Consider the following 57671-nt stretch of genomic DNA (forward strand, 5'->3'; position numbering starts at 1 on the left):
AACGCCGGATATATGGTCGCAAACCGTATCAGTTCAGTTCTTGCACAACCCGGGGGCGTCCATATATGGTCTAATCACCCCGGTTGGGCCAAGCTGCAGCTGCTTGCCGTCGATAGAGTGATGTGGCGCACGCCCGATCCCCCGGACAACTCTGCCGCCTTTGCCAAGTCCGGTACCCAGCAGGCGAGACCGCCTATCCGCAGGTTCGCATACTTTGTCAGATGGAGCTAACCAGCCACCAGCTTGTTCAAACCGTCATGGATAGCTGCGCCGTCAACGAGATTGTGCTGGCGGAGAAGCTTATCGACCACACGCCAGGCAAACCACCGGCAACGAGCGGCACTGGCTGCTGCCACTCAACGCGGGGGCGCAAAGAAGTGGCCGCTGTTGCCCGAAACGATAGAAGCCCGCTTGCTGACTCGTACTATCAACGGCAAGGAGCACCAAGTGTTGACCTCGATGGTCGACCCGATGCGTTTCCCTGGGACTGACATCGTCGAGCTCTACAACCATCGCTGGGAAATATAGATCTGGGCTATCGGGAGATGAAACACAACCTGCAACAACACCGACTGACCCTGCGCAGCCAGATGGTGAAGATGGCCGCGAGTCTCAAGGGAGACTTGGCTAGCCAGCTGAGTTTTCACATGGCGTCGGTCTATCTCATTCATGAACTGAGCTGCATGCTGTACATGTCGCCGGGGACTATCCCGAAGCGGGTAGCTGAGCTGGAGAAACAGGCGGGACAGTTTGTATTGCCAGAACGAAGGGAGCGAGGTTACCCCCGCTGCGTGAAGCCAAGGCCACAGAGGTATAGTGTGAAAAAAGCCAATAAAAACAATGCCAGTCAGGCTTAACTGACTGGCATTACCCACAAGGAGCCCTGTTTATTTGTGTATCACTGACGTATTGGCTCAGGTAAAGCTGGTGGCGGGCAACTGGCAGGCCACGGCTTCGCGGCGCAGTTGCTGCAAGCGGGCAAGCAGTCCGCTCTGGCCCAGTTCCGTCTCCTGAGGCGAGAGATTGTCCACCAGCAGCGGATAGTGATCCGTCACCGCCTGCATCAGCCAGTCGAGACGGCGCAGGGTGAGCGGGCCGCAGCTTTGGCCGCTCAGATCATCGGCCACATCGAGCCGGTGGCTGCGATACATGTCCCGCCACCAGCTGGCGACCAGCGCCTCGTCGCTCGCCAGTGCGGCGCTCCACTCCCCCTGCAAGGCATGCAAGCGGGCCAGCACTGGCGCACTGGCCCCTTCACGGATCAGGTGATGGATCTCCCGTTTCACCCATTTCAGACAAAGCTCGCGCCAGTAGCGAAATTGCGGCAAGGGATCGGCCTCATCGAGCCAGAGCCCTGACAGGGTGCGGGTCTCCAGCCGCTCCGGCACATGGAACTGCGGGTCGACCAGACCGTTGGAGTTGTATTCAAAGCGGGGATCGAAGGTCCACATATAGCCAAAATCGAACACGCTGATCTGCTCGCCGTCATCGAGCAGGTTGCCCGGGCTCGGGTCCCAGTCAAACCAGCCCCAGCGGGCCAGCTCCCCCTGCACCTCCAGCATCTGGGCCAGATTACGTTCGTTGAGCTGATGCACCGGCACGCCCCGCAACCAGGGGGAGACCAGCACTCCGGCCCGCGCCGAGCCAAAGCTGGTGCAGACCACATGGGAGAGGATGGTGGGATGCAGCTCGCGCAGCGCCTCGATTTCGCGCCGCCGCTCCAGTTCGGTCAGAAAGGCGGTCTTGCCATCGAGGTTGGCCACCAGCGAATCCTGACGCCGCCGCTTGAGGCACCAGTGGTGCCCTTCCACCTTGAGGTGAAACACCTCGGCGGTGAGACCGTGACGATAGACCTTGATCACCGCCGGATGGGTATCCTTCAGTTTGACCAGCTGTGCCAGCGGCAACGGGCAGTCACGCTCGCGTCCGATCCGGATCTCTTCCTTGCTCTCCAGCATGCGCAGCAATCTGGCCTGGCGCGCCATCACCTTAGGATTCATACATGTACCTCCTGTCGCTATTGAGAGACTAAACAGCGCCTTTCTCCCAGGCCAGCGGCAAAACCCCATGATGACGCTTTCATCACATATTCCGTGCAACCCCTCGATCGGGATCACAATTTGCAAGGTTGAACTGTAACCAAATATTCATTGAGTGGTCATTAAATTGACAACCCGGAACAAGGCCCGCACCATCGGGTCAAACTCTATGCGGATGAACGATCTCTCCCTCACTCGCTCAAAGGATGAGCTTATATGAATCGCCCCTCCTCAGGCCGCCACCGCGTCCTGAGTCTGCCCTCTGGGCTGCTGGCCCTGCTGGGCGGATTGCTGCTGCTGACGCTGTTATTGCCGCTGATCAATCCCGGCAGCTGGCTGGGCCGTGCCCAGCCGCTGGTGCTGGGTCCCGCCGACAATCCGCTGGCGACCCTCACCCGCCACGCCCTGCTCTATAAAAGCGACAGCCGCGGCCTCTATCTGGTGGTGCGCAGCCAGTGGCAGTTGCGAGGGCCGCTGCAAGCGGGGGACAAGGTACGGGTGGAGCTGCTCAACGACAAGGGAGAGCGGATCGACGAGCTGAGTCAGGCGGTGGATAAACGTCAGGTTTGCCGCAATAACCGCTGCTCATTGGATCTCAACAGCACCCTGCGCGCCCCGGACGACGCGCTGGCCAGCCGCTATCAGCTGCGCATCGGCCTGCTACTCAAGGATCGCCCCGAGAGCGGCGATTTCAGCCAGATCCTGCAAACCCTGCCGGAGCAGGGCTTCAACCTCACCTATCTGGTGGTGAGCCTGACTCTGGTGCTGGCCCTGAGCGCCGCCGTGCTCAAAACTGTGCTGCCCAAGCTGCGCCGCAGCCTGCGCTGGCGGATCATCGGCAGCCTGCTGCTCGGCAACCTCACCTTCGTGCTGCTGCACGGCTTCGTGGTGTTCAAGCTGGGGGAGTTTCTGCTCTGGTCAGGCTTTCGGCCGGAGCACTACTACCTCGCCTGGGGCAGCATGGTGCTGGGCTGGAGCCTCTGCGCGCTGGCGGGCTTCAACCTCTATATGGGGCTGGTCTTTACCGCGCTTTCGGGCATAGGTCTGCTCGCCAACTTTATGAAGATCGCCATCTACGGCGTGCCGCTCGGCGGGGATGATTTTGGCAACCTGCTGGCGCTACTGCGGATCCTGCTCGATCAACATCCCATCCTGCCCATCTTCACCCTCTTGCTGGCTCTTTTTCTCTGCTGGCGCTTCGCCCTGTCACGCTGGGTGTTACGCACTGCCGCCGCCACCGTCGCCTTCTTTGCGCTGTGCGTGTTTGCCACCCAGACAGGCAACAAGCTGCTGGGGGCCAACATTCGTTACGTGGACCGCGCGGTCAACTACCACAGGGACATCATCCGCTCCGGCCCCGGCCTCTATCTGTTCAATCTGGTGGACGAGATGCTGCAAAGCGGCAGCGTGTTTCGCTACCCCTTGCAGATCAACGAGCTGACCCCGCAGCTGAGCCATCCGCCCCAAGGCATTGCGCCGCGCTGGGATCTGGTGATCGTGCTGCAATATGAGTCGCTCTGGCTCGACTGGAAGGGGCGGATCTGCGCCCCGGCCCCTACTCTCTCCCTGCCTGCCAGCGTGCAGCAGTGGCACAAGACCATCCACTCCCCCACCACCGGCGGCATGACGGTGCTGGCGGAGTTCGAGATGAACACCGGCCTGCCGGTGGGCTTGCTCAAGCAGGGTGTGGTGCCCTACTACTACCTCTCGGAGCAGGTGCCGGGGCTGGCCCAGAGCGCCAGACAGAGCGGCTATAAGACGCTGTTCGCCCACCCCTATGTGGAAAAATTCTGGGGCCGCGCCAAGGCGATCCCGGCGCTCGGCTACGAGGAGCGCTGGTTCGATACCCGCTTCACCACCCTAGAGCACAAGGGACTCTATATTTCCGACGATGCGCTGATCGACCATATGCTCAAGCGCAGCGAGCAGGATAGCCAGCCGCTGTTTGCCTACGCGGTCACCATGCAGGGGCACGGCCCCTTCGATGGCCCCCGCTATCAGGGGCAGGAGCGCAGCGGCGCCTGCCCGAACCAGAGCGAGAGCGACACCCAGCTGCTCAACACCTACTACACCGGGGTGGTGGATGCCATGGCCTCGCTGGAGCGGCTGCTCAAGACCCTCGACCAGTCGGGCAAACGCTATCTGGTGGTGGCCTTTGGCGATCACCAGCCATTTTTGATGTCCGCCGGCAAGGGTATTCACGGCGACAAACCGGCGCGCGATGCCACCTACCAGATCCCCATGATGGCCTTTGCCCGCGCCGATGATCCCCTCAATCTGGCAACCCAGTTTGCGCCAGTGCGCCAGCTCTACCAGATGGGTCAGGCCACTCGTCAGCTGCTGGCGGGGGATATCACCCCCATCGAGGACAAACCTCTGCTCCATCCGGTGCTGGGGGAAGAAAAAGGGTTCGACCCATCGAGCCTGGTGCCGCAGATCCGCGCCAGCTTCCGGCCCGATGCCCTGCCCTGATCCCACCCCACAAAAACAGACAAGGCCGCATCAGCGGCCTTGTTTTTTGACATTCATTTAGCACTCATTCTGCTCGCCACCAGGGCTGCAGCAAGGTGAGCTGCTGACGGTCGAGATCGAGCGCCACCTCGATGCCCAGCGGCAGCGTCAGCATGGGGTGGGTATGGGCACAATCAAACTCCGCCAGAATGGGGAAGTTCAGCTCCCCCACCACCTCCAGCAGGATATCGAGCGGGCGCTTGCCGCTACCCTGATCGTTGAACAACTCGTGTTTGCCGAGAATAAGGCCGCCGATCCGATCAAAGACGCCACACAGCTTGAGATGGGCGAAGGATCGCTCCAGCGTCTCGGCAGATTTCAGGCTGTCCTCCAGCAACAGAATGTCACCGCGCTCGATGGCGGGCATATAGGGGGAACCCCAGATCCCCGCCATGGTGTTGAGGTTGCCGCCGATCAGCCGTCCCTCTACCCGCCCTGTCCCCACCGAGATCAGTCGGTTGGGCTGGCAGAGCTTGGCCCGGGTCTGGTTTTCCCAATCCAGTCGCTCATCGCTCGAGTGCGCGGGGGTAGGCAGCGTGCAGGGGACGCCAGCTTCATCAGCCAGCACAATCTGTAAAAAACTTGCCAGCGTCTCGTCCACCAGCGGCGGTAACTCGCCAAAGGAGGCCACCAGCGCCGGGCCATAAAAAGTAACCAGGCCAGTTTGGGCATGGATGCCGAGCAGCAGCGCCGTCACATCGGAGTAGCCAACGATGATTTTGGGATCGCGCCTCAGCGCCTCGAAATCGAGGTAGGGCAGCAGGGAGTTGGAGTTGCTGCCGCCAATCACCGACATGATGCAGCGCACTTGCGGGTCGCGAATAAGGGCGTTGAGCTCTTCGGCCCGCGCGGCGATGGAGCCGGATCGCCAGTGATCCTGCTGGCCAGTCAGGCTGCCCGCCTTGAGCCGGAAGCCCTTCCCCTCAAGAAACGCCCTGGCGCGGGCAAAACGGTTGGGGGCCCAGGCGGTCGCCGCGCTGGAGGGGGAGAAAAAAGCGATGGTATCGCCACGTTTGAGCAGCGGGGGAACCAATAACGTCATGACACGCGCATCCTTGCCAACATCCAGCCATTACAGAATCTTTGAGACTCTTACATAACCCCTTTGATCACAACGGGTTTTATCGTTAGCGTTTAGAAATACCAAACACTTGATTCATTATTAACAGATATTCTAAACGCTATCCCCTTCCTAGAATGACCTCATTGCGATGGCCAACCCCGGTTGGCTATCAAAGCGGTCGGTCTGACAGCCCGGACGTTTCTCCCCCACTTATCTTTTATCTCTCACTTATCAATGAGGTGCTTGTCATGAATAGAACCGCATCCCCCAGCGCATTGGTTGTAGAAGGCGGTGCCATGCGTGGCATCTTTGCCAGCGGTGTGCTGGATGCGTTTATCGAGCATGACTATCGCCCCTTTGACTTCGCCATCGGCGTCTCGGCAGGGGCCACCAACCTCTTGGCCTACCTCGCCAGCCAGCATGGCCGCAGCCACGACATCCTGACCGAGCTGGCGTGCAGCCAGCAGTTTATGGATCCCCTGCGCTTTGCCAAGGGGGGCAATCTGGTGGATATCCACTGGCTGTGGAACACCAGCTGCCGCAAATACCCCCTCGATATCCATCGCTATCGCGAGACCGGCATCCCCTTTTATGCGGTGGTGACCAATACCCTGACCGGCAAGGCGGAGTACATCCGGGTCAAGCCGGAGAACATGAACGAGGTGCTGCCCGCCAGCTGCGCCATTCCCCTCGCCTCCCACGAATACCCGGAGGTCCATGGGGTACCGATGACAGATGGCGGCGTCGCCGACTCCATCCCGGTGATCGAGGCCTACCGCCGCGGTGCCCGTCATATGACGGTGATCCTCTCCGAGCCGCTCGGCTACCGGCTCAAACCGATGCCGTTCCCCTGGATGATCCGCACCCTGCTCAAGACCCGCCCCGCGCTGGCCTATGCGCTGGAGCAGCGGGATCGCAGCTACAACGAGGCGCTCGATTTTATCGCCAATCCGCCGGCTGACTGCCAGATCGAGGTGATCGCCCCGGCCGACTACTTCCCCGTGTCCCGTTTTACCCGCGATATCAACAAGCTGGAGATGGGATACGTGATGGGCAAGTGCGCTGGCTATCAGGCCGCCCTGCTCAATTGATGACAGGCATGACCCGACCTGCCGCGACGCACGCGCCGCCAACACAATAACAATCGGGTCAGTTGAGCAACATGAGTCATAAAAACAGACCGTGGCGAGGCAAGCGCGGCCAGAACCGGTGCCAGACACTCTGAGCAGCCAGCCCCTCATCCCTATGCCAGGGCATCTCACCCTCATACAAGGTGTTTATTTATGTCGTTTCTTCTCACCCATCCCGCGCTGGCGCAGCTGTTCGAGCGGCTGCTGCCCGATTACCGGATCATGGCGCCCGCGGCCGAATATCGGGGCGGCCGCTTCTCCGACACCGACAACGTCACCTACCACAGCATCCGCCATCCGGCCGAGCTGGTGTGGCAGGAGAAGTCCCACTTCTCCCCGAAAGAGGTGGTGCTCCCCATCACCCAGACCCTGTTCCACTTCGACAATCTGGAGCTGCGCGAATCCAAGGTGGAGGCCAAGCCCACCCTGCTGTTCTTGCGCAGCTGCGATATCCACGCCCTGCGCCGACTGGATCAGGTCTATCTCAAGAACGGCCAGAACAGCGACGTCTACTACGCCAGACTGCGCAGCAAGCTCAAGCTGGTGCTGCTGGAGTGCCGCGAGAGCTTCGAGAACTGCTTCTGCGTCTCCATGGGGAGCAACGAGACCCGAGACTACGCCGCTGCTATTCGTCTGAGTGATGAGGGTGCCCGTATCGAGGTCAAGGATCCCGAGCTGCTCGGCTACTTTGCCGAGCTGGGCGAATCCGATGACTTCACCCCGGAGTTTGTCCAGAGCAACCCGGTCAAGGTACGCCCCCCGGACAGCGTCTGTGACGACCCCCAGCGGATCCGCCAGATCCTCACAGCTCACCCGGTCTGGGCCGAGTACGACAGCCGCTGCATCGGGTGCGGCCGCTGCACCACCTCCTGCCCGACCTGCAGCTGCTACAGCGTGCACGACCTCACCTATGCAGAGAATCCCAAGCAGGGTGAACGCCGTCGCCAGTGGGCCAGTTGCATGGTGGATGGCTTCAGCGACATGGCCGGTGGCCACGGTTTTCGCGCCAAACATGGCGAGCGCCTGCGTTATCGCGCCCTGCACAAGGTCAACGACTACAAGGCCCGTCAGGGAGAGGAGCACATGTGCGTCGGCTGCGGCCGCTGCGACGATCGCTGCCCTCACTACATCTCCTTTAGCAACATCATCAACAAGATGACCGATGTGGTCGAACAGACCATCGCAGCCGACCACGCGCAGGGGGCGAACTGATATGTGCCAGTGCCAGCAAACCGCAACAGCAGAACAACAGCAGAACGTGGTCGAAAACCGTCTGCTGCCCAAGGCCTACACCATTCTGGCCATCGAGCGTCACACCGAGCTTGAGTGGAACTTTCGGGTATCACGCGATTTTGATGTCCACTACGGCCAGTTTGTGGAGATCTCCCTGCCTACCGTCGGCGAAGCGCCCATCTCGGTCTCCGACTATGGCGATGGCTATGTGGATCTGTTGATCCGCAAAGTCGGCAAGGTAACCGATGCGCTGTTTGCCCTCGATGTGGGCGACAAGGTGTGGATGCGCGGCGTCCATGGCAACGGCTATCCGCTGGAGGCCTACCGCGACCAGCACCTCATCGTGGTGGCGGGCGGCACCGGCGTCGCCCCGGTCAAGGGGCTGCTGCGCCGCTTCAGCAAACATCCGGAAGAAGTGAAGTCCCTCGACATGATCCTCGGCTTCAAGAACGAGCAGGCGGTGCTCTATCGCCACGAGATGCCGCTCTGGGCCGAGCAGCAGAACCTCATCGTCACCCTGGATGAGGGCAAGGAGAGCGAGCAGTTTCGCATTGGCCGGGTCACTGACTACATCGACCAACTGGATCTCGCTGACAAGGAGGATATCCAGGTGATCGTGGTCGGCCCCCCCATCATGATCCGCTTCGTGGTACTCGCCTTCCTCGAGCGGGGCATCCCCAAGGATCGCATCTGGGTCGACTACGAACGCCGCATGGCTTGCGCCGTGGGCAAGTGTGGCCACTGCCGGATGGGCGACACCTATATCTGCGTGGATGGACCGGTCTTTCGTTTTGACCAGGCCCAGCATCTGATCGACTGAGGGAGAACACCATGAGTCTCGATATCGACATCATCAAGGCCCGCGCCAAGAACGAATACCGCCTCTCCAAGGTGCGCGGCGAAGCGATGATCAGCGTACGCATTCCAGGCGGGATCATGCCCGCCCACCTGCTGGCGGTGGCCCAGCAGATCGCCGAACAGTACGGCAACGGCCTGATCCACCTCACCACCCGCCAGAAGCTGGCGATGCCCGGCATCAAGTATCAGGACATGGACAAGGTCAACGCCGCCCTCGAGCCCTTTATCAAGGAGATCGAGGTTGAGACCTGCGGCATCGAGGTAGAGGACACCCGCGCCGGTTACCAGACCATCGGCGGGCGCAACATCGTCGCCTGTCAGGGCAACACCATCTGCCAGAAGGGCAATATCGACTGTACCGGGCTGGCCCAGCGGATGGAGAAACACCTCTACCCCAACCCCTACCACCTCAAGATGGTGATCGCTGGCTGCCCCAACGACTGCGCCAAGGCCAACATGGCCGACTTCGGCATCCTCGGCATCGCCAAAATCCACTTCAATGCCGAGCGCTGTATCGGCTGCGGCGCCTGCGTCAAGGCGTGCAGCCACCACGCGGTAGATTGCCTCGCCATCAAGCATGGCAAGGCAGTCAAGGAGGAGAGCAAGTGCATCGGCTGTGGCGAGTGCGTGCTGGCCTGCCCGACCCTGGCCTGGCAGCGGGATCCCAAGCAGCTCTATATGGTCAAGCTGGGGGGACGCACCAGCAAGAAGACCCCTCGTACCGGCAAGCTGTTCCTCAACTGGGTCACCGAAGAGGTGCTGCACGCGGTGATCAAGAACCTGTTCGAGTTCGAGGCCGAGATGCTGGATGGCAAGCCCATCTACCTGCACATGGGTCACCTTATCGACCGAGCCGGTTATCACAAGTTCAAGGAGCGGGTGCTGCGCGGCGTCACCCTCAATCCGGAAGCCATGGTCGCTGACCGCATCTTCTGGGCCGAAGATCAGTACGTCGCCAACATGCACGTCAAAGCGGTGCAATAGAAAAACCTCGTTTGGGGAAGCGTGATCAAGTGGCCGACACCGGTGGGGATCTGTCGTTGGCCCGGGCGTCGATCACCCTTCCCCTTTTTTATTCCCGTCGGGGGACCGTTCCCCCGACCATCCGGGGTGCGTCACGGCGCGCCCTGCTACCTCGCCCGACGCGGCATTGCGAGCGGGCCTGCATCCGGAGCCTGTTATGGACTTTCTCCCTCTCTTTTGTCAGCTGCAAAACAAGCCGGTGCTTATCGTTGGCGGCGGTGAGGTGGCGGTGCGCAAGGCGCGCCTGCTGCTCGATGCCAAGGCGAAGATCACCATCAATGCCCCGCATCTCGAACCCCAGCTGATGAGCTGGGCCGAGCAGGGTCGCCTGACCGTCTGCGCTGCAGATTTTCACCCCGAGCTGCTCGATGGCAAGTGGCTGGTTATCGCCGCCACTGACAATCCAGAGGTCAATCATCAGGTCTTCAGCGAAGCGAATCTGCGCCAAATCTTCTGCAACGTAGTGGACTCACCCGCCCACTGCAGCGCCATCATGCCAGCCATCATCGACCGCTCGCCGCTGATGGTGGCCATCTCCAGCGCAGGTTCGGCGCCGGTACTGAGCCGCCAACTGCGGGAGAAAATCGAAGCCATGCTGCCGCAACACCTCGGCCAGCTCGCGGCGCTGGCCGGACGCCTGCGCGAGCGAGTAAAGGCCATACCGGACAAGCTGGCCCGCCGCCGCTTCTGGGAACGGCTCTTTAGCCACGATCGCCTCGCCCTCCAGCTGGCGCGCGGCCAACAGCAGGCAGCCGAACAGAGCGTCGCCGAGCTGCTCAACGAGCCGCTGCAGAGCAAAGGGAGCGTCACCCTGGTGGGGGCTGGCCCCGGCGATGCGGGGCTGCTTACCCTAAGCGGTCTGCAGCAGCTGCAACAGGCAGATGTGGTGGTCTATGACCGGCTGGTCTCGCAGGAGGTGCTGGCACTTGTTCGCCGGGATGCCGAGCGGATCTTTGTTGGCAAGGAGGCGGGCCGCAACTGTGTGCCCCAGCAGGCGATCAACCAGCTGTTGCTGGAGCAGGCTCGCCTAGGCAAACAGGTGGTACGGCTCAAGGGGGGCGATCCCTTTATCTTTGGCCGGGGCGGCGAGGAGCTGGAGACTTTGGCCGAGGCAGGCATCCCCTTCTCGGTAGTGCCGGGCATCACCGCGGCCTCGGGTTGCGCCGCCTACAGCGGCATTCCCCTCACCCACCGCGACCATGCCCAGCGAGTGCAGTTCATCACCGGGCACGACAAGGAGGGCAATATCGCCCAGGAGTGGTCGGCGCTGGCCGCGCCTCACCAGACTCTGGTGTTCTACATGGGTCTAGCCCACGCCGCTCGCATTCAGGATGAGCTGCAAACCCACGGTATGCCCGGCCACACCCCGGTGGCGCTGGTAGAGCAAGGCACCCAGCTGAGTCAACGAGTGGTACGCGGCGAGCTGCAACAGCTGGCCGCACTGGCTCGTCAGGTGAAGAGCCCGAGCCTGATCATCATCGGCTCTGTGGTGACCCTCGCCGACAAGTTGGACTGGTATGGGGAGGCCAACACCCTCACCGGGGTCTGATCCGGCAGATGCGCCCAAGGGGCGAGATAATGCCCTCCAGAGACAAAAAGCAGACACCGTGCAACCGGTGTCTGCTTTTTTCATCAACAGGATCAGCGCTAAACCACGCGCCCGTTACTCCAGCGTGATGGGGCCGGTGTTCTGGGCATCGCTGTCATTCCAGCCGCTCTCATAACGAATGCGCGGATCCCCCTGCAGGGTGTAGAGAATGGTGCCCTGACGAAACTGCAGCGCACCATCGGCCCGCTTGGCCTTCACCTTGCCCCCGTTGACCCACACCTGCTCCTTGCCATCCACCTGAATGTTGGCCACGGTGGCACCGGTCTCGCTATTTTTGGCGGTCCACTTGCCTTGATAAGGGGAATCCCCTTTAGCCATCGGCAGCGCAGCCGCCTTGCCAGCAGACCAGGCGCTGACCGTACAGATGCCGTTGGCTCGCTTGTCATGCTTGATGGCGTAATCGACGCTGGGCTCGCTGGTCGCGGAGTCAGAGGTGATGCCGATCATGATCTTGCCGCTCTGGGCGGTATAGGCGGTCGGCGCATCGGTTTTCAGCGTGGCCTTCTTGCCATTGATAAAGACATTGCCCCCTTGCGCCTTGACCTGAATATTCATCGGGCAGCTGGCGGTAAAGTTGGGAACGGCCGCGACGGCACTACCGGCATAAGCGGCGATGGCCAGCGTGATAACAGTCAACAGAGCAGATTTTTTGTGCATCTTGATACGCCTTCAAGAAAGAGTGATTCATGCAAAATGGGGTCATCCGTGATGAGGTGTCGTCCTGATGGCTGCCACTCTAGTCCGGCGAATCAGGGGGGCCCAGTTAAAAAAAATAAAACCCGCCCCATCGGGTTATGAAAAAATATAAAAGTTTGAAATCATCAACTTAGACTCATTAATGGCATGGGCTCAACACCCCGTTCACGCCTCGTTACCCACTGCCTGGCACAAAAAAGCCGATAACCCGGTTATCGGCTTTGGCCCGAACAGCTGGCGGCAGGATATCAGAACACCACGGCGGTGCCGCTGATACTGACCATCAGCATGCTGCCGTTTTGCCCCACCACCTCGTAGTCGATATCGATGCCAACCACCGCATTGGCACCCAGGGCGGCGGCACGCTCTTTCAACTCATCGAAAGCGATCTCGCGGGCACGGGCCAGCTCTTTTTCATAGGCGCCGGAGCGGCCACCGATGATGTCGCGGATCCCAGCAAAGAGATCCTTGAAAATGTTGGCGCCAAGGATGGCTTCGCCCACCACGATGCCGCGGTATTCACGAATGGTTTTGCCTTCCAGCGTGGGGGTCGTCGAGAGGATCATCTTGAACTCCTGTGAGTAGCAGAAGGGCTCAGACTACCCCAACTGCCCGCAAATCCCAACCGGGTGGTGGCCTGTACTACGCCGTCCTTAAAAATCACGACGACCAGATAAAAAAACACCGCGCACGGGGCGCGGTGTTGCTATCGAAACGTCATGGCCGGCGGCCAGACCATCACGGATTGTATGAGACCACCGAGCCACTGAGGCCGGTCATCTGGGAGATCCGCCCCTGCATCCCCTGCAGCTTGGCCTTGGAGACATCCGGCCCGATAAAGACCCGGTTGAGCTGACCCTGCACCGGTGTGCGCGGCGAGGTGTGGGCAGAGTAGCCCGCCGCCCGCAGCTTGCTCACCAGCGCGTTAACGCTGTCGACGTTCTTGAAGGCACCAAGCTGGAGGATCCAGCTACCCTGTGCCGGCGCGGCAGCGGGCGCGGGTGTGGTCGGCTGGGTCATCTTGCTTTCAATCAGATCGTCGAGGGACTTGATCTGACCCGCCTGCGCTTTGGCTGGCGCAGGTGCCTTGGCCACTTCAACCGGTTTGGCTGGCGTCGGCTTGGGTGCAGGCTTTGGCGGTTCGACCGGTTTTTTGGCCACCACTTCCGGCTTGGACTGTGGCTTGGGTTGGGCATTCTGTTGCGGCTGGCTCGGCGCCGGTGCGGCAGGGGTTGTCGCCGGCTGCGCGCCGTTGCCCTGACCTGCAAGGGTCATGGGATCAGCCACCTCTTCCACTTGCCACTGCTGGGCCGCAGAGGCCTGTTGCTGGCTGGCCAGATGCTCAGCAGGCAAGGTGCTGGCCGCCGAGACTTGCAGCGCAGGTTTGGCTGGCTCCAGCTCGGGGCGCAGCGGGATCTTGGCAAAGGCCTCCTCCTTTTGCGCCAGCTTGTGACCATCCAGCAAGTCCGGCAGGAAAATAACAACCAGGGCCACCAGGATGACGGTGCCCACCAGACGGTTTTGAAACTTCGAGGCCAAGTTGAATCCTACCTTTACGTAACTCAATATGCGATTTGGCTCCCCGCCCGAGGGCCGGGGAGCCGGGGTGTGGCCTAGACGGCGACACCCGCCAGAATGTCGGCGACAGTGTAAAACGAACCAAACACAATGACCATATCGTCCGGACTCGATGCGGCCAACGCTGCCTGATAAGCGGCGCTGACATCATCAAATGCCCTGGCAGGCCCCTTGCCCTCCCCCAGCGCGGCAGCCAGCTGCGCAGCGGTGGCGGCGCGCGGGCCGGTCAGGCTGGCCAGATACCAGTCGCCAATCAGACCATCGAGTTCGGCAAGCGATCCTGCCATGTCCTTGTCTTTGAGCATGCCGACTACGGCGCGGCGCACGCCTGCGCAGGGCATTTTACGCAGCTGGGTCGCCAGATAGGCCGCCGAATGGGGGTTGTGGGCCACATCGACGATGACCAGCGGCGCGCTTTGCAGTTGCTGCATCCGGCCAGCCAGTCGGGCATTGGCCAGCCCGTCACGAATGGCAGACTCCGGCAGCGGCAAGCCGAGGGACTCCAGCGCCGCCAGCACGGTCACCGCATTCATCAGCGGCAGAGCCGGTTTTGGCAGATCCCGCCACTGGTTGAGGCCGTGATAATCCCAGCAGCTCTCGTGCTCATCGCCACGAAAATCGATACCGACCTGACGCAGGTTGGCACCAATGCGCGCGGCTTCGCTGGCGATGGTCGCAGGCGGATTGGGCTCCCCGCTGATGGCGGGTTTACCGGCGCGATAGACCCCGGCCTTCTCCACCGCTACCGCTTCACGGGTATCACCCAGCCAGTCGCAGTGATCCAGCGCGATGGAGGTGATCATCGCCACATCGGACTCAACCACATTGGTGGCGTCGAGTCGACCGCCCAGCCCCACTTCCAGCAGCAGCACATCGGGCGCCGCGCGGCAGAAGATCCACAAACCGGCCAGGGTGGCGAACTCGAAGAAGGTAAGGGCAATCTCGCCGCGGACCGCGTCCACCTCGGCAAAGGCGGCGCAGTGGTCGCTATCGGGCAGCTCTTGCCCGTTGACCCGCACCCGCTCGGTAAAGCGCAGCAAATGGGGAGAGGAGTAGACACCGACTTGGTAGCCTGCGGCCATCAGAATGCTGGCCGCCATGGCACAGCTGGAGCCCTTGCCGTTGGTGCCCGCCACCGTGATCACCTTGAACGGCAGTTGGGTCAGTCCCATACGCCGGGCGACAGCACCGACCCGATCCAGCCCCATGTCGATATTGACCGGGTGGATCTGCTCCAAATAAGAAAGCCAGTCGACAAGCGACCGGCTTTGGGATTGTTGCATGTTTGAACTCATCTTCACTCTTCGATGACGTGAGTATTCAGCATTTTGGCGAGCAGGCTGGCCAGACGGTTACGCATTTCGCGGCGATCGATGATGATATCGATGGCACCCTTTTCCAGCAGGAACTCGGAGCGCTGGAAGCCTTCAGGCAGCTTCTCGCGTACGGTCTGCTCGATAACACGCGGGCCAGCAAAGCCGATCAGCGCCTTGGGCTCGCCCACGTTGATGTCACCCAGCATTGCCAGACTGGCGGAGACGCCACCCATGGTGGGGTCGGTCAGCACGGAGATATAGGGCAGGCCCGCCTTGGTGAGTCTGTCCAGCGCCGCACTGGTCTTGGCCATCTGCATCAGGGAGAACAGCGCTTCCTGCATGCGAGCACCACCAGAGGCGGAGAAGCAGACCAGACCGCGACCTTCCTTGATGCACTCCTCAACGGCGCGCACGAAGCGGGCACCGACCACAGAGGCCATGGAGCCACCCATGAAGGAGAATTCGAACGAACAGGCGACAACCGGCACCCCTTTGAGGGTCCCTTTCATCACCACCAGCGCATCTTTCTCTGCCGTATCTTTCTGGGCGGCGGACAAACGATCCTTGTAGCGCTTGGAATCCTTGAATTTCAGTACATCCTGCGGCTCCAGCTCGGCACCGATCTCGGTACGACCCTGCTCATCGAGGAAGCTCTCGAGACGGGCGCGGGCGCTGATACGCATATGATGATCACACTTGGGGCACACTTCGAGGTTGCGCTCCAACTCTGCCCGGTAGAGCACCTGTTCACAAGCACTGCACTTGGTCCACACCCCTTCCGGAATGTTGTGACGACGGGGCGCAGTGATCTTGCTCTTGGGAAGAATCTTCTCAAGCCAGCTCATGGAATTCCTTAATGCTTTTGTGCCTGACAAAACGCATCGAGCCTAGATTGTTCAATGACTTACTAGCTCGATGGCAACAAATGACGGGTCATTAAACCACAATTTTTCGGGCGCAGTTACTAAAAACTGGTCGTACCCGGTGCCGAGTCCGGCAGCCACAGTGGGCCGAGCGGCAACTGCGGCAGAGCAAACTCGGCCGGGTAATCGACGTCGACCAGATAGAGGCCACCTGCCTTGGCGGTCGGCCCGGCCAGATTGCGATCCTTGGCAGCCAGCACCTCGGCAATCCACTCCACCGGTTTGAGCCCCTGCCCCACCAGCAGCAGGGAGCCGGTGATGTTGCGTACCATGTGGTGCAGGAAGGCGTTGGCCTTGATGTCGAGCACGATGTAGGGGCCGGAGCGGCTGACGCACAGATGAGTCACATTGCGCCACGGGGTGTTGGATTGGCAGGCGACGGCACGGAAGGTGCTGAAGTCGTGCTCCCCCAGCAGGCTCTGGCCCGCCTGGTGCATCAGCTCGGCATCGATGGTCTCGTGATAGTGACTGACGCCACTGCCGAGGATCGCCGGCCGGTAGTTGTGGTTGTAAATGACATAGCGGTAGCGACGGGCGGTGGCGCTGAAGCGGGCGTGGAAGCTCTCGTCCACCGGCTTGACCCAGCGCACGGCGATATCCGGCGGCAGGTTGGAATTGAGCCCCAGGGTCCAGGCGCCCTCGGCGCGGTTCGCCTCGGTATCGAAGTGGATCACCTGGCCGGTGGCATGGACACCGGCATCGGTGCGTCCGGCACACTGGATGGAGACAGGGTGGTTGGCAATCCGGCTCAGAGCCGTCTCCAGTTCAGCCTGCACGCTGATCACTTCACGCTGACGCTGCCAGCCGAAATATCGGCTGCCGTCATATTCAATACCTAGGGCAATTCGCATGGATAAACTTGTCTTGTTGTGAAAACGCAGTGAAAGAAACGGGGCGGATTATACGCGCTCAGCCCGAAAAGTCCCACCACACGCGCAATTGGCCTGGATGGCCAGCTTGCATGGCCACCCTCGCCCCATCGCAACTCGCCAAAAAAAGAGGGCAGCCCGCTGGCTGCCCTCGTTTTGCTGATCCCGTGATGGGAATTGATTTAGCCCAACCGCTTGAGCAACTTCTCGGCTTCGGCGCGCTGGTGATCGCTGCCCTGCTCTGCCGCCTCTTGCAGCAGCTCGCGGGCGCTATCCTTGTCATCAATCTCGAGGTAGGCACGGGCCAGATCCAGCTTGGCACCCACACCGCCGTCGTCGGCATCCACATCAAACCCGGTGGATTCCGGCAGCACCTCGGGGAAGCCATCGAGCCCCACATCCAGCGAAAATCCCTGATAAGGCTCCTGCTCAGTGGTGCTGGCATCGGCCTCGGCCAGCAGCTTGTCGATCTCGACGTAGCCGCTCTCCTGCGCTTGCTCACGGGGCTGCACATCGGCCGGATGAGATTCCACCTCGGCGAACGCATCTTCGAAATCGGAGAGCGCCAGCTCGTTGGGATCCCACTCCAGATCCAGCTCGGCGTCCTTCGCCGTCTTCGCCTTGGCCGGCTCAAGACCGAGCTCGGCCAGCATCGCATCGGCACTCTCGTCGGCACTGAGATCAATGGCGTTGTCATCTTTGCCAGCGGCGGGCTCGTCGAAGGCATTTTCGAACTCGCCGAGATCGAAGCTGGCCAGATCGTCGTCAGCGGCGCCGACTTCGTCAATGGAGTTCAAATCGGGCTCGAGGTCGGCAGAGAGATCCGCATCCAGCTCGGCAAACAGGGCGGCCTGCAGCTCCTCTTCGCTCATGACTTCATCAGCGGCCTTGGGCTTGGGATTGAACTCGCTGGCCAGATCCATGGCGGGCTCGTTGGCCAGCGCGATCGGCTCATCCAGCGAGAGATCGAGATCCGGCACCAGATCCGGGTCACGACTGGCTGGCTGGGCCGCCATCCGCTCCGGCTCGAAGCCTTGCAGATCCATTTCGCCATCGTCGCTGAACACCAGATCCAGGTCCGGCTTGTCCGGTTCAACCGGCATGAAGCCATCGGGGGTGTTGAGATCCGGTAGCGGGCGCACCGGCTCATTGTCGGTCACATCGACGCTCAGCAGATCATCAAATTCGCTCTGCTCCTGATCCATCATCATCGCAGTGGATTCGGAGAGGCTCTTCTCCTGCTCTTCCAGCTCGCGACGGGCACGGGCCCGCAGCCAGAGGGTCACCAGTGCCAGCACCAGCAACACCGGCAGCAAGATGATCATGGCGAGGTTGAGCGGTGAGGCGAGCAGATCCATCAGCCAATTTTGCTTGGGCTCGGGCGCAGCGACCACCGGCGGAACCGGCTGGGCTTTGAGCTCGGCAATCTCTTTTTGCAGCGCAGTCTGATCCTGCAGCTGGGCCTTGAGGGTCTCCACCTCTTCGGTCAGCGATTGCAGGCGCAGCTTGAGCCTGTGGTTCATTTCGGTCACCTGGCCGAGCTGGGCATTGGCATCTTCCAGTGCCAGCGCCATCTCGGTGGCAGGTTTGCCGACCGGTTTATCCAGATCGGAAGGCAGAGGCGCCGGTGTAGTGCCTTCTGCAGCGCTTGGTACAGGCGCGGGAGCCACTGCCTCTTTCGGCGCGGGCTCGCTCACCTTGGCCACTTCTTTGGTTTCAGCAGCCGGTTGCGGTGCCACAACAGGCGCAGGAATGGGTGCGGCTTTCGCCACCGGCAGCGGTGCCGGGGCAGCTTTCACCGGCTCGGATTTGGCCGCCTCAACCTTCGCAGGTTTGACGGCAACCGGTTTGGCCGTGTGGGCCTGCTTGTTGGCCAGATATTTGGGGCTCAGCCCTTTCCAGCTGGCGTTGTCGCTGCGGAATTTGGCGCGCGCCTGGGCATCGGTGATGACGCTCGCCTCGGCCACGGTCGGCAGCAAAATGCGGGAACCCACCAGAATGTGGTTGATATTGCCATCGGCAAAACTGCGGGGGTTTTTCTCGTAAATCGCCACCATGGTCTGGTAGACGCTGACACTCGTAGAGGGGCGATATTTGCTCGCCAGACTCCAGAGGGTATCGGTCGGACGAACAGGGCCATAGCTACCGGCATTGGCCGTGGCCTGACGCACCACCGGCTCGGCGGTTGCGCGCACCGGCTGCGCCACGGGTCTGGCGACCGGTTGCGCCAGCGGCTGGGAATTGACGGCGGGAGGTGCAGGTTCGTCAGGGCCTTTTAGCTCGACAAAAAAAGGCTCCCGCGCCGAGTCTTCAGCCTGGACGGTGCCCAGCAGACCCAATGCGAGTAGCGTTGCCAATGTTATGCGGGAATGTCCCATATTCGTTCCTTCGTATGACGGCCCTATCGCATTGAAAAATCTGGATAGTTACCCCAAAACAGTCGGTTCAATATAAATCAGGCTCGCCTAGCAAGCCAGCAGTCCGACACATTTAGCACCCAACTTGACTCTGAGTGTAGGAAAAAACTTAATCAGTTGATATCGCAACAGAATCTTGAAGTGGCGGAGTGCGGCATGGGTCACACCCCGCAGTACTCACCGGCCGGATGCGCAGCACTCCCTGCTGCGCATCGGTGGCATCATCCAGCTTTACAGATAGTCGCGAACCAGCAGCTCGGCAATCTGTACACTGTTGGTTGCCGCGCCCTTACGAACGTTATCGGCCACGATCCACATATTGATACCACTCGGATGAGAAATATCCTGGCGCACCCGACCAACCAGCACCTCATCCTTGCCGGTTGCGTCACGCACCGGGGTCGGATAATCCCCTTCGTCATCAAACAGGGTCACGCCCGGCGCATTGCGCAGCAGATCCTTGACCTGTTCGGCATCGAGCGGCTGATGCAGTTCGACGTGTACCGCCTCGGCGTGGCCGTAGAAGACCGGTACCCGCACACAGGTGGGGTTCACGGCAATGCTGGCATCGCCCAGGATCTTCTGGGTTTCCCACACCATCTTCATCTCTTCACGGGTGTAGCCGTTATCGGTGAAGCTGTCGATCTGCGGGATCAGGTTAAAGGCGATCTGTTGCGGATAGATGGTCGGTTCCACCGGGCGACCGTTGAGCAGCTGCGCGGTCTGGCCTGCCAGCTCGCTGACCCCTTCTTTACCCGAGCCTGACACGGATTGATAAGTGGCCACGTTGATACGGGCGATCCCCACTTCATCGTGCAGCGGCTTCAGGGCCACCAGCATCTGGATGGTGGAGCAGTTGGGGTTGGCGATGATGTTGCGATTGCGAAAATCGGCCAGCGCGTCCGGGTTCACTTCCGGGATCACCAGCGGGATATCTTCGTCATAACGGAAGCAGGAGGTGTTGTCGATGACGATGCAGCCGAGCTCGGCAGCAATCGGCGCCCACTTGGCAGAGACCTCGGCACCGGCGGAGAACAGCGCGATCTGCACCTGGCTCCAGTCAAACTCCTCCACATCGAGGATCTCGAGGTTCTTGCCGCCAAAACGCACGGTATCACCGGCGCTACGGCTGGAAGCCAGCGGATAGAGGGTCGCTACCGGAAATTCGCGCTCTTCCAGGATCTCGATCATCGCCTGACCCACGGCGCCGCTGGCACCCAATACCGCTACGTTAAACTGCTGGCTCATTCTGTTCTCCTCTGATAATGCTGCAATGGCACCGGCTGGCGCCATGGTCGGCAGGCTCTCGCGCTGCGAGATGACGCTGCCTGATATGGCTGAACCGGCGCAGTAGCATCTGCGCCAGCTCAGTAAAAAATGGGGTCGGTGTGGCCAGCGCGGCTCACCCCGTCCGGTTATCTTCCAACAATTTGCCCCCGTTCAGGGGCGTGACAGCGCAAATCCCAACGCGCCCAGCGCCTTGTCGGCAAACTCCCCATCGATCTGCAGGGAGGATAGTTCACGGCGCTCGGGATAGTGTTTGCGCTGCTCGTCAAAGCTGCCGGGCTGGCCGACTCTGGCCCGAAAACGGGCATCATCGCGGCGCACATCATAGACCAGATGCACCAGCTGCTTGATCAGCGCCTGATCCGGCACTCGGCCCGGCACCACCACCTGCACATCGGGGGCAGGCAAGAGCTGACTCAAATCCTGACGAGGCTCGCGCCCCAGCTGCTGGCAGAGCGCCTGATAGAGCATCCAGGTGCCGCGCGCTTTCCCCTCCAGGCTGTAACCGGCGATATGGGGGGTGGCAATCTCGGTATGGGGCACCAGCTCTGCCAGTGGCTCGGGCTCGTTCTCCCACACATCCATCACCAGTCGCAATGGCGCATCGCTCAACTGACGCGCCAGCAGGGCCCGGTTATCCCACACCTCGCCTCGGGAGGCGTTGATCAGGATCTGCCCGGCAGGACGGGCGGCAATCTGCTCGGCATCCAGCAGATGGTAGGTGGCATCCTGCCCTTCGCGGGTAATGGGCACGTGGAAGCTGACGATATCGGCGCCAAGGGCGGTCTGGTAGTCGACAAAACCCGCATCAGGATTATCCCGTGCCTTGGGCGGATCGCAGCGCAGCACCCGCATGCCGAGCGCTTGGGCCTTGCCAGCCACGCACTCGCCGGTATTGCCCGCGCCAATCACCGCCAGCGTCATGGCCGAGAGGTCGAGTTCGTAACGCTCCGCCAGCACCAGCAGGGCGGAGAGCACATAGTCCCCCACCGAATACTTGTTGCAACCTGGGGCGCTGAAGAAAGAAATATTGCGGCTCGCCAGCAGCGCCTTGTCCACATGGTCGGTGCCGATAGTAGCGGTGCCGACAAACCCGAGTTTCGGGCTGGTCGCCAGCAAATCGCCGTTGACGCGGGTGACCGAGCGCACCAGCAGCACATCGGCATCCAGCAGATCGCGGGCCTGCATCTGCCGTCCGGGCAAGGGGATCACCTCGCCAAATTCGGCAAACAGCTCCACGGCATGGGGCATATTCTCATCAACGACTATCTTCATCGGGCTCTCTTTGGTCACAACCGCCACGGGGGCGCCATTCTAGCGCAAAGCCGCCCGAGATTTCAGCCTGTGATGCAATCCGGCGCGAAAGGGGGCCACATTGTTCGGCGGCCGCCCCATCCACCCGTTCAAACAGGGTTTTTCGCCACAAATGTGTAAGCAGAGGTAACAAACTGACTGCTCGGCTTTGTCCGGGCATGTCACGGTGGCACAATGCCCCTCTTTTTCGCGATCGCCCATACCCACCATGCCGCAACACGCCCCGTCGCTCCCAGCGTCAACCACCTCACTCACCCGCAGTCAGGTGCTCGGATTCAGTGCACTGTTGATCCTGCCCCTGCTGCTACTCGCCACGCTGCCCTGGCAACCGTTTCTGACCGGCTCGCTGCAAGCTGGCTGGTTATGGTGGTCATACGCCCTCACCCGTATGGTCGATATTCCCGGGATCGGAGTCAGTGGCGCCCTCTTGCTGCTGCTGACCCGCTACAAACTCAAACTGGAGCTGGCCCCCTTCATTGCGCTGGGGTGTGCACTGGCGGCCCTGCTTGCCAGCGACTGGGTGCTCAAGAGCCTGATCAAACATCTGACCGAGGAGCCCAGACCCTACCTGCTCTGGCTGGAGAGTCAGGCGCTGATCCCGGCCATCAAGAGCTTCTATGCCAGTAGCGTCGAGGTGCGCAGCGAACAGGTTCACGCCGCCAGCCAGCTGCTGGCCCTGCCCGAGTGGCTCGGCCACCACTGGCAAAAGGAGGTAAATTACGCCTTCCCCTCTGGCCACAGCATCGCCGCCATCAGCCTGGCCCAGTTTTTCGGCCTCATCTGGCTGGCCCGCGCCCCCACAGGTGTCTGGCTGCTACCGCTGTGGGCGCTGGGGATTGGCCTGTCGCGCATGGTGATGGGGATGCACTGGCCGATGGATGTGCTGACCAGCGCCCTGCTTGGCACTTTCACGGCGCTGATCGCCGCCCGCTGGTGGCTGCACAGATATTGAATCCAGCGCCATCTTGCACAGGCTTCCTGCGTGGGATGGGAGGACAAGCCTGTGCTTTTTTGCCATAATGCCGCCTCATTTTATCCCGACCGAGATCCCATGACCGACGCAGTTCATACCCTCAAGGGCCGTTTCCGTGGTTTTTACCCCGTCGTCATCGATGTTGAAACAGCCGGGTTCAACGCCAAGACCGATGCTTTACTCGAAATCGCGGCTTACACCCTGAAAATGGATGAGCAGGGCTGGCTCGTTCCCGACCAAGTGTTCCACTTTCATGTCGAGCCCTTCGAAGGGGCCAACCTGGAAAAGGCCGCGCTGGAGTTCACCGGCATCGATCCTTACAACCCGTTGCGTGGCGCTGTCTCGGAGAAAGAGGCACTGACCGAGATCTTCAAGGGGATCCGCAAGGGGATGAAGGAGCAGGATTGCGGCCGCGCCATCATAGTGGCCCACAACGCCACCTTCGATCACGGCTTCGTGATGGCCGCCGCCGAACGGGCTGGCCTCAAGCGCAATCCGTTCCACCCGTTTGCCACCTTCGACACCGCTGCCCTCTCCGGGCTGGCGCTGGGTCAGACCGTGCTGGCCAAGGCGTGTCAGAGCGCCCGCATCCCGTTTGACAATAAAGAGGCGCACTCTGCCCTCTATGACACCGAGCGCACCACCGAGCTGTTCTGTCATATCGTCAACCGCTGGAAGAGCATGGGGGGCTGGCCACCAGCGCATCCGGATGACGACACGCCGGATACCCCTGCCGATGACGACGTGCAGGCATAAACGGATGAAGGCTGCCACAGGCAGCCTTCGTTGTTTTCGGGGGCGTGATTGATCGCTCTGCGCACAAGAAAGCACCATCAACGTCACGATCAACCGCTGCGCGCGCAATGCACTGAGACAAACCGGCCACAAACCCTCATTTTGATCCACCTTGTGCCAGATGCTGCTGCGATATGAGGGGGTTGACTGATTTTTTTCTCGACATTTGTCACATTTTTCGCAAACTAACTCCCCTTCACATGACAGACAGCAATAACAAACTATAAGGAAATCAAATGAATCCAGTTGTTATCGCAGTCGGGCTGATGCTGGTGCTCAGTCTGCTGCGGATCAATGTGGTGGTCTCGCTGGCGCTGGGGGCCATTGCTGGCGGCCTGGTCGGCGGGCTGTCGTTGACCGATACCCTCACCACCTTCAGCGGTGGCCTGGGCGGTGGCGCCGAGATTGCCCTCTCCTACGCCATGCTGGGCGCCTTTGCGGTTGCCATCTCCCGCTCCGGGATCACCGACCTGCTGGCCCGCAAGGTGATCAGCCAGTTAGGCAAGGATGCCAGCTCGACCCGCATCATGTGGGTCAAGACCCTGCTGCTCTGTTCCGTGCTGGCCGTGGCCATCTCGTCCCAGAACCTGATCCCGGTTCATATCGCCTTTATTCCCATCCTGATCCCGCCGCTGCTGCATGTGATGGCGCAGATGCAGATCGACCGTCGTCAGGTTGCCTGTGTCATCACCTTTGGCCTGACAGCCACCTATATGGTGCTGCCGGTCGGCTTTGGTGGCATCTTCCTGAACAACATTCTGGCCAAGAACCTGATCGATAACGGCGTGCCCATCACCACCAGCCAGATCCCGCTGGCGATGGCCATTCCGGTCGCCGGTATGTTGCTGGGCCTGCTGATCGCAGTGTTCATCAGCTATCGCAAACCGCGCCAGTACGATCTCGCCAAGATCCTGGATGCGGAGCCTGAGACCGTTGAACTCAATCTCACCCACATCTGGGTCGCTCTGCTGGCCATTGGCGTGGCACTGGGGCTGCAACTGATGACCAACAGCATCGTGCTGGGTGCGCTGGCCGGTTTTGTCATCTTCACCTGCGGTGGCGTCATCAAGTTTCGCGAAAGCCAGGATGCCTTCACCCAGGGGGTGCGCATGATGTCGCTGATCGGCTTCATCATGATCTCCGCCGCCGGCTTTGCTGCCGTGATGAAGGCAACCCACGGCGTCGATACGCTGGTTCAGGTGGTCGCCTCCGGCATCGGCCAGAACAAGGGCATCGCCGCCTTCCTGATGCTGCTGGTGGGCCTGCTCATCACCATGGGGATCGGCTCCTCTTTCTCCACCGTGCCCATCATCGCCACCATCTATGTGCCGCTCTGTCTGCAGCTTGGCTTCTCACCGATGGCGATCATCGCACTGGTCGGTACCGCCGGCGCGCTGGGGGATGCGGGTTCACCGGCCTCCGACTCGACCCTGGGCCCGACCTCCGGCCTCAACGCCGATGGTCAGCACGACCATATCTGGGACAGCGTGGTACCCACCTTTATTCACTACAACATCCCGCTGGTGATCTTCGGCTGGATTGCCGCCATGGTGCTCTGATAGCCCCGCTGGCAGCGGCCACCATGCACAACAAGAAGGCGACCTGAAGGTCGCCTTCTTCATTGACGCCAACCAGTCCCCCGCTCGACATGAATAGTGGCCGCCAGCCAGATAGGCCTTCTGAGCAACTCACCGCCATCGCTTACGACTGCCGGAGTCACTGGGCGCAATGCTGTCACTCCCCGTCCAACCATCCGCCCAAGCGCACACCAACCTTGAACTCATAAAGAGTGCGGGTCTCCCGCTCGCTCCAGTGGATTGCACAAGGATGCGCTGCACTGTCGCTGTACTATCGCAGTACTATCGCGCAGCACTATCGGTTCGCTCAACGCTTGCCAATACAGAGAAACGGCTGCCCGTCCTGCGCTATGGCAGAACAGCGGATGACACCCGACCACGTCACAACCGCCTGTTGAATAGAAAAGGCGTTCTCTCTCCCCGGCATCCAGTTATCAAATAGCGGCCATCATGCGCTCTACCCACAACGCCTTATGCCACCCTGGCGTTCAGTAAGAACAGAGGGCAAACCGCAGGCACAAAAAAAGGCCGCTCAATGAGCGGCCTTCTTCATAACGGGGTCAGCAATCAGCTTTCGCGACGCTTGCCACTGAATTTGCGATCTTTGTTGAAGCCACCTTCACGGCGCTCACCGCTCTTGTTGAACGGGCGGTCACCCTGGGGACGGCGATCCTTGTTGAAAGGACGGTCCTTGTTGAAAGGGCGATCGCTGCGCGGAGGACGGGGAGCAGTGTTGCTACCGGCCGGCACTTCGGTGTAGCGGGTGATCTGCAGCGGACGCTGGCAAACACGGGCTTTCTTGATCACTTCCAGTACATCGGCGGTCATGCCTTTCGGCAGATCGACGGTGGAGAAGTCATCGGCGATGTCGATGTTGCCGATGAAACGGCTCTCGATGTTCGCTTCGTTGGCGATGGCGCCAACAATCTGGCCCGGCTTGACGCCGTGATGGGCACCCACGTCTACGCGGTAACGCTCCATCTCCACATCCGGGTTGTCTTTCAGCGGACGCGGCTCGAGGGACGGCATGCGACGGGCAGGACGATCACCACGGTCGCCGAAGTCACGGGCACCGAAATCGCGGCCACCGTCACGACGGTCGAAATCACGACCACCACGATCGTTGCTGGCATTCAGCAGCGGATCCGGGATGGAGTCATCCAGCAGCAGCGGTTGGTCGCCCTGTACCAGCTTGGCCAGTGCGGCAGCCAGCTCCAGCGGATCGGCAGAATCTTCTTCGATCAGCTCGTTAACCAGGTTCACATAGATCTCGAGCTCTTCACCCATCATGGTTTCCCGGATGCGCTCTTTGAACTTGGTCAGACGGTGCTGGTTGATGTCCTCGGTGCTCGGCATCTTCATCGGCTCGATGGCCTGACGAGTAGCGTGCTCGATGGCGCGCAGCATGCGACGCTCACGGGGAGCAACGAACAGGATGGCTTCACCTTTACGACCGGCACGACCGGTACGGCCGATACGGTGTACGTAGGATTCGGTGTCGTACGGAATGTCGTAGTTCACTACGTGAGTGATACGCTCAACGTCCAGACCACGAGCGACGACGTCGGTGGCGATCAGGATGTCCAGCTGGCCTTGACGCAGCTTGTCAACGGTACGCTCACGCAGTTTCTGCGGGATGTCACCGTGCAGCGCTTCACAGGCGTGGCCACGAGCGGCCAGTTTGCCAGCCAGCTCTTCGGCAGCATTCTTGGTGCGCACGAAGACCAGTACGGCTTCGTACGGTTCGACTTCCAGCAGACGGGTCATGGCGTCCAGCTTGTGCAGACCGGTTACCTGCCAGTAACGCTGGCGGATGGTCGGTGCAGTGGACGTCTTGGTGATGATCTTGATCTCTTTCGGCTGCTTCAGGTGTTTCTGGGCAACGCGACGGATCTGGTCCGGCATGGTAGCGGAGAACAGGGCAACCTGACGGGTGGCCGGGCACTGCTCCATGATCCAGTCCACGTCGTCGATGAAGCCCATACGCAGCATTTCATCGGCTTCGTCCAGTACCAGGGCTTTCAGGCCGGAGAGGTCCAGGTTCTTGCGACGGATCAGATCCATCACACGACCCGGGGTACCGACGACAACCTGGGCACCGCGACGCAGGGCGCGGGTCTGGGTTTCGTAAGAGGAACCGCCGTAGATCGGCAGGACGTGGAAGTCAGGCATGTGCTTGGCGTAACGTTGGCACGCCTCGGCAACCTGCAGGGCCAGTTCACGGGTCGGAGCCAGCACCAAAACCTGAGTGTTGCGGTTACCAGCTTCCAGACGAGACAACAGAGGCAAGGCAAAAGCAGCGGTCTTCCCTGTACCGGTTTGCGCCTGCCCCAGCAGATCGTGTCCCGCCATCAGGTGGGGAATTGCTGCGGCCTGGATCGGTGACGGGCGCTCATAGCCCACGTCTTGCAGCGCTTTCAATACAGGCGCGGCCAGTCCAAGCTCACTAAAAAGGGGCAGTTGTTCGGTATCAGACATAGATTCTTCCAGATTAAGGCAGGCGGCTAAGCACCGCGGAATAGCAAAAAGGCGGCGATTATAGCGCCACTTTGTTCTGCTGTCTTGAAAAATGTGATAAGCCTCTCAAGACGTTGGCAATTATAGAGGGATCTTGCGACTATGGCTTGCTTATTTTTCACTACTGGTGCGTTATTGCAGGTCACTCCTCGCTGGAGTCCTTGCCCCGCTTGTGTTTGAGCACCGCCATCGTCAGTCGGCTGGTACACAATAAACGTCCCCGTTCGTCCCGAATTTCAATCTGCCACACCTGAGTCGTCGCCCCCAGATGCAGCGGCGCGCAACGACCGGTCACCACCCCTTCCCGCTTGGCCCGCAGATGGTTGGCATTCACCTCCAGTCCCACGCAGTAGCTATCTGGTCCCACCGCCATGTTGGCTGCCAGCGATCCCAGGGTTTCTGCCAATACCACTGACGCGCCCCCGTGGAGCATGCCAAGGGGCTGGTGGGTACGGTGATCCACCGGCATGGTCGCTTCCAGGCAGTCCGGGCCAAAGCCGGTATAGACGATGTCGAGATGGGCCATCAGGGTGTTGCGAGAGGTGGCATTGAGCCCCTCCAGACTCATGGGCTTGCGCCAGATGGGGGCATTTTCTTGACTCATGGCGAGCAGACTCCTTATGTAATCAATGGGTTAAACGCGAGCAGTGTCGGCGAAAAAGACAAAGAAAAAAAGATGCCCCGATCGGGGCATCCTGGCAACCACCTTGCGTCACCAGGGATAAGTGACTCCGGGCCACTCGGCCCACGGCACCTCTCGCCCCGGCAGACGGGGTTCCGGCCACTGCCACACCCTGGCGAGCCAGTCGCGCAGCTGCGTTTCCAGCTCCTCATCCGTGATGGGCGCCTCGGCAACCTTCCAGAAGAAGAGCTCCACCGCCACCTCCGGCAGCACCGATGGGTAGAGGTAAACCCCGCCCCAGAATTGCGGCTCCCGATCCGGGCTCCAGAGGCCATAGGCAAAGGAGCGCTTGGCCAGAAACTCCGACTGCTGCCACTCCAGATCGCCTTCGTGCTGGCTCAGGCTGAAGTGGGCGGAGGGCCATATATCGTTCGGGCGAAACAGCTGATGAAGCTGCTCGCGCTCGCGCAACATGGCGACAAACTCCACCACCGCCTGAGCGGGAGTGGCGGGTAACAGCAAGAAACGCGGGTGCCGATAGGCCTTCGGCACCCGAAACCGCTTGGGAAACATCAGCATCAGAGCAGCTCCAGCAGGGCCTGCAATGGATGTTTGAGCTTCTCCCCCTCCATTCGCTTGACCTGACTGCGGCACGAATAACCGGTCGCCAAGCAGCGCGCTTTGGGCAGACGGGCGAGCGGGTCGGCCCAGCTCAGCCCATAAATGCCCTTGGAGTTTTCCACCTGTTTGACGTCGTGACCATAGGTGCCTGCCATGCCGCAGCAACCCACAGAGACCGGCTGCAAACTGGCCCCGAAGCGGCCGAACAGGGTGCTCCAGTCGCCGTGGGTCGAGGGCTTGGCGGTCTTCTCGGTGCAGTGAGCAAACAGATACCAGGGCTCGGGTTCACTCCCCTCCTCGCACTTTGCCTTGTTGGTGTTAACGGGCAGCAGCTCTGCTGGCAGCGAGAGCAACCACTCCTGTGGTAGCAACACCTGAAAATCGCCTCGGGCCGACCCCAACGCCTTGGCATATTCGTCGCGATAGCAGAGCACCATGGCCGGATCCACCCCCACCATGGGGATGCCGAGCGCCGCCACCTTGTTGAGGAACTGGGCGCTGTTGGCGGCAGTGCGGGCAAAGGCGCGCAGGAACCCCTTGATATGCTGGGGTTTGCCGTTGGGTTTGAAGGGCAGCAGGTAGGGCTGGAACCCGAGCTTGCTGGCAAGTTTCACCAGATCGCGCACCACGGGGGCATCGTAATAGCTGGTGAAGGGATCCTGCACGATGAGCACCACCTGCTTGCGTTGCTCGGCGCTCATCCGCTCCAGTCCCGGCAGATCAAAATAGCGGGCGCGGTTATCGTGCAGGCTCTCGGCCAGGGTCGGCACGCTCAAGAGCGGCACATCCACCATGCCGATGCTCTTCTCGGTCGCCTTCTGGGCCCACTCTTTTTCGAGGAAAAAGTTGACCAGCTTCGGCGCTTTGGCGAGCAGCGGCGCATAGCTTTCGACGGTGCCGACAAAGTAATCCTTCGGCGCGCGCAGGTAGCGACCGTGATAAAGCTGCATAAAGCGGGCGCGAAAATCGGGCACATCCACCTTGATCGGGCACTGGCTGGTGCACGCCTTGCAGGCCAGACAGCCCGCCATCGCCTCCATCACCTCGTGGGAAAAGTCATACTCACCACGCTGTTTGGCCCAGCTGTTGCGCACCTTGTCCACCAGCTGCTTGAAGCGCACGCCACCGGATTGCAGTGCCACCTCTTCTGCCAGCGGATCGAAGCCCTGCTCCGCCAGCTGGCGCAGCCATTCGCGCATCAGGCCCGCTCGCCCCTTGGGGGAGTGGCGGCGATCGCGGCTGATCTTGACCGAGGGGCACATGGGGGAATCGGTCTCGAAGGTGAAACAGAGACCGTTGCCGTTGCAATCCATGGCGCGGGTGTAGCTGGTGCGCACCGCGAGCGGGATCTGGCGGTCATACTTGCCGCGCTTGGGACCATCGACCGACACCAGCTCGGCGCCGCTGCCATAGGGGATGCAGATCTTGCCCGGGTTGATACGGTTGGCCGGATCGAACGCCCCCTTGACCCGCTGCAGCTCTTCCCACAGCTCGCCAAAGAAGGCGGGGCTGTATTCGGAGCGAAAGCCCTTGCCGTGCTCCCCCCACATCAGGCCGCCATATTTGGCGGTGAGCGCCACCACCTGATCGGAGATGCGGCGCAGCAGTACCTCCTGCTCCGGGTCACAGAGATCCAACGCCGGACGCACGTGCAGCACACCGGCATCGACATGGCCGAACATGCCGTAGTCGAGGCCGTGGGCGTCCAGCAGGGCACGAAACTCCATGATGAAATCGGCCAGCGACTCTGGCGGCACGGCAGTATCTTCGGTAAAGGCCACCGGCTTCTTGCGACCTTCGGCGTTGCCCAGCAGTCCCACCGACTTCTTGCGCATGGTGTAGATGGTCTCGATGCTCGGCAGGTGGTCACACACCTGATAGCCGATGATCCCCGCCTCGCCCTTGGCCAGCAGTGCATCGATACGGCGACAGAGCTCAGCCACCTTGGCCTTGTGTTCCGCCTCGTCGGTATCGGCAAACTCGACGATGTTGAGCCCCTGCAGATCCTTGCCGGGCACATCCTGAATAAGTTCTTTGACCGAATGCCAGATGATGTCGGCGCGGGCCAGTCCCAGCACCCGGGAGTCCACCGTCTCCACCGAGAGGGCCTGCGCCTGCACCATAAAGGGGGCGTTGCGCAGGGCGGAGGGGAAGCTGTCGTACTTGACGTTAACGAGCGTGCGGTAGCGCGGGATCGGTGTGATGTTGAGTCTGGCTTCGGTGATAAAGCCCAGGGACCCTTCCGATCCGCACAGCACCCGGCTCACATCCAGCGTATCTGTATCCGGTTGATAGAGGTGCTTGAGATCGTAACCGGTCAGAAAGCGGTTGAGCTTGGGGAACGTCGCCTCGATGTCGGCGCGCCGCTCCTTGCCGATGCGATAGAGGGTGCGATAGATCTCCCCTTCCCGAGTTTCGAGGGCCAGCTTGTCCTCAAGACGGGAGCCATTGACCGGCTCGGTGACCATGATGTCACCGTTCTCCAACACGGCTTTCAGGCCGAGCACGTGATCCGAGGTTTTGCCGTAGACCAGTGACCCCTGCCCCGAGGCATCGGTGTTGATCATGCCCCCTAAGGTGGCGCGGTTGGAGGTGGAGAGATCCGGCGAGAAGAAGTAGCCGTGAGGCTTGAGCCAGGCGTTGAGCTGGTCTTTCACCACCCCGGCCTGGGCGCGCACCCACCCCTCCTCCAGATTAATTTCCATGATCTGGTTCATATAACGGGAGAGATCGACGATAATGCCGCCGCCCAATGACTGACCATTGGTGCCGGTACCGCCACCACGAGGAAAAAAACTCAAGGAAGCGAACGCCGGCTCTGCGGCCAGCTTGAGCATTGCTGCTATGTCGTCCGCACTGCGCGGATAGAGAACCGCCTGAGGTACTACCTGATAGACGCTGTTATCCGTCGCCATCGCCAACCGGCTTGCATAAGACTTTTCGATATCACCACGAAATGCGCTGCGCTCTAGCAACTCAAGAAACTGCAGGGTTGCGGGTGACAAACTGTCCTGGTAATCGAGTCTCGGGATCATGAATCCTTGTTCCCATCCTTTGCTTGATGCCGGCACGCCGGCGACTACGACTGGCCGCCTGTCAATGGCAATCAGGCCAGTCCGCTCACATGTGAGCGGGCAGTATATCAGCTAGAAAACCGCTTGCGCTTGGCAATATTCACCATTTGAAAGGAGGACTTTTATGGCTCACCCCAGCCATGTTATCAGTACGCTTATCACCACCGAGAAGCAGGCGCTCACCCTGTCACTCATCGGCAGCATCGCCTTTGCCATCTTCGGTATTGGCTACGGTCTGCTGGTCGGCTCCCACGCCATCATGCTCGACGGTATTTTCAGCCTGTTCAGCATGGGTATGACAGGTCTGGGTCTGGTCACGGCCTACTTCGTTACCCGTCCCTACGATGAGCGCTTCCAGTACGGCTACGCCCACTTCGAACCCATCGCCAACGTGATCAACGGCCTCATCATCTTGCTGCTCTGCCTGGGTGCACTCTATAACGGCATCACCACCCTGCTGGAGGGTGGCCGCGAGATCAACCTCGGTCACGCCCTCATCTGTGCGGCCATTTCCACCTTCCTCTGTTCGCTGCTTTATCTGGTCGAAGCCCGCTTGGCCAAGCAGTTCAACTCCGAACTGGTGCGCGTTGATTCCGAGGAGTGGCTGGTCGATACCATTTTAAGTGCCACCCTGCTGGTCGGTTTTCTGGTCGCCATTGGTCTGGATGCCATCGGCCACGGCCAATACAACCGCTACATAGACCCGGTGCTGGTCTCGCTGCTGGCCCTCTGTGCCACCCTCATTCCCATCAAGGTGCTGAGCAGAAACCTGCGGGAAGTATTCAAAATTGCCCCCAAGGGCGATGTGTCACAGCACGTCGAGCGGGAAATAGAGACGCTGCGCCAGCGTTATGGCTTCGAGTGCTACAGCCATCTGGCGAAAAGCGGTCGCCGCTTCGATCTGGAATTGAACATTCTGGTGGCACCGGATCAGGATTGGCCGGTCGAACGGCAGGATGCCCTGCGCCATGAGCTCTGGTCCCGCCTCGGCGATACCCTGGGCGATGCCTGGCTCTCGGTCTGCTTCACCCGCGAAAAGCGCTGGTTGTAACGACCGCACGGGGGAGCGCGGCGTGGCCGCCTCCCTCTGTCTCATCACAGCCCCGTCACGCCCCGTTGATGCTGCACTTGCCAAATTGGCGCCAATCGTTATCATCAGGGCTCATTTTTTACCCGAGGTTTTATTGCCCATCATGGACAATCCCCGAAGTTGCCCTTCGTCCCTTTCTGTCAAAGCCTATCTTTATCTGCTTCATCAGCGCCTCTGAATAACACCTTTGCCTTGCTGTTACTGCGGCCATCGCGCGCCGTGATCACTGTTTGCTCTGTCTGTTTTTATTGAGGTCATACAATGGAATTGCTGCTGGATCCCCATATCTGGATTGGTCTGTTTACCCTGATCATTCTGGAAATCGTGCTGGGGATCGACAACCTGGTCTTCATCGCCATCCTGGTGAAAAAACTGCCCCCCGCCCAGCGGGACAGGGCGCGCATCATCGGCCTGTCGCTGGCCCTGCTGATGCGACTCGCGCTGCTGAGCGTGATGTCATGGCTGGTCACCCTGACCACCCCGATTTTGCATCTGTGGGATCACCCCTTCTCCGGTCGGGACCTGATCCTGATGGGGGGCGGCCTGTTCCTGCTGTTCAAGGCCACCTCCGAGCTGCATGAGCGGCTGGAGGCCAAACCCCATGACGATGGCCCGGTCGGCGCCTACGCCAGCTTCGGCGTGGTGATCGCCCAGATCCTGGTGCTCGATGCGGTCTTCTCGCTCGACTCCATCATCACTGCCGTCGGCATGGTGGAACACCTGGGCGTCATGATGGCCGCCGTGACCATCGCCATGGTGGTGATGGTGCTCGCCTCCAAGCCGCTGACCCGCTTCGTCAACGCTCACCCGACCGTGGTGGTGCTCTGTCTGAGCTTCCTGCTGATGATCGGCTTCAGCCTGGTGGCAGAGGGCTTCGGCTTCCACATTCCGAAGGGTTACCTCTACGCGGCCATCGGCTTCTCGGTGCTGATCGAGTTTTTCAACCAGCTGGCCCAGCGCAGCGCCGAGCGCCACGAAGCCAAACAGCCGCTGCGCGAGCGCACCACTGCGGCCATCTTCAAGCTGATGGGCAGCAAGGCCTATCAGGATCAGCCGGATGACGATCTGGACGCACCGGCGCCTGCGCCGCTGAGCTTTGGCGAGGAGGAGCGCTACATGGTGACCGGCGTGTTGTCGCTGGCCGAGCGATCCATTCGCACCATCATGACCCCGCGCTCCGAGATGGCCTGGATCGATATCAACGACTCCAGCGACGAGATCCGCGCCCTGCTGCAGCGCGAGCCCCACAGCCTGTTTCCCATCTGTGACGGGGATCTGGACGAGGTGATCGGGGTGCTCAAGGCGCGCGACCTGCTGTTTGCCTTGAATGAAGGGCAATCCTTAAGCGAACTGGCCAAGCAGAACGATCCCATTATCGTGCCGCAGACCATCAACGTGATCCGCCTGCTGGCGGAGCTGCGCAAAGCCAAGGGGAGCCTCATCCTGGTCTCCGATGAGTTTGGCGTCATTCAGGGGCTGGTCACCACCCACGATCTGCTGGAGGCCATCGTCGGCGAGCTGCCGGACGAGGATGAAACCCCGGATATCGTGCGTGATGGCGAAGGGTGGCTGATCAACGGCAGCACCAACATCCACCATGTGGAGCAGGTGCTGGAGCACGAGGGGCTGGTGAGCGAGAGCGACGAATACGTGACCCTGGCGGGCATGCTGCTCTCCCACTTCGGCACCCTGCCCACCCCGGGCCAGCAGCTGCAACTGCAGCAGCTCAACTTTGAGGTGATCGAGGTGAGCGAGCGGCGCATCGAACGAGTGAAAGTGATGCCTGGCGCGGCTTGAGCCTGCCACCAGCAAAAAACTGAAGAGGGCCAGACGGCCCTCTTTTTTATGCTTCAACCTTATGCCTCAACACCGCCTCTCTCGGCGGTTTGCGCTGATTGCTGCATCAAACGCAATTCTCTTGTGCAATTACCCATCTTTTTCACAACAAGATGGCGGCATAAAGTGGCCTCACTTCCACCATGAGGAACTCAAGATGAGCCACGATCACCTGTTCTGCCCGCTGCGCCTCGGCCAGCTGCACCTTGCCAACCGCATCGTCATGCCCCCCATGACCCGCTCCCGTGCCAGTCAGCCCGGTGACGTGGCCAACGCCATGATGGCCAGCTACTACGCCCAGCGCGCCGAAGCGGGCCTGATCATCAGCGAAGGCACCCAGATCGACCCCATGGGCAAGGGCTACGCCTGGACGCCGGGGATCTACAGCGCCGAGCAGATCGCTGGCTGGAAGGGGGTGACCGATGCCGTGCACGCCAAGGGCGGCACCATCTTCGCCCAGCTCTGGCACGTCGGCCGGGTCACCCATCCCGACAACATTGGCGGCGCCCAGCCCATCTCCTCGTCAGCCATTGCGGCCACGGGCGTCAAGGTGTTCGTCGATAACGGCAGCGATGCGCCGGGTTTTGTCGAGACCGTCACCCCGCGTGCCATGACTCAAGATGATATCGATGCGGTAATGGGCCAGTTCCGTCAGGCGGCTCGCAACGCCATCAGCGCCGGTTTTGACGGCATCGAGCTGCACGCTGCCAACGGCTACCTCATCAACCAGTTCCTCGACTCCGAATCCAACGCCCGCACCGACAGCTACGGCGGCTCGCTTCAGAACCGGCTGCGTTTCCTCAAAGAGGTAACCGAAGCGGTCAGTAGCGAGATCGGCGCCGATCGGGTTGGGGTGCGTCTTGCGCCGCTCACCACCCTCAACGGCACCGTGGATGCCAATCCACAGGAGACCTATCTGGCGGCTGCCCGCCTGCTGGGCCAGCTCAATGTCACCTACCTGCACATTGCCGAAGCGGACTGGGACGATGCCCCCCTGATGCCGGAGAACTTCAAGCAGGGTCTGCGGGATGCCTTCCCCAACACCCTGATCTATGCCGGTAAATATGATGGGGCCCGTGCGCGCGCCGCCCTCGAAGCGGGCTGGGCCGACATGATTGGCTTTGGCCGCCCCTTCGTCGCCAACCCGGATCTGCCGAACCGGCTGCGCCACGGCTATCCACTGGCCCCCCACGATCCGGCCACCCTGTTTGGCGGCGGCGAGAAGGGGCTGACCGACTACCCCGTCTATCAGGCCGATGACGCAGCCACCCACCGCTGATTGCCGATGGCCAACCGGACACTTAAAGCAGGCCCCACAGGTTGGGGCCTGCCGTATTGCTGCCCATTCGCAGCAGTGGCAGTTTCACTCTCTTGCTGTTGCAATGATCTCGTTGTTCTCTCCCCCTAGCTTTCACAAGGAGTCCCCATGAATCACACCCAAGCCTGGTGTTGGCATGCCCCAGGCGAGCCAGAGCAGCTCACCCTGACCGAACTTTCTTTAGCGCCGCTCGCCCCTGACGAGGTGCTGGTAGCCAACCGGGTCATCGCCTTCAATCCGGTGGACTGGAAGCTGATCGAATATGGCCACTCCAACTGGCAGGATGGTCAGGTGCCCGGCGTCGATGGCATGGGCACTATCGTGGCGCTCGGCGCCAACGTCAGCCATCTGCGTCTCGGCACCCGGGTCGCCTACCACACCGACCTGCGCCACCACGGCAGCTTTGCCCGCCACACCCGGGTACCGGCGCGCGCCCTGCTGCCGGTGCCCGATGCCCTGAGTGACGAGGCGGCGGCCGCCCTGCCCTGTCCCCGGCCTCACCGCCTGGCAGGCGCTGGCCAAGCTGCCACGCCTGCACGGCGAAGCGCTGCTTATCACTGGCGCGGGCAGCAGTGTCGGCCGCTTTGCGGTGCAGCTGGCCCTTAAACAGGGAGCGCGAGTCTTTGCCAGCGCCAGCCCACGCCACCATCAGTGGCTCAAACAGATCGGGGTGCAGGGAGTGGCCGATTATCGGGATCCGGAGTGGCTGGCCACCCTGCAAGCGGCCAACGGTCACGAGCCGTTTGAGGGGATCATCGATCTGGTCTCCAGCCAACAGGCAGAAAGCTTGCTGCCCGCCCTTGGCTACTATGGCCATATGGTGACGGTGCTCGGGCGCATCCCGCACAACCCGCTGCCCGCCTTTAGCCATTGCCACTCCTTGCACGAGATTGCGCTCGGTGCCCAGCACGCCTTTGGCACCGACAAGCAGTGGAGCCGACTGGTGGCTGCCGGTGTCGCCATGATGGGGCAAATGGCGAGCGGTGAGCTGACCCTGCCGCCGCTGGTGATCGGCAACTTCGAGGCGCTGCCCACCCTGCTCGAGCGCTTCAAGCGCGAAGGACGGGGCGAAAAGTTTTTGGTGCGAGTGGCGTAATACTGCCGTCCTCCAGAAACCACACCAGCCTTTGAAATAAGAGAGGCCCGCCAGTCATGGCGGGCCTCTGTTTATATCAACTGCTTTTCATATCGAGGGCATTGGCGCCTGACTCAGTGCAGGATCACCCCGTGGGTCGCGGCATAGCCACGGATCTCGCGGGTCAGCCGCGCCTTGTCCGCCAGAGAGAGCCAGCTCGCCTCAACGGCATTGAGCGACAAGCGGCAGAGCTGACTCATGGTCGCGCCGAGGCCATCGGCCAGCGCCGCAAAATTGGCCCCCATGTAGCCACCGAAGTAAGCGGGATCGTCCGAGTTGATGGTGACGCAGAGCCCCTGCTCCAGCAGCCGCAACACATTGTGCTGGGCCATATTGCCAAACACCTTGAGCCGGGTATTGGAGAGGGGGCAGACGGTGAGCGGCAGCCGGGTATCGGCCAGATAACGCAGCAACTCGGGATCATCGGCCGAGCGCACCCCATGATCGATGCGGCACACCTGCAGCTCGTTGATCGCCTGCCAGATGTAGTCGGCAGGCCCCTCTTCACCAGCATGGGCCACCACCGGCAACCCCAGCTCGCGGCAGCGGGCAAAGACCCGGGCAAACTTGCTGGGCGGATTGCCCTTCTCCCCCGAGTCAAGACCGATGCCGTGAATGCGCGAAAGGAAGGGCTCAGCCTCTGCCAACGTCGCGAATGCCTCCTCTTCACTGAGGTGGCGCAAGAAGCTCATGATCAGCCGCCAGCTGATGCCAAACTCCTTCTCCCCGGTCTGCAGCGCCCGCTCGATGCCACTCAGCACAGTCGCAAAGGGGATACCGCGAGCGGTGTGAGTCTGCGGGTCGAAGAAGATCTCCACATGCACCACCTTGTCGGCGGCGCAATGCTCAAGATAGGCCCAGGTGAGGTCGAAAAAGTCCTGCTCGGTAATGAGCACGCTGGCACCGCGATAGTAGAGATCGAGAAAGGATTGCAGGCAGTCAAAGTCATAGGCGGCGCGCACGCTGGCGACATCGGGCCAGGGCAGTGGCACGCCGTTGCGGCGGCCCAGCTCAAACATCAGCTCGGGTTCGAGGCTGCCCTCGATATGCAAGTGCAGCTCCAGTTTCGGCAGTCCGGCGATAAATTGCGCGGCGGTGAGGTGTTCGGTTGTGACTGGCTTGGGAATTGGGGTGTCCATAGCGACGGCTCCATCAGCAAAGTGATCCGGCGTCAGCCCCTCCACCAGACTGACCCGACGGCAGCTTTATTGTGCACCGAAGTGGCGAGACAGGGGAGACTTGTCATCAAACAGACTTATAATGGCGTCACAAAAATCATAAATGATTGAACATCTTAACGATTGGCGGCTCGCCTGCGCCCTGACAAGGAGTTTTCATGAAGAAGAACGTCATCTGCGATATCGACGGTGTCATCCTGCACAACAACGATCTCATCCCCGGTGCCGACCGTTTCGTCCATCGCCTGCTGGAGCAGGGCAGCAAGCTGCTGTTTCTCACCAACTACCCGGCCCAGACCCAGAAAGATCTGCAAAACCGCTTCCGCTCCGCAGGTATCGAAGTGCCGGAGGAGTGCTTCTACACCTCTGCCATGGGCACCGCCGACTTCCTCAAACGTCAGGATGGCAAGAAGGCCTATGTGATCGGTGAAGGGGCACTGACCCACGAGCTCTACAAGGCCGGTTTCACCATCACCGACATCGACCCCGACTTCGTGGTGGTGGGCGAGACCCGCAACTACAACTGGACCATGATGCAACTGGGCGCCAAGTTCGTCGATCAGGGGGCCCGCTTTATCGCCACCAACCCCGATGCCCACGGCCCCATGATGCACCCGGCCTGCGGCGCCCTGTGCGCCCCCATCGAGCGGATGACCGGCAAGAAGCCGTTTTATGTCGGCAAGCCGAGCGCCTGGATCATCCGTGCGGCGCTCAACCGGATGGAGGCCCACTCCGACGACACCATCATCATCGGCGACAACCTGCGCACCGACATTCTGGCGGGCTTTCAGGCGGGTCTCGAGACGGTGCTGGTGCTCTCCGGGGTGAGCAAGGTGGCGGATATCGACCGCATGCCGTTTCGACCGAACCATATTTTCGACTCCGTGGTCGACATCGATATCGTCTAATCACCACCCAAGCGTTAAACAGGGCAGGTCTCAACTGCCCTTGCAGGATCTGTTATGGAACCCATTCTGATCGCCGTGGCCTTTGGCTGCGGCATGGTAGTCAATCTGATTGGCCTGCCCCCCCTGCTCGGCTTTCTGGCCGCCGGTTTTATCCTCAACGGCATGGGATATGAAAATACTCCCGCCTTGAGCGAGGTGGCCGATCTCGGCGTCACCCTGCTGCTGTTCACCATCGGCCTCAAGCTCAATATCAAGACCCTGATGCGGCGCGATGTGTGGGGCACCACCAGCCTGCACCTGCTACTCTCCACCCTGCTCTTTACCGTGGTGCTGCTGGTCTGCAAGGGACTGGGGCTCCACCTCGCCCTGTCACTGGACTGGAAGCTGGCGCTGCTGCTGGGCTTTGCCCTCTCCTTCTCCAGCACTGTCTTTGCTGTCAAGGTGCTGGAAGATCGCAGCGACATGAATGCCCTCTACGCCCGCATCGCCATCGGGGTGCTGGTAATGCAGGATGTGTTCGCCGTGGCCTTTCTGGCGTTCTCCAGTGGCAAGTTGCCCAGTATCTGGGCGCTCTGGGTGCTGGGATTGCCGCTGCTGCGCCCGCTGTTGTTCAAGCTCTTGGAGCGGGCCGGTCACGGCGAGTTGCAGGTGCTGTTCGGAGTGTTTCTGGCGCTGGTAGTGGGAGCCGCCGGTTTTGAAGTGGTCGGCCTCAAGCCGGATCTCGGTGCACTGATCATCGGCATGCTGCTCGCCTCCCATCCGGCTGCGGCAGGGCTGGCCAAGGCGCTCTTCAACCTCAAGGACCTCTTTCTGGTCTGCTTCTTTCTCACCATCGGCCTCAACGGCCTGCCAACCCACGACACCATGCTGCTGGCACTGGCGCTGGTGCTGGCCCTGCCGCTCAAAAGCGCGCTCTACTATCTGGTCTATAGCGGTGCCCACCTGCGGGTGCGTACCGCCCTGCTCTCCACCCTGGCGCTCACCAACTTCTCGGAGTTTGGCCTCATTGTCGCGGCCATCGCCGCCAAGGCGGGCTGGATCTCCCACGAGTGGCTGGTGGCGGTCTCGCTGGCGCTGGCGGCGAGCTTTATGATCTCGGCCCCGCTCAATGCCCAGAGCGAGCGCATTTACCACCGCATCGGCCACTGGCTGCGAGGATTGCAGGCGAGCAACCTCCATCCGGAAGACAGGCCCATCGAGCTGGGCGATGCCGAGGTGATCATCCTCGGCATGGGACGGATTGGTCAGGGAGCCTACTTCGAGCTGGAGAACAAATACGGCAACGTCATTCTCGGGGTGGAGAACGACAGCGAGAAGCTGCCCACCCTGCGCGCCCAGGGGATGAACGTCATCGAGGGGGATGCCACCGATACCGACTTCTGGGACAAGGTGCTGCTCTCCAATCAGGTCAATCTGGTACTGCTGGCGATGCCCCACCACTCGGGGAATCTCTACGCCATCGAGAAGCTGCGCAGCCACGGCTTCAACGGCAAGATCGCCGCCATCGTCCGCTTCGAGGATGATATAGCCTCCCTGCAGGAGCAGGGGGTGGATGCGGTGTTCAACGTCTACAACGAAGCAGGCAGCGGCTTTGCCCGCCATGTGATCCGCCGTTTGCAGCCACTCTGATCCTGCGGCCAGCGGCTCTTGGCAAGGGAATGCACATCGTTTAAGTTATGCACAACCTCGTTTAATAAAACGAACAAACGTGGGGCCTGGATGGCCCCGCTTTTATATCCCCATTGCCATGGAGGCACCATGAAGACCCTCAACGACTGGATTTTGCCGGGCCGCCACGAGGCGGCCCCTACCCCACTGATGCCAGCCCCCGAGCGCATTAAAGCGGGCAACCCGAGTCAGACGGTGTGGAACCACTACTCCGACCCCAGCCAGCAGTTTCACGTGGGCTTCTGGTCTTGCGAGCCGGGCCGCTGGGCCATCCACTACACCGAGCACGAGTATTGCCAGCTGCTGGAGGGGGATGTGGTGATCCACGACAGTCTGGGCGGCCAGCTGGTCCTCAAACCCGGCGATCAATTTGTCATTCCCGCCGGCTTTATCGGTGAGTGGGAGACCCTTACCCCCTGTCGCAAGGTCTATGTCATCTTCGAACCCGCCTCGGCTTGACGTTCACGTCACCCTGCCCCGTTGCAGCAACCCTTATCCTGTTGATCCGCTTGACGCTTACGGCATGATTTTCTGCGGTTTTCCCGCTTGCAAAAGGTTTTTCCGCTAGGCATTGTGTCTGACGAGGAATGTAAATGGAATTTCGAGCCCGGACGTGGGGGGCTCATATAAAAATCAAGAGGATTACCGCCAATGTGTTCTATTTTCGGCATTCTGGACATCAAAACCGACCCGGCTCTATTGCGCAAATCGGCGCTGGAGATGTCCAAGCGACTCCGTCACCGCGGGCCTGACTGGTCCGGCGTCTACAGCTCCGACAAAGCCATTCTGGTACATGAGCGTCTGGCCATCGTCGACCCGGGCAATGGCGCCCAGCCGCTCTACAACCCCGAGCGCACCCATGTGCTGGCGGTCAATGGCGAGATCTACAACCACAAAGAGCTGGAGAAAACCCTCAAGGTCGACTTCCAGTTTCAGACCAAATCCGATTGTGAAGTGCTGCTCGCTCTCTACAAGGAGAAGGGCCCAGCGTTTCTGGACGATCTCAACGGCATCTTCGCCTTTATCCTCTATGACGCCGAGCAGGATGCCTATCTGATTGGTCGCGACCACATGGGGATCATCCCCCTCTATACCGGTCGCGACGAACACGGCAACTTCTATGTCGCCTCCGAGATGAAGGCGCTGGTGCCGGTCTGCAAGAGCGTCGAAACCTTCCCGCCGGGACACTACCTGTGGAGCAAGGATGGCGAGCTCAAACAGTGGTACAAGCGCGACTGGATGGAGTACAGCGCGGTCGAGCACAACGTCAGCGACAAGGCCGAGCTGAAAGCCGCGCTGGAAGCGGCGGTCAAACGCCAGCTGATGTGCGACGTGCCTTATGGCGTGCTGCTCTCCGGCGGGCTGGATTCATCCGTCATCTCCGCCATCACCAAGATCTACGCCGCCCGTCGGGTGGAAGACGATGGCAAGAGCGAAGCCTGGTGGCCGCAACTGCACTCCTTTGCCGTGGGGCTGGAAGGCTCGCCTGACTTGGCTGCCGCCCGTAAAGTGGCCGATCATCTGGGCACCATCCACCACCAGATCCACTTCACCGTGCAAGAGGGTCTGGATGCCCTGCGCGACGTCATCTATCACCTCGAGACCTATGACGTCACCACCATCCGCGCCTCCACGCCCATGTATCTGATGGCCCGTTACATCAAGGCGATGGGGATCAAGATGGTGCTCTCCGGCGAAGGCTCCGACGAGCTGTTCGGTGGCTACCTCTACTTCCACAAGGCGCCCAACGCCAAAGAGTTCCACGAAGAGAACGTGCGCAAGCTCGCCTCTTTGCACCTCTATGACTGCCTGCGCGCCAACAAGTCGATGGCTGCCTGGGGCGTGGAAGGTCGTGTGCCCTTCCTCGACAAGGAGTTCATGGACGTGGCGATGCGCCTGCAACCTGCCGACAAGATGTGCGGCAAGGGCAAGATCGAGAAGCACATCCTGCGCGAAGCGTTCGAGGATCTGCTGCCCCACGAAGTGGCATGGCGCCAGAAGGAGCAGTTCTCCGACGGCGTGGGTTATTCGTGGATCGACAGCCTGAAAGCCATGGTGGAACAGGAAGTGACGGATCAGATGTTCGAGGCAGCGGAATTCCGCTTCCCCATCAACACCCCGCTCACCAAGGAGGCCTACTTCTACCGCGCCATCTTCGACGAGCACTTCCCGCTGGAAGCCGCCGCCCGTACCGTACCTTATGGCAAGTCGGTCGCCTGCTCCACCCCCACCGCGCTGGAGTGGGATGCCAAGTTCAAGGAGATGGCCGACCCGTCCGGCCGTGCCGTGATGGACGTGCACCAGCAAGGCTACTAAGCCCGAACGGGTTCACCCGGGCGGATAACGTCAGATAGCAAAAAGCCCTTCACCACGGTGAAGGGCTTTTCGTTAATTCATCTACGGATAACCGAAGGGGCAGTTACAGATAGAAGATCCCCACGATCAGGGTATGGAAGACAAAACCGACCATCAGGGGTACCGAGGTGCGCTTGATCACCGCGAACGGAGTCAGCTTGGCGCCACTGGAGACCGCGATGATCACCCCGGAGACTGGTGACATGGCGCGTCCCATATGGGAGGCCTGCTGCATCGGCAGGATCATGGCGGCGGTATTGACCCCCATGCTCGCCGCAATCTGTGGGATCAGCTCGACAAAGGCGAGGAAGGGCGCATTGCCGGAGCCCATGATGATGGCGGCAACCAGCGTCACCAGAGCAAAAACGATCGCCATGGCAAAGGCGGGCAGCCCCACATGTTCGGCGCCGACGATCAGAATGTCGATCACCCCCAGCACCTTGATGCCGTGGGCGAAGATCCCCGCCGCCACCAGCAGCCCCACCACGTTGCTGAACGCTGACCCCATGCCGTTGAGGAAGTGGCTGAAACCACCGCACACCTGCTTCATGTCACGGGTTCTGGCTGCCTCTACCACCATGCTGATAAACATCGAGATCATCACTATGGTGATGACGTTGAGCTTGATGTGATCGACAAAGAGGGAGGAGAAGCCCACCGCCATGATGATGGGCAGCATCGGCAAGATGGCATAAAAACCGGGGACTCCGACCTGTTGCGCTGAGTCGTCCACCGCAGCAGCGCCCTGATGCTGGTGTCCGTCCTGCAGATCGCAACGACGTTGCCAAAATACGTGCATCAAGCCCACCACCAGCACGGTCGCCAGTGCGGCCGGGCCCTGATAGGTGTAGACATATTCGATCACGTTGTGGCCCATGCCCACCGCATCGGTTGCACGGATGGCGTCAATGGCGGTCGGGGTATAGGCCACCCCGAGGGAAGTAGCAATCACCCCGGCCGACGAGGCCGCAGAGAGGCCCAGCCCCACCATGATGGGGAACAGGGTCGCCATCAACAGTACCGCCAGACCGGTCGCCGAGGGGATCGCCAGTTGCAGCGCGCTGGCCAGCAGATAGGAGAAGAACAGCAACACATAGGGAGAGCGCAACCGGCGCAGCGGACGAATCGCAATGCGAACCACCGCATCATTGGCACCGATATGATCCATGTAATGGGCAAAGCCCATCAGCGCCATGATCATCAGCCCCAGATCGGCCGCCCGCGAACTGAAGAGATCCCGCATCACCTCAAACGGATCGAACAGGGCAATTCCGGTGCTCGCAACCCCTTTGGGCAGCACACTCCCCCACCCTGCCAGCTGGCTTGCCACCATCAGCACCAGACCGGCGGCAAACAGCACCGGCTCGGCCCGATAGCCTTTGAGGATCAACCTGGCCACCAGCACGATGACCAATACCGCAATAACTACCTGAAACATGACGACTCCTTAGCGACTGAAACGGGCGTGGGTGAGCTTGATTATCTCGATCACCACGGCACTGGCCGCCTCGAGGGATTTAACCGGCAGGTACTCGTAGATGGAGTGAAAGTTGTGGGCACCGGTGAAGAGGTTCGGGCAGGGCAATCCCTTCTGGGAGAGCACGGCGCCATCATAACCACCGCGCATCGGGATGGGCTTGGGGGTGATCCCCAGCGTCTCGTAAGCGGCCAGCGCCAGTTCGATGGGATAACGATTATCGCCCTGCAAACTGTTGAACACATTGCTGTAGCGATCGCTCAAGTGGTAACTCACGCTCTGCTCACCCCACAGGGCCTGACAGCTCTTGCCGAGGGTGTCGAGCAGGGTCATTCGTTGCTGATACCCATCCTGAGTGAAGTCGCGCACATCCAGCTTGAGCACAGTTTGGGCGCTGTTGCCCTGCATCTGCTTGACCCAGTAGTAACCTTCACGCCCCTCGGTATATTCAGGCGCTTCGCCCCCCGGCAGCATGGCGATAAACTTGTGCGCCATCAGCAGCGAGTTTTTCAGCTTGCCCTTGGCCGACATGGGATGAGCCGAGGCACCGTGAAAGACAAACTCCGCATCCCCCGCATTCCAGTTCTCATAGACCAGCTCGCCAACCCCGCAGCAGTCGAGGGTGTAGGCGAAATCAGCGCCAAAACGTTCGGTATCGAACACCTTGGCGCCGCGCAGCCCCTGCTCCTCGTCAGGTACCAGACCAATTTTGATGGTGCCGTGAGGGATCTCCGGGTGTGCCTGCAGATAGGCCACCGCATTGACGATGGCGGCGATGGCCGCCTTGTCATCGGCCCCCAGCAGGCTGGTGCCGTCGGTCACGATGATCCGATCGCCAACATAGTTGGCCAGCTCGGGGAACTCGCTCTGGCGCAGGGTGATCTGCAGCTCGGCATTGAGGCAGATATCTCCCCCTTCATAGGCCACCACCTGGGCATGGGTATCGTTGGTATGTTCGGCACTGGTATCGAGATGGGCAAAGAAGGCCACGGTGGGCAGATCCCCGCCTACATTGGCAGGAAGTGTGGCGGTCAGGATGGCGTTGTCCGCTACCTCCACGGTCAGCCCCAGGGCAATCAGCTCCTCTGCCACCTTGTCAGCCAGCACCCGCTGCCCAGGAGAAGAGGGCATCACCCCGGCGGCGCCCGCTTCACGGTTGGTGGTGGTATTGATGGCGGTGTATCCCAAAAATCGGTCGACAATCTGCATTGCGGTAGTCCTGTGAGTAGTGACGGAATGATGCCGTGACGAGATCCGGCGGCGCGGTCACCTTATTCAGAAAGCAGTCGCCTTTTTCTGCAAACAGCCGTCTGATGAAGCGATAACGCCTTGGATTAACGAGAAAAAATGAGATGGAGAAAGAGAGTGCCCATCACAGTCGAATCAATGGGTAGTGATAAATAACACAGAAAAGCTGCATAAAAGCCATCAGATAACCAAAAGTGGGTAGCTGATCACATGCCTGATATGCTGAAAGGCGAAATAAAAACCTGAATGAAAGTCTCTGCTTTCGTATTGGGTAGCGAAATCCACTGCCCGGGCCAGACACATTGGCGGAATGTCATAGAGGAAAAATGCCGGAGCACAGGCTCCGGCATCGATAGAGGGAAAGTGTTCAGAGGAACCGGTCAGCCTGGCGACCGCTCAGGCTGACCGTCGGGGTCCCTCTTTGGCATGATGAGTGCGTCGCGGTTAATCCTTTTTCGCCTTATTGGCGAAGAAGATATCGGCCTGAATATCCTGGGTGCGCACCGTGAAGATCTGGTTGGTCAGATCTTCCGTCAGCGTTTCGGCCTCCTGCATCACCCGCAGATTGAAGTCGTTGAGCATGCTGTTGGCGGCAACCTTGTCGGTCTTGACCGTTTTCAGGTAGTTGGCTTCCATCTCTTTCTGCTCTTTGGCGATCTTCGCCTCCCAGCTCTGGTACGCCTGCTTCACCATGGGGGCCAATTTGGGGTAATCGGTCATCACCAGGGTCTGCAGCTTGCGATATTTCCAGTAGATGGAGTCGCTGTCGGCCTTGTCACTGCCCATGGCATAGTGCGCCGGATAGGCCTCCAGACCGCTGTAGTAGGGAACGAAGGCGGTCAGGTCCGCCATGCCGAGGCCCACATAGGTCACCTCCCCTACCTCACGCGGCATCCAGGGGCGTACCTGCATCACATGGGACTCATAGGTGCGAAACACGCTGACGGGGCGCCACGGCTCCTGACCATTCAACCCCTTGCTGTAGGGATCGTGCTCGGTGCCGTCATAGTGATTGCGCAGCACCGCCTTGACCTCCTCCAGCGTCATCTTCTTCTCAGGGGAGAGGGTGACCGGGAACTGGCGACCGGCATCTACCGCCTGCTTGAGCGAGGGGTTAAACATCTGCTGGATGGTCCAGACCCGCGGATCGTTATAGGTGCGATCCCGCTCGTCATCGCGGGTATAGGCTTTCGAGAAGTTGAACGCCCCATCCTTTTGCGGATGGTAGAGCCCCTTCTCGGTAGCAAATTCGATCAGATTTTTCGATCCCATCATGTCGGCACTGGCGGGATCGTACTGCTGCAAGCGGCCCTGATTACCGGTGGCAAAATAGTGATTTTTCGGCAGACGCTGCGCCATCCAGTGGTGGCCGGTGGCGGTCTCCAGATACCAGAGCTCGTTGTCATCCACCACGGCAACGCCAAATCCCTCTCCCGCGCCTATGGTCTCGATGATGTTACCAAGCAAGGCGATCGCCTCGCGGGCCGAGGTGGACCGAGAGAGCAGCACATCGGGAATGTCATCCTCGGTGATCCCCTTGTCTTCCACATAGGGGTCAAAGGCGAGCGCTTCGGGTGAGGCAAAAATGGACTCGGTGCCGCTCACCCCTACCCCCTTCTCATTGAACCCGGTAGCGCCGTGCAGCTGGGTCTTCCAGTTCGGCACTGTGGTATAGCGCAGGGAGTTTTTCGGCAAGGGGTAGCTGAAATCATTGGCGCCGTTGTGAGCCTTGGAGCTGTGCACGCCACTTTGCCCCTGCTTGGCCGGATGGATCACAAAATGTTGGGCTTTCAGGGCATCGCTGTCGGCGCTGCGGGCCACCATCATGGAGCCATCGGCACTGGCCTCACTGCCGACCAGCAAGGTGGTACAAGCGAACGCCGATGAGAAGAGGGCAAGGTTGATGGAGAGTGCGACGACGCACTTTTTGAAGGAATGCATGAGATCTCCTTGTTGCACAGAGTGGTTGCAAATAAACGGTGGCTCGCCAGTCAACCTGCCTCTGTCGCAAGGGATAGCCACAGTGACACGGGCCGGGCAGTGCGGGCCATCAAACCGTAAAAAATGAAAAAGAGAGGTGCGGACAAATCGCGGGACAATCGACAGAAACCTAGGCGCCCATGATAAGCGACCTGTTCGCATCTCCCCTTTCGCCTATACCTCAGGCGTGGCGATACTAGGCTTAATCAACTGATGGGAGTGTGATTAATAACGCAAAACACCAACAATGAAGCACGCTACAACTCAAAATATTGATAACTGTGACAAGAGCGGAGTTTTTGACAATAAGTCGATTCACCAGCCCCCCCGGAGGCAAACCGGCGATGAGATCAATCAAGAGAGGGTCGGATAGCGGGGTGACGTGAGCACGTCATCCCGTCATTTTCAGCTGTGTCAGCGGATCACTGCGCGTCCGGCTGGTTTGCGGGGGCGGCCTTGATAAAGGCCTGCAACTGTTCGCAGTTGGCGACAATGCGGCAGATGGTGGGGTAATCGTCCAGGATCATCTCGTAACGGCGCGCGTTATAGACCTGCGGCACCAGCATGCAGTCGGCCAGGGTCACTTCGTTGCCGACGCAGTAGACACCGGCGGTGGTCATCAACAGCTGTTCAAGGGCAGTGAAGGTCTCGTCAATCCAGTGGCGATACCAGTCCGCTTCCTGTGCTTTGTTGGCCCTGAAGTGCTCTTCCAGATAGCCCAGCACCCGCAGATTGTTGAGGGGATGAGTATCACAGGCGATCATGTTGACGATCTGGCGCACCCGGGCCCGCGCCTCGGGAGCAGAGGGCATCAGGGAGTAGGCGGGATAGGTCTCGTCGAGGTACTCCATGATGGCGACGGACTGACCGATCTGCAGATCGCCATCCACCAGAAACGGCACCAGCCCCTGGGGGTTGAGACGGCGGTAGGCCTTTTCGCGCTGTTCGCCCTGCCGTAAATTGATCGGATGCTGCTCGTAGGCGAGCCCCTTGAGCTGCAACACGATCCGCACCCGAAAACTTGCCGACGAACGCCAATAGCCAAACAACTGCAACATAATCTGTCCCTGCTTTTTATCTGGGCCCGAAGCCCGGCAGGTGCTCGCCACCTGCCTCCTTGTGTATCAGGCACCGGTTGAGGGCTCGTCGTGATCCGGACATATCCGGAATTGGGTTGCCACCAACCGGCGCTGGCCATCAACCTCCCTGACCGCTCGCAGGCACCACTTGTTGAGAGATGGTGCCAAACAGGTTTTGGCCAGAGCGATCTTCCATCGCGATCGACACTCTATCACCAAACTGCAAATAGGAGGTTGTAGCTTGATCACAATCAAGAATTTCCAGCATGCGGCGCTCGGCGATGCAGGATGAACCGGCGCTGCGATCGTAGTTGGAGACCGTGCCCGAGCCGATGATGCAGCCCGCCCCGAGCGGTCTTGTCTTGGCGGCGTGGGCAATCAGCTCGAAGAAGCTGAAGGTCATATCCACCCCGGCATCCGGGGCACCAAACAGGGCGCCGTTCAGATGGGTGCGCAGGGGCAGCAGCACCTTGCCATCGCGCCAGTCATCCCCCAGCTCGTCCGGGGTGATCGCCACCGGCGAGAAGGCGCTGGACGGTTTGGACTGGAAGAAACCAAAGCCCTTGGCCAGCTCCCCCGGGATCAGGTTGCGCAGGCTCACGTCGTTGACCAGCATCAGCAGTATGACGTGGCTGGCGGCCCCCTGCGGGCTCACCCCCATCGGCACGTCGTCGGTGATGATGGCCACTTCCGACTCGAAATCGATCCCCCACTCCTCGGAGCCCATCACGATGGGGCCACGGGGGGCTAGAAAGCTGTCGGAGCCCCCCTGATACATCAGCGGGTCGTGCCAGAAGCTCTCGGGCATCTCGGCGCCGCGCGCCTTGCGCACCAGCTCCACATGGTTGACGTAGGCGCTGCCATCGGCCCACTGGTAGGCGCGCGGCAAGGGAGAGAGGCAAGACGCTTCGTCAAACGGGAACGCCTCGGCCACACGGCCCTCGTTAAGCTGCTGATAGACTTCCTCAAGCTTGGGGACAACCTCGGTCCACTCATCGAGGGCGGCCTGCAGGGTCGGGGCAATCTCGCTCACCCGCACCGCCCGGGTCAGATCCCGGCTCACCACCACCAAAGCGCCATCGCGCTTGCCATTGTTCAATGTTGCCAATTTCATAAGCGATTCCTTATTTGCCGGCAGCCGCGTTCGGGCGCTGCCAGCTGGAGACATACCGGGTGTTCTCGATCCCTTCGCACAGGCTGCCGACGTTCAGCGCATCGCGGGTATCAAGCATCACCGCCACCTCGTCGGTGAACTTCTTGGCATAGGCCTGTCCCGCCGCAAACGCCTTGGGATGGGGGCCGTGGGTAAAACCGGCGGGATGGAAGGTGACCATGCCCCGTTCGATGTTGTCCCGGCTGAAAAAATCCCCGGCGTGGTAAAAGAGCACCTCGTCGTAATCATCATTGCTGTGATAGAAGGGCACCTTGAGGGCGCCGGGATCGCTCTCGATGGGGCGTGGCACGAAGGTGCAGATCACGAAACGGCTTGCCACAAAGGTGGAGTGGGCCGACGGCGGCAAATGATAGCGGTGGCTCATCAGCGGGCGGATATCCCGCCAGTTGAGGCGCACCACGCACAAATCCCCATGCCAACCTTGCGCATCCAGCGGGTTGAAGGGCCAGGTGATGACCGACACCTGATCGTGGCGTTTCACCTGCAGCGACCAGGGGTTTTCATCCTGCTGGGCCAAAAAGCGCTCATTGATAGCGGGTACATCGAGCGCAGTCGGATCGAAGATGGCGTGATTGCCCACCAACCCCTTGTCCGGCAGCTGATAGCTGTCGTTGGTCGCCTCGATCATCAGGATGAACATGGGCGCTGTCGGCTCGATGCGCCACATGGTGCCACGGGGGATCACCACGTAGTCACCATCGCGCAGGGTCAGGTGGCCGTAGTCGCAGAAGAACTCGCCGCCCCCCTCGTGGATAAACAAGAGCTCATCGCCGTCGGCGTTGCGCACCAGAAACGGCATCGCCTCGGATAGCCGCCAGATCCGGTAGCGGCAGTGGGGGTTGCTGAGAATGTCGGGGGCCACCCAGGGGGAGAGGGAACTCACCTCATCTTGCAGGGCATTGAGGTCAAACAGCCGTGGCCGCAGCGGCCCTTCCCAACTGCTCCAGTCGGTGGGGGCATGCTTGTGGTGCATGTGGGTGGCTGGGCCGAAAAAGCCGCTGCGTCCCAGCTCGCGCTCATAGATGGCCTGCTCCGGCAGGTCGGCATGGGCCTGACGGGAGTGGGTTCCCTCCCGATGGGGGAAACTTATCCAGTTACGCATTACTTGGATCTCCTTTGCCATGCTCAGCGTCATCCAGCACACCACGGCGGATCTGGTCCAGCTCGATCGATTCAAACAGCGCCTTGAAGTTGCCCTCGCCAAACCCTTCGTTGCCCTTGCGCTGGATGATCTCGAAGAAGACCGGACCAATGACGGTGTCGGTGAAGATCTGCAGCAGGATGCCATCCTTGGTGGGGGAGCCGTCGATGAGGATGCGCAGCTCTTTGAGGGCCGCCAGATCCTCCTGATGCCCCTCGACCCGGCTGTTCACCTGCTCATAGTAGGTATCGGGCGTCGGCATAAAGCCGGTACCGCGGCTGCGCAGGGTACGGATGGTCTGGTAGATATCGCTGGAGGCCATGGCGATGTGCTGGATCCCCTCCCCCTTGTACTGGCGCAGGTACTCCTCAATCTGGGACTTGTCATCCGCCGACTCGTTGATGGGGATGCGGATCTTGCCGCAGGGGGCAGTCATGGCACGGGAGTGCAGCCCGGTCAGCTTGCCCTCTATATCGAAGTAGCGAATTTCACGGAAGTTGCCGATCCGCTCATAGAAATTGGACCAGATATCCATATTGCCGCGATGGACGTTGTGGGTCAGGTGATCGATCTCGATAAGACCGGCATCCACCTCGGCCATCCGGGCCTGCCAGTCGGGGTAGAAGACAAAATCCACGTCGTAGATGGAGCCCTTGTCGCCGTAGCGGTCGACAAAGGAGAGAGTGCTCTCGCCGATACCGTAGATGGCGGGAATATTGAGCTCCATCGGGCCAATCTTGCCGACAAAGGGCTTGGCCCCCTTGGTAATGGCGAACTGCTGGGCCTTGCCCGCATCGCTCACCCGAAACGCCATGCCGCAAACGCTCGGCCCGTGCAGACTGGCAAACTGCTCGGCCTGGGAGTGGGGCTCGGCATTGACCACGAAGTTGATATCCCCCTGTCGGTAGAGCCAGCACTGCTTGTGTTTGTGCCTGGCGACCTCGGCAAACCCCAGCGAAACAAACAGGCTCTTGAGGGCAGCAATCCCTTTGGCATCGGGGGCCGTGTACTCGACGAACTCGAAGCCATCTGTGCCTAACGGATTGATGGTGTGAGTGGCGGAAGAGGTGGCATTCATCGGGCGCTCCTTGCTCTTGATTCGGTTAAAACGGATTGCAGCACCCAGTGGCGCAGCAAGTGTTAACAACTTGTTTCATTAGAAGCAGGGCGTAGCAGGAAGAGAAGAGGCGAGATGCAGATAGTTTTTCGCAGCTGGTAGCAAAAGATGTAAATGGATTGTGACATTCAAGCCGCAGCCCTGCGGATCAAAGTGTGACGACCCGCATGGCTGTCAGCTTTGCATTACAGTTGCCAGTTTTTGACTATCAGATGGGGCAAGCGGGCCCGGGCTTTTTGCAGTCGCGTGGGCGTCGGATTGATCAACCACGCCTCTTCCCCCAACCCCAGCAGCGGCAGATCGTGCAGGCTGTCGCTAAGCGCCAGCTCGACATCGAGGGCGCAGATTTCAGGCAACAGCTTGTGCTGGCCGTGGCAATAGAAGCGCGGCATCAGACCGCCAAAACGGTAATGCATCTGCGAGCCAATGATCCGGTGGGGCAACTGGCCGGGCAGTTGCTGATGGAGCTGGGCACGCACCAGTGCGCAGGGACTGGCGGAGATCACCCAGCAGCGCGCCTCCTCCCTTTGCAGCAGATCGCGAGCCTGACGAAACAGTCCCGGCCTGATGTGGCAATAGGCGCGCACCAGCTTGCGCCAGCCCAAGGGAGAGAGCCCCAGGGTGATGGCCCACCAGATCAGGGAGATACCGCGCCGCCGCTGGCTGGGTAGCAGCTGACTTGGCAACAAATAGACCAAACCACCCAACGCAATCACCGGCAACAGCAGCAGCGGCCAGATCCGGCGGCGCAGGATATAGCGCAACAGACCGGCGTGGCTGTCGCCGGGGGCCAGGGTGTCGTCAAAGTCGGCCAGGATCCAGCGCGGAGTGCTCCCGTCAGAGGCATTGGATGCATCACGCGCTTTTGCTGAATGGATCATGGCGTCAGGCTCTCGGCGCATAAACATCAGGGCACAAGGGTGGCGATCGCGGCTGTCAGCTCAGGAGTGACAAACTCAGCCCCCTGTGTGGGCGGGCAGACAAAATCGAACGGCTCCCCCGCCAGCGAAAAACTCAGTCGCCAGGCGTGCAGATAGCCGCGATCGGCTGGCGTACCGCCATAGCGTTCATCCCCCTGAATAGGCGCGCCGATGCTTTTGAGGGCAACCCGGATCTGGTGGGTCTTGCCGGTCTGGGGCTTGATGCGATAGAGCCGCAGACCCTCGCGCACCGACACCGAATCGAACCAGCTGATGGCAGGATTATCCAGAGTGCGCACCAGCATCCAGCTGCCACCGCGCCCCTTTTGCATATCCCCTTTCACCCAGCCCTGCTTCTTCTTCGGTTTGCGATCGGAGAGCGCCAGATACTGCTTGCTCACCTCGCGGGCCGCAAAAGCCATGCTCAGCTCGCGGTTCGCCTCCGTGGTGCGGGCCAGCAGCACCAGCCCGGAGGTCATCTTGTCGAGCCGGTGCACCGGATAGAGAGTCAGCCCTGTATCGGCCTTCACGCGATTGACCAGCCCCGGATTGACCGTCTCCCCGTCGCCCTTCTCGTCATGCATGCCGATGCCGGGCTGCTTGTCGATAACCAGAAAAGCGGGATGCTCAAACAAAATCCGGTACATAAAACCTCGGGAACTGGGGGATAAGGCACGCAGCCAACGGCTGACCGCGCTCGGGAGTGCTGCATTCTCCCTGCTCGGCTGCCATTTGGCAAACCGGGCGGGCAGACGATGAAGATGAAAAATGGCCCCACCTGCAACAGGTGGGGCCATTTTCGGCAATCTTGGCAGCTCAACCCTTACACATTGCGCGGGCGCAGGTGGGCATGCCAGCGTGCTTCCCACTTCTTGAACAGCCAGACGATGACAAAGGTGAGCAGCATATAAAGCAGCCCGGCGGTCAAAAACGCCTCGAACGGACTGTAGTAGCGGGAGTTGATGATCCGCGCCGCGCCGGTCAAATCGACGATGGTGATGATGCCCGCCACCGCCGAGCCCTGCAGCATGAAGATCACCTCGTTACTGTAGGCAGGCAATGCCCGACGAAACGAGTTGGGCAAAATGATCCGGGTCAGGGTTTGCCAGCGGGTCATGCCAAAGGCGTTGGCCGCCTCAATCTGGCCACGCGGCATGTTGTGCACCGCCCCGCGCACGATCTCGGCGGTATAGGCGGCGGTATTGAGGGTGAAGGCCAGCAGGGCGCAGAACCAGGCCTCGGAGAAGAGCGACCAAGCGGCGCTGTTTTTCAGCCACTCCCACTGGGCGGCGCCGTAGTAGATGATAAAGAGCTGCACCAGCAGCGGGGTGCCACGAAAGAAGTAGATATAGGCCCAGATCGGCCCCTTGATCAGCCAGTTGCGGCTGTTGCGCAGGATGCCCATGGGCACCGCCAGCATCAGACCGAGGAGCAGAGAGAGGGCCACCAGCCAGACGGTGGTATAGAGCCCCTCCCAATAGGTCGGCCACTCTTTGAGAATGATTGAGAAATCCATGGCTTACCTCGTCTTTATCGCATAGTGGCGCTCGGCCCACTTGAGCGCCGAGGTGGAGACTGCGGTGAAGATCAGGAAGATCAGCGCCACCGCCATGTAGAAGGTGAAGGGTTGCTGGGTTGAACCCGCCGCCAGCGAGGCTTTGCGCACCATGTCATCAAGGCCGATGATGGAGACCAGCGCGGTGGTTTTCAGCAGCACCAACCAGTTGTTGCCAAAACCCGGCAGGGCGTGGCGCATCATCTGGGGGAAGAGGATCCGCACAAACACCTGGGTTGCCCGCATGCCAAAGGCGCGAGCGGCCTCCAGCTCGCCTTTGTCCACTGCCAGAATGGCGCCGCGAAAGGTCTCGGTCATGTAGGCGCCGAAGATAAAGCCGATGGTCGCGACACCGGCTACAAAGGGGCTGATATCGATATAGTCCGGGAGCAGGGAGACCCACTCCTGATTGGGATTACCTTCAAGTAAAAAGCTGTTATAAGCCTCGTTGACCCAACTGCAGATACCGTTGATCAGCACCTGGCCGCCAAAGAAGAGCAGCATCATCAGCACCAGATCGGGGATACCGCGAATGATGGTGGTGTAGCCGGTGGCGATGGCCCGGGCCCACTTGTAGGGAGAGAGTTTGGCCAGCGCCCCTAGCATCCCCAGCAGCAACGCCAGCAGCAGGGAGGCCAGCGCCACTTCCAGGGTGACCCAGGCGCCCTCCAGCAGCGAGGCTTCGTATCCTTTCAAATCAAACATGGGCAGCTCCATTGCAATTAATAGGGCCCATTGCTCCACACAGAGAACATGGGCCCCGGGACTACTGGCGAGGTGAGCCAATCGGCCTGTTACTTGTCGTTGAGCAAAACGTCACAAGTCCCCTCACCCTGCCCTCTCCCAAAGGGAGAGGGCACTGCCTTTACTCGCCGTAAACGTCTCTTTGTTTTACTCGCCGTATACGTCGAACTCGAAGTACTTGTCGTTGATCGCCTTGTACTTGCCGTTGGCACGCAGCGCCAGAATGGCGGCATTGAATTTCTCTTTCAGATCCTTGTCAGCCTTGCGCACCGCGATACCGGCACCCTCGCCAAACCACTTGGGATCGGTCAGTTTCGGACCAACGAACTCGTAGGCATCGCCCCCTTCCTTCTTCAGCAGACCGTCGGTGATGGCGGCAGAGTCGGCCATCACATAGTCGACACGACCGGATTTCAGATCGAGATAAGCTTCATCAGCGGTGCCGTAACGTTTGATGGTGGCGTTCGGGAAGTTGTCGGTGATGTAGGTATCCATGGAGGTCGCACGTTGCACCGCCACGGTTTTACCATCCATGAAAGCCTTGTCGAGCTTGACGTCAGTGCCCTTCTTGGCAGCGAAGCGGGCCGGAATGTGCTGGTACTTCTGGGTGAAGTCCACCTTATTCTTGCGCTCTTCGGTGATGTCCATGGTGGCGATGATGGCGTCAAACTTGCGCGACAGCAGCGCCGGAATGATGCCGTCCCAGTCCTGCTTGACCAGGGTGCACTTCACCTTCATCTCTTCGCATAGGGCGTTGGCGATGTCGATATCAAAACCTTTCACCTCGCCACTGGGCTCGGTCCATGAGAAGGGGGGATAGGCACCCTCAACCCCGATCCGTACCTCTTTCCACTCCTTGGCCATCAGGCTACCGGACGCGAGGGCAGTGACTACGGCAGTCGCCAGCATCAGCTTGTTCATGTATCTCTCCTTGATAAAACAGTTGATTGGGTAACTCGACATTCCGCCATCAGTAGATGGAGGAGATGAATTGCTTGAACCGCTCGGATTTGGGATGGGCGAAAATCTCCTTGGGGTTGCCCTCCTCTTCCACCCGCCCCTGATGCAGAAACATCACCTTGTTCGATACATCCCGGGCAAACGACATCTCGTGGGTCACCACCAGCATGGTGCGCCCCTCTTCGGCCAGCTCGCGCATCAGGCCGAGCACCTCCCCCACCAGCTCGGGATCCAGCGCCGAGGTGGGTTCGTCAAACAGCATCACCTCGGGCTCCACCGCCAGCGCACGGGCGATAGCGGCTCGCTGCTGCTGACCACCGGAAAGATGGCCGGGATAGTAGTCGCGCCGCTCCCACAGCCCGACCCGGTTGAGCAGATGCTCGGCTCTGGCGATCGCCTCGGCGCGGGGCACCTTGAGCACCTGGATCGGCACTTCGATGATGTTCTGCATGATGGTCATGTGTGACCAGAGGTTGAAACTTTGAAACACCATGGCCAGTCGGCTGCGGATCCGCTCCACCTGACGCATATCTTGTGGTTGCCGCTCACCGGCCCGGTTGGTTTTCATGGCAATCAGCTCGCCATGGAGCGAGACAGTGCCGGATGAGGGAGTTTCGAGCAAATTGATACAGCGAAGAAAGGTCGACTTCCCCGAGCCGGAGGAGCCGATAAGGGAGATGACATCCCCCTTGTGGGCGGTCATGTCGATGCCCTTGAGCACTTCGTGGGTGCCAAAATATTTG

The 57671-nt window shown here is 60.5% G+C and carries 47 protein-coding genes and 1 pseudogene (1 of these 48 running past the window's edge); 19 read left to right on the forward strand and 29 right to left on the reverse strand.

Annotated elements, in window-relative coordinates; translation table 11 throughout:
* Nucleotides 1-857, forward strand: a pseudogene (locus OKC27_RS07845) (transposase); the annotation flags it as partial.
* Nucleotides 858-914: 57 nt separating this feature from the next.
* Here the strand turns inward: OKC27_RS07845 and OKC27_RS07850 are convergent.
* On the reverse strand, nucleotides 915-2000 hold the full coding sequence (locus OKC27_RS07850) for a hypothetical protein (RefSeq protein WP_182939460.1): 1086 nt from the start codon (nucleotides 1998-2000) through the stop codon (nucleotides 915-917).
* Between the two features lie 255 nt (nucleotides 2001-2255).
* On the opposite strand from OKC27_RS07850, the gene OKC27_RS07855 reads away from it, so the two are divergent.
* Nucleotides 2256-4511 (forward strand): LTA synthase family protein, encoded by a 2256-nt coding sequence (locus OKC27_RS07855; RefSeq protein ID WP_182939459.1) that lies wholly within the window; start codon nucleotides 2256-2258, stop codon nucleotides 4509-4511.
* 64 nt (nucleotides 4512-4575) lie between these two features.
* Here OKC27_RS07855 and OKC27_RS07860 read toward each other — a convergent pair whose 3' ends face one another.
* Complete coding sequence (locus OKC27_RS07860) at nucleotides 4576-5592, reverse strand: S66 family peptidase (RefSeq protein WP_182939458.1); 1017 nt, start codon at nucleotides 5590-5592, stop codon at nucleotides 4576-4578.
* A 269-nt stretch (nucleotides 5593-5861) separates the two neighbouring features.
* Here OKC27_RS07860 and OKC27_RS07865 point away from each other — a divergent pair, with 269 nt between their 5' ends.
* From OKC27_RS07865 to cysG, 5 genes are all read left to right on the forward strand, one after another.
* On the forward strand, nucleotides 5862-6704 hold the full coding sequence (locus OKC27_RS07865) for a patatin-like phospholipase family protein (RefSeq protein ID WP_182939457.1): 843 nt from the start codon (nucleotides 5862-5864) through the stop codon (nucleotides 6702-6704).
* A 192-nt stretch (nucleotides 6705-6896) separates the two neighbouring features.
* Nucleotides 6897-7955 (forward strand): anaerobic sulfite reductase subunit AsrA, encoded by a 1059-nt coding sequence (gene asrA / locus OKC27_RS07870; protein WP_270692845.1) that lies wholly within the window; start codon nucleotides 6897-6899, stop codon nucleotides 7953-7955.
* 1 nt (nucleotide 7956) lies between these two features.
* The gene (asrB, locus tag OKC27_RS07875) at nucleotides 7957-8796 is read left to right on the forward strand and encodes an anaerobic sulfite reductase subunit AsrB (RefSeq protein WP_182939453.1); all 840 of its coding nucleotides are present in this window, start codon (nucleotides 7957-7959) and stop codon (nucleotides 8794-8796) included.
* An 11-nt stretch (nucleotides 8797-8807) separates the two neighbouring features.
* Nucleotides 8808-9818 (forward strand): sulfite reductase subunit C, encoded by a 1011-nt coding sequence (gene asrC, locus OKC27_RS07880; RefSeq protein ID WP_058051680.1) that lies wholly within the window; start codon nucleotides 8808-8810, stop codon nucleotides 9816-9818.
* A 196-nt stretch (nucleotides 9819-10014) separates the two neighbouring features.
* Nucleotides 10015-11406 carry a siroheme synthase CysG gene (cysG, locus tag OKC27_RS07885; protein WP_270806160.1) on the forward strand — a complete coding sequence of 464 codons (1392 nt, stop codon included), beginning with the start codon at nucleotides 10015-10017 and terminating at the stop codon, nucleotides 11404-11406.
* 114 nt (nucleotides 11407-11520) lie between these two features.
* On the opposite strand, the gene OKC27_RS07890 is transcribed toward cysG, so the two are convergent.
* From OKC27_RS07890 to OKC27_RS07930, 9 genes are all read right to left on the reverse strand, one after another.
* The gene (locus OKC27_RS07890; protein ID WP_182939451.1) at nucleotides 11521-12123 is read right to left on the reverse strand and encodes a hypothetical protein; all 603 of its coding nucleotides are present in this window, start codon (nucleotides 12121-12123) and stop codon (nucleotides 11521-11523) included.
* 287 nt (nucleotides 12124-12410) lie between these two features.
* A complete protein-coding gene (locus OKC27_RS07895) occupies nucleotides 12411-12728 on the reverse strand; it encodes a heavy metal-binding domain-containing protein (protein ID WP_042657642.1) in 318 nt (105 codons plus the stop codon).
* Nucleotides 12729-12900: 172 nt separating this feature from the next.
* Entirely contained in the window at nucleotides 12901-13701 is an 801-nt protein-coding gene (gene dedD / locus OKC27_RS07900; protein WP_182939450.1) for a cell division protein DedD, read from the reverse strand.
* A gap of 74 nt (nucleotides 13702-13775) precedes the next feature.
* The gene (gene folC / locus OKC27_RS07905) at nucleotides 13776-15035 is read right to left on the reverse strand and encodes a bifunctional tetrahydrofolate synthase/dihydrofolate synthase (RefSeq protein WP_182939449.1); all 1260 of its coding nucleotides are present in this window, start codon (nucleotides 15033-15035) and stop codon (nucleotides 13776-13778) included.
* A gap of 2 nt (nucleotides 15036-15037) precedes the next feature.
* Complete coding sequence (accD, locus tag OKC27_RS07910) at nucleotides 15038-15901, reverse strand: acetyl-CoA carboxylase, carboxyltransferase subunit beta (protein ID WP_042657645.1); 864 nt, start codon at nucleotides 15899-15901, stop codon at nucleotides 15038-15040.
* Nucleotides 15902-16020: 119 nt separating this feature from the next.
* A complete protein-coding gene (truA, locus tag OKC27_RS07915; protein ID WP_167565119.1) occupies nucleotides 16021-16830 on the reverse strand; it encodes a tRNA pseudouridine(38-40) synthase TruA in 810 nt (269 codons plus the stop codon).
* A gap of 200 nt (nucleotides 16831-17030) precedes the next feature.
* Complete coding sequence (locus OKC27_RS07920; RefSeq protein ID WP_182939448.1) at nucleotides 17031-19226, reverse strand: FimV/HubP family polar landmark protein; 2196 nt, start codon at nucleotides 19224-19226, stop codon at nucleotides 17031-17033.
* Nucleotides 19227-19496: 270 nt separating this feature from the next.
* The gene (locus OKC27_RS07925) at nucleotides 19497-20513 is read right to left on the reverse strand and encodes an aspartate-semialdehyde dehydrogenase (RefSeq protein WP_182939447.1); all 1017 of its coding nucleotides are present in this window, start codon (nucleotides 20511-20513) and stop codon (nucleotides 19497-19499) included.
* A 192-nt stretch (nucleotides 20514-20705) separates the two neighbouring features.
* Nucleotides 20706-21827: a 4-phosphoerythronate dehydrogenase gene (locus OKC27_RS07930; RefSeq protein ID WP_182939446.1), complete on the reverse strand. Its 1122-nt coding sequence runs from the start codon at nucleotides 21825-21827 to the stop codon at nucleotides 20706-20708.
* 247 nt (nucleotides 21828-22074) lie between these two features.
* On the opposite strand from OKC27_RS07930, the gene OKC27_RS07935 reads away from it, so the two are divergent.
* From OKC27_RS07935 to OKC27_RS07945, 3 genes are all read left to right on the forward strand, one after another.
* Complete coding sequence (locus tag OKC27_RS07935; protein ID WP_182939445.1) at nucleotides 22075-22818, forward strand: phosphatase PAP2 family protein; 744 nt, start codon at nucleotides 22075-22077, stop codon at nucleotides 22816-22818.
* Between the two features lie 99 nt (nucleotides 22819-22917).
* Complete coding sequence (rnt, locus tag OKC27_RS07940) at nucleotides 22918-23595, forward strand: ribonuclease T (RefSeq protein ID WP_075113058.1); 678 nt, start codon at nucleotides 22918-22920, stop codon at nucleotides 23593-23595.
* A gap of 275 nt (nucleotides 23596-23870) precedes the next feature.
* Entirely contained in the window at nucleotides 23871-25193 is a 1323-nt protein-coding gene (locus tag OKC27_RS07945; RefSeq protein WP_042657651.1) for a Na+/H+ antiporter family protein, read from the forward strand.
* A gap of 585 nt (nucleotides 25194-25778) precedes the next feature.
* Here the strand turns inward: OKC27_RS07945 and OKC27_RS07950 are convergent.
* The 4 genes from OKC27_RS07950 to ydiJ all read right to left on the reverse strand — a co-directional run bounded on the left by OKC27_RS07950 (nucleotide 25779) and on the right by ydiJ (nucleotide 32006).
* On the reverse strand, nucleotides 25779-27689 hold the full coding sequence (locus OKC27_RS07950; protein ID WP_182939444.1) for a DEAD/DEAH box helicase: 1911 nt from the start codon (nucleotides 27687-27689) through the stop codon (nucleotides 25779-25781).
* A 181-nt stretch (nucleotides 27690-27870) separates the two neighbouring features.
* Nucleotides 27871-28332 carry a hotdog fold thioesterase gene (locus tag OKC27_RS07955; protein WP_182939443.1) on the reverse strand — a complete coding sequence of 154 codons (462 nt, stop codon included), beginning with the start codon at nucleotides 28330-28332 and terminating at the stop codon, nucleotides 27871-27873.
* Between the two features lie 108 nt (nucleotides 28333-28440).
* A complete protein-coding gene (locus OKC27_RS07960; protein ID WP_182939442.1) occupies nucleotides 28441-28929 on the reverse strand; it encodes a hypothetical protein in 489 nt (162 codons plus the stop codon).
* A complete protein-coding gene (gene ydiJ, locus OKC27_RS07965; protein WP_182939441.1) occupies nucleotides 28929-32006 on the reverse strand; it encodes a D-2-hydroxyglutarate dehydrogenase YdiJ in 3078 nt (1025 codons plus the stop codon). The genes OKC27_RS07960 and ydiJ overlap by 1 nt, the downstream gene beginning before the upstream one ends.
* A gap of 163 nt (nucleotides 32007-32169) precedes the next feature.
* Between ydiJ and OKC27_RS07970 the strand changes: the two genes are divergently transcribed.
* From OKC27_RS07970 to OKC27_RS07990, 5 genes are all read left to right on the forward strand, one after another.
* Complete coding sequence (locus OKC27_RS07970; protein WP_058051696.1) at nucleotides 32170-33096, forward strand: cation diffusion facilitator family transporter; 927 nt, start codon at nucleotides 32170-32172, stop codon at nucleotides 33094-33096.
* A gap of 300 nt (nucleotides 33097-33396) precedes the next feature.
* Nucleotides 33397-34932, forward strand: coding sequence for a TerC family protein (locus OKC27_RS07975; RefSeq protein WP_182939440.1), 1536 nt, complete (start codon nucleotides 33397-33399; stop codon nucleotides 34930-34932).
* A 196-nt stretch (nucleotides 34933-35128) separates the two neighbouring features.
* A complete protein-coding gene (locus OKC27_RS07980; RefSeq protein ID WP_182939439.1) occupies nucleotides 35129-36250 on the forward strand; it encodes an alkene reductase in 1122 nt (373 codons plus the stop codon).
* Between the two features lie 147 nt (nucleotides 36251-36397).
* Entirely contained in the window at nucleotides 36398-36895 is a 498-nt protein-coding gene (locus tag OKC27_RS07985; RefSeq protein ID WP_232093632.1) for an alcohol dehydrogenase catalytic domain-containing protein, read from the forward strand.
* A complete protein-coding gene (locus OKC27_RS07990; RefSeq protein WP_232093655.1) occupies nucleotides 36879-37385 on the forward strand; it encodes a hypothetical protein in 507 nt (168 codons plus the stop codon). The genes OKC27_RS07985 and OKC27_RS07990 overlap by 17 nt, the downstream gene beginning before the upstream one ends.
* 113 nt (nucleotides 37386-37498) lie before the next feature.
* Here OKC27_RS07990 and OKC27_RS07995 read toward each other — a convergent pair whose 3' ends face one another.
* Complete coding sequence (locus OKC27_RS07995) at nucleotides 37499-38563, reverse strand: adenosine deaminase (protein ID WP_182939438.1); 1065 nt, start codon at nucleotides 38561-38563, stop codon at nucleotides 37499-37501.
* 197 nt (nucleotides 38564-38760) lie between these two features.
* Here OKC27_RS07995 and OKC27_RS08000 point away from each other — a divergent pair, with 197 nt between their 5' ends.
* The 4 genes from OKC27_RS08000 to asnB all read left to right on the forward strand — a co-directional run bounded on the left by OKC27_RS08000 (nucleotide 38761) and on the right by asnB (nucleotide 43494).
* Nucleotides 38761-39510 carry an HAD-IIA family hydrolase gene (locus tag OKC27_RS08000; RefSeq protein ID WP_270806163.1) on the forward strand — a complete coding sequence of 250 codons (750 nt, stop codon included), beginning with the start codon at nucleotides 38761-38763 and terminating at the stop codon, nucleotides 39508-39510.
* A gap of 54 nt (nucleotides 39511-39564) precedes the next feature.
* The gene (locus OKC27_RS08005; RefSeq protein ID WP_182939437.1) at nucleotides 39565-41139 is read left to right on the forward strand and encodes a cation:proton antiporter family protein; all 1575 of its coding nucleotides are present in this window, start codon (nucleotides 39565-39567) and stop codon (nucleotides 41137-41139) included.
* Between the two features lie 129 nt (nucleotides 41140-41268).
* A complete protein-coding gene (locus OKC27_RS08010; protein WP_182939436.1) occupies nucleotides 41269-41637 on the forward strand; it encodes a cupin domain-containing protein in 369 nt (122 codons plus the stop codon).
* A gap of 192 nt (nucleotides 41638-41829) precedes the next feature.
* The gene (gene asnB / locus OKC27_RS08015; RefSeq protein WP_182939435.1) at nucleotides 41830-43494 is read left to right on the forward strand and encodes an asparagine synthase B; all 1665 of its coding nucleotides are present in this window, start codon (nucleotides 41830-41832) and stop codon (nucleotides 43492-43494) included.
* 103 nt (nucleotides 43495-43597) lie between these two features.
* Here asnB and dcuC read toward each other — a convergent pair whose 3' ends face one another.
* From dcuC to OKC27_RS08080, 13 genes are all read right to left on the reverse strand, one after another.
* Nucleotides 43598-44971, reverse strand: coding sequence for a C4-dicarboxylate transporter DcuC (gene dcuC / locus OKC27_RS08020; protein ID WP_182939434.1), 1374 nt, complete (start codon nucleotides 44969-44971; stop codon nucleotides 43598-43600).
* Nucleotides 44972-44980: 9 nt separating this feature from the next.
* A complete protein-coding gene (gene pepT / locus OKC27_RS08025; protein WP_182939433.1) occupies nucleotides 44981-46219 on the reverse strand; it encodes a peptidase T in 1239 nt (412 codons plus the stop codon).
* Between the two features lie 483 nt (nucleotides 46220-46702).
* Nucleotides 46703-48199, reverse strand: coding sequence for a C69 family dipeptidase (locus tag OKC27_RS08030; RefSeq protein ID WP_182939432.1), 1497 nt, complete (start codon nucleotides 48197-48199; stop codon nucleotides 46703-46705).
* A gap of 461 nt (nucleotides 48200-48660) precedes the next feature.
* Nucleotides 48661-49296, reverse strand: coding sequence for a maleylacetoacetate isomerase (gene maiA / locus OKC27_RS08035; RefSeq protein WP_182939431.1), 636 nt, complete (start codon nucleotides 49294-49296; stop codon nucleotides 48661-48663).
* Between the two features lie 139 nt (nucleotides 49297-49435).
* On the reverse strand, nucleotides 49436-50431 hold the full coding sequence (locus tag OKC27_RS08040; protein WP_182939430.1) for a fumarylacetoacetate hydrolase family protein: 996 nt from the start codon (nucleotides 50429-50431) through the stop codon (nucleotides 49436-49438).
* A gap of 10 nt (nucleotides 50432-50441) precedes the next feature.
* On the reverse strand, nucleotides 50442-51593 hold the full coding sequence (locus OKC27_RS08045; protein WP_182939429.1) for a homogentisate 1,2-dioxygenase: 1152 nt from the start codon (nucleotides 51591-51593) through the stop codon (nucleotides 50442-50444).
* Nucleotides 51586-52710 carry a 4-hydroxyphenylpyruvate dioxygenase gene (hppD, locus tag OKC27_RS08050; RefSeq protein WP_182939428.1) on the reverse strand — a complete coding sequence of 375 codons (1125 nt, stop codon included), beginning with the start codon at nucleotides 52708-52710 and terminating at the stop codon, nucleotides 51586-51588. The genes OKC27_RS08045 and hppD overlap by 8 nt, the downstream gene beginning before the upstream one ends.
* Nucleotides 52711-52934: 224 nt before the next feature.
* Complete coding sequence (locus OKC27_RS08055; protein WP_182939427.1) at nucleotides 52935-53630, reverse strand: HAD family hydrolase; 696 nt, start codon at nucleotides 53628-53630, stop codon at nucleotides 52935-52937.
* A 26-nt stretch (nucleotides 53631-53656) separates the two neighbouring features.
* A complete protein-coding gene (locus OKC27_RS08060) occupies nucleotides 53657-54316 on the reverse strand; it encodes a TIGR01621 family pseudouridine synthase (RefSeq protein WP_182939426.1) in 660 nt (219 codons plus the stop codon).
* 176 nt (nucleotides 54317-54492) lie between these two features.
* Nucleotides 54493-55185 carry an ABC transporter permease gene (locus tag OKC27_RS08065; protein ID WP_058053806.1) on the reverse strand — a complete coding sequence of 231 codons (693 nt, stop codon included), beginning with the start codon at nucleotides 55183-55185 and terminating at the stop codon, nucleotides 54493-54495.
* A gap of 3 nt (nucleotides 55186-55188) precedes the next feature.
* Complete coding sequence (locus OKC27_RS08070) at nucleotides 55189-55929, reverse strand: ABC transporter permease (protein WP_058053807.1); 741 nt, start codon at nucleotides 55927-55929, stop codon at nucleotides 55189-55191.
* 186 nt (nucleotides 55930-56115) lie between these two features.
* Nucleotides 56116-56889, reverse strand: coding sequence for an ABC transporter substrate-binding protein (locus OKC27_RS08075; RefSeq protein ID WP_182939425.1), 774 nt, complete (start codon nucleotides 56887-56889; stop codon nucleotides 56116-56118).
* 49 nt (nucleotides 56890-56938) lie between these two features.
* On the reverse strand, nucleotides 56939-57671 hold the 3' portion of the coding sequence (locus tag OKC27_RS08080) for an ABC transporter ATP-binding protein (RefSeq protein ID WP_033138423.1). Its footprint extends 38 nt past the window's final position; only the last 733 of its 771 coding nucleotides appear in the window; its start codon lies off the right edge, out of view; it ends in the stop codon at nucleotides 56939-56941.

The organism is Aeromonas sp. QDB62, from assembly GCF_027705695.1.
GTDB lineage: Bacteria > Pseudomonadota > Gammaproteobacteria > Enterobacterales > Aeromonadaceae > Aeromonas > Aeromonas allosaccharophila.

Excerpts from the sequence above, each read along its gene's own strand:
- OKC27_RS08065 (WP_058053806.1), bottom strand. The coding sequence starts at position 55,185 with ATGGATTTCTCAATCATTCTCAAAGAGTGGCCGACCTATTGGGAGGGG.
- OKC27_RS08010 (WP_182939436.1), top strand. The coding sequence starts at position 41,269 with ATGAAGACCCTCAACGACTGGATTTTGCCGGGCCGCCACGAGGCGGCC.
- OKC27_RS07855 (WP_182939459.1), top strand. The coding sequence starts at position 2,256 with ATGAATCGCCCCTCCTCAGGCCGCCACCGCGTCCTGAGTCTGCCCTCT.
- OKC27_RS08060 (WP_182939426.1), bottom strand. The coding sequence starts at position 54,316 with ATGTACCGGATTTTGTTTGAGCATCCCGCTTTTCTGGTTATCGACAAG.
- OKC27_RS07955 (WP_182939443.1), bottom strand. The coding sequence starts at position 28,332 with ATGAGTCAAGAAAATGCCCCCATCTGGCGCAAGCCCATGAGTCTGGAG.
- OKC27_RS08070 (WP_058053807.1), bottom strand. The coding sequence starts at position 55,929 with ATGTTTGATTTGAAAGGATACGAAGCCTCGCTGCTGGAGGGCGCCTGG.
- asnB (WP_182939435.1), top strand. The coding sequence starts at position 41,830 with ATGTGTTCTATTTTCGGCATTCTGGACATCAAAACCGACCCGGCTCTA.
- OKC27_RS08055 (WP_182939427.1), bottom strand. The coding sequence starts at position 53,630 with ATGATCCATTCAGCAAAAGCGCGTGATGCATCCAATGCCTCTGACGGG.
- OKC27_RS08040 (WP_182939430.1), bottom strand. The coding sequence starts at position 50,431 with ATGAAATTGGCAACATTGAACAATGGCAAGCGCGATGGCGCTTTGGTG.
- OKC27_RS07970 (WP_058051696.1), top strand. The coding sequence starts at position 32,170 with ATGGCTCACCCCAGCCATGTTATCAGTACGCTTATCACCACCGAGAAG.
- OKC27_RS07995 (WP_182939438.1), bottom strand. The coding sequence starts at position 38,563 with ATGGACACCCCAATTCCCAAGCCAGTCACAACCGAACACCTCACCGCC.
- OKC27_RS07920 (WP_182939448.1), bottom strand. The coding sequence starts at position 19,226 with ATGGGACATTCCCGCATAACATTGGCAACGCTACTCGCATTGGGTCTG.
- OKC27_RS07975 (WP_182939440.1), top strand. The coding sequence starts at position 33,397 with ATGGAATTGCTGCTGGATCCCCATATCTGGATTGGTCTGTTTACCCTG.
- OKC27_RS07890 (WP_182939451.1), bottom strand. The coding sequence starts at position 12,123 with ATGCACAAAAAATCTGCTCTGTTGACTGTTATCACGCTGGCCATCGCC.
- OKC27_RS07925 (WP_182939447.1), bottom strand. The coding sequence starts at position 20,513 with ATGAGCCAGCAGTTTAACGTAGCGGTATTGGGTGCCAGCGGCGCCGTG.
- maiA (WP_182939431.1), bottom strand. The coding sequence starts at position 49,296 with ATGTTGCAGTTGTTTGGCTATTGGCGTTCGTCGGCAAGTTTTCGGGTG.
- hppD (WP_182939428.1), bottom strand. The coding sequence starts at position 52,710 with ATGAATGCCACCTCTTCCGCCACTCACACCATCAATCCGTTAGGCACA.
- OKC27_RS08005 (WP_182939437.1), top strand. The coding sequence starts at position 39,565 with ATGGAACCCATTCTGATCGCCGTGGCCTTTGGCTGCGGCATGGTAGTC.
- OKC27_RS07985 (WP_232093632.1), top strand. The coding sequence starts at position 36,398 with ATGAATCACACCCAAGCCTGGTGTTGGCATGCCCCAGGCGAGCCAGAG.
- OKC27_RS08030 (WP_182939432.1), bottom strand. The coding sequence starts at position 48,199 with ATGCATTCCTTCAAAAAGTGCGTCGTCGCACTCTCCATCAACCTTGCC.
- asrC (WP_058051680.1), top strand. The coding sequence starts at position 8,808 with ATGAGTCTCGATATCGACATCATCAAGGCCCGCGCCAAGAACGAATAC.
- OKC27_RS07960 (WP_182939442.1), bottom strand. The coding sequence starts at position 28,929 with ATGCTGATGTTTCCCAAGCGGTTTCGGGTGCCGAAGGCCTATCGGCAC.
- OKC27_RS07945 (WP_042657651.1), top strand. The coding sequence starts at position 23,871 with ATGAATCCAGTTGTTATCGCAGTCGGGCTGATGCTGGTGCTCAGTCTG.
- OKC27_RS07980 (WP_182939439.1), top strand. The coding sequence starts at position 35,129 with ATGAGCCACGATCACCTGTTCTGCCCGCTGCGCCTCGGCCAGCTGCAC.
- OKC27_RS07850 (WP_182939460.1), bottom strand. The coding sequence starts at position 2,000 with ATGAATCCTAAGGTGATGGCGCGCCAGGCCAGATTGCTGCGCATGCTG.
- OKC27_RS07865 (WP_182939457.1), top strand. The coding sequence starts at position 5,862 with ATGAATAGAACCGCATCCCCCAGCGCATTGGTTGTAGAAGGCGGTGCC.
- OKC27_RS07950 (WP_182939444.1), bottom strand. The coding sequence starts at position 27,689 with ATGTCTGATACCGAACAACTGCCCCTTTTTAGTGAGCTTGGACTGGCC.
- asrB (WP_182939453.1), top strand. The coding sequence starts at position 7,957 with ATGTGCCAGTGCCAGCAAACCGCAACAGCAGAACAACAGCAGAACGTG.
- truA (WP_167565119.1), bottom strand. The coding sequence starts at position 16,830 with ATGCGAATTGCCCTAGGTATTGAATATGACGGCAGCCGATATTTCGGC.
- OKC27_RS08000 (WP_270806163.1), top strand. The coding sequence starts at position 38,761 with ATGAAGAAGAACGTCATCTGCGATATCGACGGTGTCATCCTGCACAAC.
- OKC27_RS07935 (WP_182939445.1), top strand. The coding sequence starts at position 22,075 with ATGCCGCAACACGCCCCGTCGCTCCCAGCGTCAACCACCTCACTCACC.
- dcuC (WP_182939434.1), bottom strand. The coding sequence starts at position 44,971 with ATGTTTCAGGTAGTTATTGCGGTATTGGTCATCGTGCTGGTGGCCAGG.
- pepT (WP_182939433.1), bottom strand. The coding sequence starts at position 46,219 with ATGCAGATTGTCGACCGATTTTTGGGATACACCGCCATCAATACCACC.
- OKC27_RS07930 (WP_182939446.1), bottom strand. The coding sequence starts at position 21,827 with ATGAAGATAGTCGTTGATGAGAATATGCCCCATGCCGTGGAGCTGTTT.
- OKC27_RS07860 (WP_182939458.1), bottom strand. The coding sequence starts at position 5,592 with ATGACGTTATTGGTTCCCCCGCTGCTCAAACGTGGCGATACCATCGCT.
- ydiJ (WP_182939441.1), bottom strand. The coding sequence starts at position 32,006 with ATGATCCCGAGACTCGATTACCAGGACAGTTTGTCACCCGCAACCCTG.
- asrA (WP_270692845.1), top strand. The coding sequence starts at position 6,897 with ATGTCGTTTCTTCTCACCCATCCCGCGCTGGCGCAGCTGTTCGAGCGG.
- OKC27_RS08075 (WP_182939425.1), bottom strand. The coding sequence starts at position 56,889 with ATGAACAAGCTGATGCTGGCGACTGCCGTAGTCACTGCCCTCGCGTCC.
- OKC27_RS08045 (WP_182939429.1), bottom strand. The coding sequence starts at position 51,593 with ATGCGTAACTGGATAAGTTTCCCCCATCGGGAGGGAACCCACTCCCGT.
- rnt (WP_075113058.1), top strand. The coding sequence starts at position 22,918 with ATGACCGACGCAGTTCATACCCTCAAGGGCCGTTTCCGTGGTTTTTAC.
- cysG (WP_270806160.1), top strand. The coding sequence starts at position 10,015 with ATGGACTTTCTCCCTCTCTTTTGTCAGCTGCAAAACAAGCCGGTGCTT.
- OKC27_RS07895 (WP_042657642.1), bottom strand. The coding sequence starts at position 12,728 with ATGATCCTCTCGACGACCCCCACGCTGGAAGGCAAAACCATTCGTGAA.
- accD (WP_042657645.1), bottom strand. The coding sequence starts at position 15,901 with ATGAGCTGGCTTGAGAAGATTCTTCCCAAGAGCAAGATCACTGCGCCC.
- folC (WP_182939449.1), bottom strand. The coding sequence starts at position 15,035 with ATGAGTTCAAACATGCAACAATCCCAAAGCCGGTCGCTTGTCGACTGG.